Annotated in this window: 46 protein-coding genes and 1 pseudogene (2 of these 47 only partly in view); 22 read left to right on the forward strand and 25 right to left on the reverse strand. The window is 72.2% G+C overall.

Annotated features, from left to right (window positions below):
* A protein-coding gene (locus BX283_RS33855; protein WP_143676522.1) for a hypothetical protein crosses the window boundary here: on the reverse strand, positions 1–737 show its 5' portion. Its footprint begins 322 nt before the window's first position; the window shows 737 of its 1,059 coding nt (coding positions 1–737); it begins with the start codon at positions 735–737; the stop codon falls past the left edge of the window.
* A gap of 185 nt (positions 738–922) precedes the next feature.
* Between BX283_RS33855 and BX283_RS33860 the strand changes: the two genes are divergently transcribed.
* From BX283_RS33860 to BX283_RS41080, 3 genes are all read left to right on the forward strand, one after another.
* The gene (locus tag BX283_RS33860) at positions 923–1,105 is read left to right on the forward strand and encodes a hypothetical protein (protein ID WP_101391227.1); all 183 of its coding nucleotides are present in this window, start codon (positions 923–925) and stop codon (positions 1,103–1,105) included.
* Positions 1,106–1,162: 57 nt separating this feature from the next.
* Positions 1,163–4,144, forward strand: coding sequence for a class IV lanthionine synthetase LanL (lanL, locus tag BX283_RS33865; protein ID WP_143676523.1), 2,982 nt, complete (start codon positions 1,163–1,165; stop codon positions 4,142–4,144).
* Between the two features lie 77 nt (positions 4,145–4,221).
* Positions 4,222–4,347: an ALQxL family class IV lanthipeptide gene (locus BX283_RS41080; RefSeq protein ID WP_190087302.1), complete on the forward strand. Its 126-nt coding sequence runs from the start codon at positions 4,222–4,224 to the stop codon at positions 4,345–4,347.
* A 64-nt stretch (positions 4,348–4,411) separates the two neighbouring features.
* Here the strand turns inward: BX283_RS41080 and BX283_RS33870 are convergent, their stop codons facing one another.
* The 5 genes from BX283_RS33870 to BX283_RS39835 all read right to left on the reverse strand — a co-directional run bounded on the left by BX283_RS33870 (position 4,412) and on the right by BX283_RS39835 (position 9,104).
* Positions 4,412–6,238, reverse strand: coding sequence for an ABC transporter ATP-binding protein (locus BX283_RS33870; protein WP_373979321.1), 1,827 nt, complete (start codon positions 6,236–6,238; stop codon positions 4,412–4,414).
* A gap of 4 nt (positions 6,239–6,242) precedes the next feature.
* Positions 6,243–6,659 (reverse strand): lasso peptide biosynthesis B2 protein, encoded by a 417-nt coding sequence (locus BX283_RS33875; RefSeq protein WP_101391229.1) that lies wholly within the window; start codon positions 6,657–6,659, stop codon positions 6,243–6,245.
* A 38-nt stretch (positions 6,660–6,697) separates the two neighbouring features.
* Positions 6,698–6,955, reverse strand: a complete 258-nt coding sequence (locus tag BX283_RS33880; RefSeq protein ID WP_101391230.1) for a lasso peptide biosynthesis PqqD family chaperone — start codon at positions 6,953–6,955, stop codon at positions 6,698–6,700.
* Positions 6,956–6,959: 4 nt separating this feature from the next.
* Positions 6,960–8,834: a lasso peptide isopeptide bond-forming cyclase gene (locus BX283_RS33885; RefSeq protein WP_101391231.1), complete on the reverse strand. Its 1,875-nt coding sequence runs from the start codon at positions 8,832–8,834 to the stop codon at positions 6,960–6,962.
* A 162-nt stretch (positions 8,835–8,996) separates the two neighbouring features.
* Positions 8,997–9,104: a keywimysin-related RiPP gene (locus BX283_RS39835; RefSeq protein ID WP_107503689.1), complete on the reverse strand. Its 108-nt coding sequence runs from the start codon at positions 9,102–9,104 to the stop codon at positions 8,997–8,999.
* A 418-nt stretch (positions 9,105–9,522) separates the two neighbouring features.
* Here BX283_RS39835 and BX283_RS41815 point away from each other — a divergent pair, with 418 nt between their 5' ends.
* Entirely contained in the window at positions 9,523–10,833 is a 1,311-nt protein-coding gene (locus BX283_RS41815) for an NB-ARC domain-containing protein (protein ID WP_257584051.1), read from the forward strand.
* A 196-nt stretch (positions 10,834–11,029) separates the two neighbouring features.
* Positions 11,030–11,908 (forward strand): hypothetical protein, encoded by an 879-nt coding sequence (locus BX283_RS41820; RefSeq protein ID WP_257584052.1) that lies wholly within the window; start codon positions 11,030–11,032, stop codon positions 11,906–11,908.
* Between the two features lie 21 nt (positions 11,909–11,929).
* On the opposite strand, the gene BX283_RS33895 is transcribed toward BX283_RS41820, so the two are convergent.
* Positions 11,930–13,615 (reverse strand): hypothetical protein, encoded by a 1,686-nt coding sequence (locus BX283_RS33895; protein ID WP_101391232.1) that lies wholly within the window; start codon positions 13,613–13,615, stop codon positions 11,930–11,932.
* 302 nt (positions 13,616–13,917) lie between these two features.
* Between BX283_RS33895 and BX283_RS33900 the strand changes: the two genes are divergently transcribed.
* On the forward strand, positions 13,918–14,628 hold the full coding sequence (locus BX283_RS33900) for a L,D-transpeptidase (RefSeq protein WP_101391233.1): 711 nt from the start codon (positions 13,918–13,920) through the stop codon (positions 14,626–14,628).
* A 389-nt stretch (positions 14,629–15,017) separates the two neighbouring features.
* A complete protein-coding gene (locus BX283_RS33905; protein WP_101391234.1) occupies positions 15,018–16,463 on the forward strand; it encodes a glyceraldehyde-3-phosphate dehydrogenase in 1,446 nt (481 codons plus the stop codon).
* A gap of 73 nt (positions 16,464–16,536) precedes the next feature.
* Here BX283_RS33905 and katG read toward each other — a convergent pair whose 3' ends face one another.
* Complete coding sequence (katG, locus tag BX283_RS33910) at positions 16,537–18,762, reverse strand: catalase/peroxidase HPI (RefSeq protein ID WP_101391235.1); 2,226 nt, start codon at positions 18,760–18,762, stop codon at positions 16,537–16,539.
* Positions 18,763–19,077: 315 nt separating this feature from the next.
* On the opposite strand from katG, the gene BX283_RS33915 reads away from it, so the two are divergent.
* Positions 19,078–19,488 carry a Fur family transcriptional regulator gene (locus BX283_RS33915; protein ID WP_101391236.1) on the forward strand — a complete coding sequence of 137 codons (411 nt, stop codon included), beginning with the start codon at positions 19,078–19,080 and terminating at the stop codon, positions 19,486–19,488.
* Positions 19,489–19,582: 94 nt separating this feature from the next.
* Here the strand turns inward: BX283_RS33915 and BX283_RS40865 are convergent, their stop codons facing one another.
* Together BX283_RS40865 and BX283_RS33925 are read right to left on the reverse strand one after the other, a co-directional pair.
* A complete protein-coding gene (locus tag BX283_RS40865) occupies positions 19,583–19,795 on the reverse strand; it encodes a hypothetical protein (protein WP_180357331.1) in 213 nt (70 codons plus the stop codon).
* Between the two features lie 774 nt (positions 19,796–20,569).
* The gene (locus BX283_RS33925) at positions 20,570–20,992 is read right to left on the reverse strand and encodes a hypothetical protein (RefSeq protein WP_101391237.1); all 423 of its coding nucleotides are present in this window, start codon (positions 20,990–20,992) and stop codon (positions 20,570–20,572) included.
* A 267-nt stretch (positions 20,993–21,259) separates the two neighbouring features.
* Between BX283_RS33925 and BX283_RS33930 the strand changes: the two are divergent.
* Positions 21,260–21,541, forward strand: a pseudogene (locus BX283_RS33930) (substrate-binding domain-containing protein); the annotation flags it as partial.
* A 110-nt stretch (positions 21,542–21,651) separates the two neighbouring features.
* A complete protein-coding gene (locus BX283_RS33935) occupies positions 21,652–22,797 on the forward strand; it encodes a hypothetical protein (protein WP_101391238.1) in 1,146 nt (381 codons plus the stop codon).
* A gap of 159 nt (positions 22,798–22,956) precedes the next feature.
* Here the strand turns inward: BX283_RS33935 and BX283_RS33940 are convergent, their stop codons facing one another.
* Positions 22,957–26,259: a S8 family serine peptidase gene (locus BX283_RS33940; protein ID WP_101392735.1), complete on the reverse strand. Its 3,303-nt coding sequence runs from the start codon at positions 26,257–26,259 to the stop codon at positions 22,957–22,959.
* Positions 26,260–26,744: 485 nt separating this feature from the next.
* Here BX283_RS33940 and BX283_RS33945 point away from each other — a divergent pair, with 485 nt between their 5' ends.
* A complete protein-coding gene (locus tag BX283_RS33945; RefSeq protein ID WP_101392736.1) occupies positions 26,745–27,311 on the forward strand; it encodes a HutD family protein in 567 nt (188 codons plus the stop codon).
* 7 nt (positions 27,312–27,318) lie between these two features.
* On the opposite strand, the gene BX283_RS33950 is transcribed toward BX283_RS33945, so the two are convergent.
* On the reverse strand, positions 27,319–28,728 hold the full coding sequence (locus BX283_RS33950; RefSeq protein WP_257584053.1) for a cytosine permease: 1,410 nt from the start codon (positions 28,726–28,728) through the stop codon (positions 27,319–27,321).
* A gap of 337 nt (positions 28,729–29,065) precedes the next feature.
* Between BX283_RS33950 and BX283_RS33955 the strand changes: the two genes are divergently transcribed.
* The 4 genes from BX283_RS33955 (at position 29,066) to BX283_RS33970 (ending at position 32,166) form a co-directional block, all read left to right on the forward strand.
* A complete protein-coding gene (locus tag BX283_RS33955; protein WP_101391240.1) occupies positions 29,066–29,491 on the forward strand; it encodes a WXG100 family type VII secretion target in 426 nt (141 codons plus the stop codon).
* 3 nt (positions 29,492–29,494) lie between these two features.
* Positions 29,495–31,213, forward strand: coding sequence for an alpha/beta hydrolase family protein (locus BX283_RS33960; RefSeq protein ID WP_257584054.1), 1,719 nt, complete (start codon positions 29,495–29,497; stop codon positions 31,211–31,213).
* A gap of 26 nt (positions 31,214–31,239) precedes the next feature.
* Complete coding sequence (locus BX283_RS33965; protein WP_257584430.1) at positions 31,240–31,818, forward strand: hypothetical protein; 579 nt, start codon at positions 31,240–31,242, stop codon at positions 31,816–31,818.
* Positions 31,819–31,893: 75 nt separating this feature from the next.
* Positions 31,894–32,166, forward strand: a complete 273-nt coding sequence (locus tag BX283_RS33970) for a helix-turn-helix domain-containing protein (protein ID WP_101392739.1) — start codon at positions 31,894–31,896, stop codon at positions 32,164–32,166.
* 22 nt (positions 32,167–32,188) lie between these two features.
* On the opposite strand, the gene BX283_RS33975 is transcribed toward BX283_RS33970, so the two are convergent.
* The 6 genes from BX283_RS33975 to BX283_RS34000 form a co-directional block, all read right to left on the reverse strand.
* Positions 32,189–32,401 (reverse strand): hypothetical protein, encoded by a 213-nt coding sequence (locus BX283_RS33975; protein ID WP_143676525.1) that lies wholly within the window; start codon positions 32,399–32,401, stop codon positions 32,189–32,191.
* Between the two features lie 74 nt (positions 32,402–32,475).
* A complete protein-coding gene (locus BX283_RS33980) occupies positions 32,476–36,732 on the reverse strand; it encodes a hypothetical protein (protein WP_101391242.1) in 4,257 nt (1,418 codons plus the stop codon).
* 661 nt (positions 36,733–37,393) lie between these two features.
* The gene (locus tag BX283_RS33985; protein ID WP_180357332.1) at positions 37,394–37,906 is read right to left on the reverse strand and encodes an RICIN domain-containing protein; all 513 of its coding nucleotides are present in this window, start codon (positions 37,904–37,906) and stop codon (positions 37,394–37,396) included.
* A 249-nt stretch (positions 37,907–38,155) separates the two neighbouring features.
* Entirely contained in the window at positions 38,156–39,679 is a 1,524-nt protein-coding gene (locus BX283_RS33990) for an aldehyde dehydrogenase family protein (RefSeq protein ID WP_101391244.1), read from the reverse strand.
* Positions 39,680–39,778: 99 nt separating this feature from the next.
* The gene (locus BX283_RS33995) at positions 39,779–41,062 is read right to left on the reverse strand and encodes a GAF domain-containing protein (RefSeq protein ID WP_257584055.1); all 1,284 of its coding nucleotides are present in this window, start codon (positions 41,060–41,062) and stop codon (positions 39,779–39,781) included.
* A gap of 125 nt (positions 41,063–41,187) precedes the next feature.
* Positions 41,188–41,763, reverse strand: coding sequence for an N-acetylmuramoyl-L-alanine amidase (locus tag BX283_RS34000; RefSeq protein ID WP_101391246.1), 576 nt, complete (start codon positions 41,761–41,763; stop codon positions 41,188–41,190).
* Positions 41,764–42,020: 257 nt separating this feature from the next.
* Here BX283_RS34000 and BX283_RS40870 point away from each other — a divergent pair, with 257 nt between their 5' ends.
* A complete protein-coding gene (locus BX283_RS40870; RefSeq protein WP_257584056.1) occupies positions 42,021–42,530 on the forward strand; it encodes a hypothetical protein in 510 nt (169 codons plus the stop codon).
* Positions 42,531–42,548: 18 nt separating this feature from the next.
* On the opposite strand, the gene BX283_RS34010 is transcribed toward BX283_RS40870, so the two are convergent.
* Together BX283_RS34010 and BX283_RS34015 are read right to left on the reverse strand one after the other, a co-directional pair.
* A complete protein-coding gene (locus tag BX283_RS34010) occupies positions 42,549–43,823 on the reverse strand; it encodes an SWF or SNF family helicase (RefSeq protein WP_101391247.1) in 1,275 nt (424 codons plus the stop codon).
* Complete coding sequence (locus BX283_RS34015) at positions 43,820–46,729, reverse strand: DEAD/DEAH box helicase (RefSeq protein ID WP_101391248.1); 2,910 nt, start codon at positions 46,727–46,729, stop codon at positions 43,820–43,822. The genes BX283_RS34010 and BX283_RS34015 overlap by 4 nt, the downstream gene beginning before the upstream one ends.
* A 275-nt stretch (positions 46,730–47,004) precedes the next feature.
* Here BX283_RS34015 and BX283_RS34020 point away from each other — a divergent pair, with 275 nt between their 5' ends.
* Positions 47,005–48,093 (forward strand): fatty acid desaturase, encoded by a 1,089-nt coding sequence (locus BX283_RS34020; RefSeq protein ID WP_373979322.1) that lies wholly within the window; start codon positions 47,005–47,007, stop codon positions 48,091–48,093.
* Between the two features lie 192 nt (positions 48,094–48,285).
* Positions 48,286–48,465, forward strand: a complete 180-nt coding sequence (locus tag BX283_RS34025) for a hypothetical protein (protein WP_101391249.1) — start codon at positions 48,286–48,288, stop codon at positions 48,463–48,465.
* Between the two features lie 143 nt (positions 48,466–48,608).
* Here BX283_RS34025 and BX283_RS34030 read toward each other — a convergent pair whose 3' ends face one another.
* Positions 48,609–49,136, reverse strand: a complete 528-nt coding sequence (locus tag BX283_RS34030; RefSeq protein ID WP_101391250.1) for an SAM-dependent methyltransferase — start codon at positions 49,134–49,136, stop codon at positions 48,609–48,611.
* A 34-nt stretch (positions 49,137–49,170) separates the two neighbouring features.
* Here BX283_RS34030 and BX283_RS34035 point away from each other — a divergent pair, with 34 nt between their 5' ends.
* A complete protein-coding gene (locus BX283_RS34035) occupies positions 49,171–52,056 on the forward strand; it encodes a hypothetical protein (protein ID WP_101391251.1) in 2,886 nt (961 codons plus the stop codon).
* A 36-nt stretch (positions 52,057–52,092) separates the two neighbouring features.
* Here the strand turns inward: BX283_RS34035 and BX283_RS34040 are convergent, their stop codons facing one another.
* From BX283_RS34040 to BX283_RS34050, 3 genes are all read right to left on the reverse strand, one after another.
* Positions 52,093–53,172 (reverse strand): hypothetical protein, encoded by a 1,080-nt coding sequence (locus tag BX283_RS34040; protein WP_101391252.1) that lies wholly within the window; start codon positions 53,170–53,172, stop codon positions 52,093–52,095.
* Positions 53,173–53,262: 90 nt separating this feature from the next.
* Positions 53,263–53,523: a hypothetical protein gene (locus BX283_RS34045; RefSeq protein ID WP_257584057.1), complete on the reverse strand. Its 261-nt coding sequence runs from the start codon at positions 53,521–53,523 to the stop codon at positions 53,263–53,265.
* 185 nt (positions 53,524–53,708) lie between these two features.
* Complete coding sequence (locus BX283_RS34050) at positions 53,709–54,311, reverse strand: PadR family transcriptional regulator (protein WP_101392741.1); 603 nt, start codon at positions 54,309–54,311, stop codon at positions 53,709–53,711.
* Between the two features lie 126 nt (positions 54,312–54,437).
* Here BX283_RS34050 and BX283_RS34055 point away from each other — a divergent pair, with 126 nt between their 5' ends.
* On the forward strand, positions 54,438–55,415 hold the full coding sequence (locus BX283_RS34055) for an alpha/beta fold hydrolase (RefSeq protein WP_306822835.1): 978 nt from the start codon (positions 54,438–54,440) through the stop codon (positions 55,413–55,415).
* Between the two features lie 87 nt (positions 55,416–55,502).
* Here the strand turns inward: BX283_RS34055 and BX283_RS34060 are convergent, their stop codons facing one another.
* The gene (locus BX283_RS34060) at positions 55,503–56,102 is read right to left on the reverse strand and encodes a class I SAM-dependent methyltransferase (protein WP_101391253.1); all 600 of its coding nucleotides are present in this window, start codon (positions 56,100–56,102) and stop codon (positions 55,503–55,505) included.
* 180 nt (positions 56,103–56,282) lie between these two features.
* Between BX283_RS34060 and BX283_RS34065 the strand changes: the two genes are divergently transcribed.
* Positions 56,283–57,113 (forward strand): MHYT domain-containing protein, encoded by an 831-nt coding sequence (locus BX283_RS34065; RefSeq protein WP_101391254.1) that lies wholly within the window; start codon positions 56,283–56,285, stop codon positions 57,111–57,113.
* A 119-nt stretch (positions 57,114–57,232) separates the two neighbouring features.
* Positions 57,233–57,671: the beginning of a nitrate- and nitrite sensing domain-containing protein gene (locus BX283_RS34070; RefSeq protein WP_101391255.1), read on the forward strand. It continues 2,327 nt past the right edge of the window; the window shows 439 of its 2,766 coding nt (coding positions 1–439); its start codon is at positions 57,233–57,235; the stop codon falls past the right edge of the window.

Raw genomic sequence — 57,671 nt, forward strand, 5'->3', positions numbered from 1 at the left:
GGGTCCCGGACCAGCACCGCGCCCTCGCCCGAGCCGCCGTCCGCCCGCCGGGGCAGAAAGGCCACGGCCCGGTCGAACACCACGGCCCGGTCGGGCAGTTCGGCGGCGGTGCGGTACTCGGCACCGGCCTCGGCGAGCGTCTCCACATACCCCTGGGTGGACAGGCTGGAGCGCGCCGAGTGCTGGTAGAGCGTGCGCATCCGGATGCCCCTGCGGAGCATCGCCAGATCGCGGTCGATGGCGTCCCCGAGGCGGTGGGGTGCGCGGCCGCCGCCCGGCTGGATGCTGAACACCTCCTCCCGGCACTCCGCCGCTGCCTCGGTGAGCATCGCCGACGCCGCCGACAGGTCGGGCAGCAGGTCGATGCCCTCCCGGTGGCCGCGCCGGCGCCGGGCGGCCCGGTAGTGCGGCATGAGGGAGTGCAGGTCGTCGCGGACGGACTGGGCGTGCGCCGCGTCCCGCGCGAGCCTCGCCTCCAGCGGGCCCACCACCTCCGCGGCGGCGGCGTCGGGGCTGACCGGTATGAGCTCCTCGGGCCTGCCCGGCGCGGGGCGCAGCAGCCGGAGCAGCAGCAGGGTCCGGCAGGCCGCCTCGACCTCCTCCTCGGTCAGGCCGAGCGCCGGGGGCGCGTCGGGCGGCCACCGCTTGAGGCTGCCCCGTGACAGCACGTACTCGAAGACGGCGACGGCTCTCGCGTCCAGCTGCGGCAGCCCGTCCATGTTTGCACCGATAGTCATGAGTTTCCCCCGCAATGCGGCCGTACGACTTCCGTGCCATGCAGGCTATTGCCAGGTCAAAGCCCTGGACCAACGGGGCTTGCCGGGATGGACTTTGGTCGTCCGGCCGGGCAAACCCCGCCAGGCCGACATTTGGGACCCGGTGGGTCCATGCGTTCCTGATCTCCCGACCCTGGAGCCGTGCCATGCCCGGAGCAGTCCGCTGTCTTCTCGTCCTCACAGTCCTGGTGGTGGGTGGCGCGTGCGTCACCACGGCGAACGGCGGCCCGGGGACGGCGGCCGGAGCGCGCGGGGGTGTGACCGTGACGGTCGCGGCGGACATCCTCGACACGAGCTGGGGCGACGACTACGTGCGGCCCGAGCTCTAACCCCTCTCCTTCGGCTCCTTCTGCTCCCTTCTGCCGCGAACTGTGAGGTCGAACAGCGTGTCCACCCTGCCCGCGGCGCCGCCGCCCGCCCCGCTTCCGGCCCTGCCCGGACCCCGGCGGGCCCGCGCCGAACGTCCGGCGGACCTCGCGCTGTTGCCCGATCTGGTACGGGCGGTGGTGGCCCGTACCGCATCCGGGGCGGACTGGACCGTGGAGCCCGGCGACTTCTGGTGCCACGTCGTCCCCGCCGGGGCCGCCCGCCGCGCCCAGGGCTGGAAGCTCCACGTCTCGGCCACCCCGCTCGCCGCGCCCCTGACCCTGGCGCGGGCCGCCGAGGTGCTCGTCGCCCACCGGGCCGCCTTCAAGTTCGCGGGCAGCCCCGCCAGGGTCGCGGCCCTCGTCTCCGGGCGCTACGAGCGCGGCGGTGGCGGCAAGTTCATCACCGTGTATCCGGCCGACGACGACCACTTCCGCCTCCTCGCCGAGGAACTGCACCTCGCCACCGCCGGGCTGCCGGGTCCCGCGGTGCTCTCCGACCGCCGCTATCGGCCGGGAAGCCAGGTGTACTACCGGTACGGCGTGTTCGCCGCCACCACGGAGCTGACCGCCGACGGTTGCTTCGCCGCCCGGCTCACCGACCCCCAGGGGCGTCTGGTCGCCGACGAGCGGAACGCCTGGTTCAGCCCGCCTGCCTGGGCGGGCGATCCGTTCCCCGACCGCCCCGCGGCCCCGGCCCGCAGCAAGGCCACGGCCAAACCGGTCCTGCTGAACGACCGCTATCTCGTACGCGGTGCGATCCAGCACTCCAACAAGGGCGGGGTGTTCCGCGCCGAGGACACCAGGACCGGCGCCCAGGTCGTCGTCAAGCAGGCGCGGCCTCATGTGGGGGCGGGCCTGGAGGGGCTGGACGTCCGCGACCTGCTGCGCAGGGAGGCGGCGCTGCTCGACCGCTTCGCCGGTGCCCGCCCCGACCGGGTCCCGCGCCTCGTCGAGGTGTTCGAGCAGCAGGGCAGCGAGTTCCTGGCCGCCGAGTCGGTACCGGGCGCGACCCTGCGGCGCACCGTCGCCGAGCGTCTGATCCAGGACGGGACCGGCTGCCCGGACGACCGTACGGCCGACTCCCTGGTCCGGCAGCTCGTCGAACTGGTCGGCACCGCCCACGGACTGGGCGTCACCCTCCACGACTTCAACCCCAACAACGTGATGGTCACGCCGGAGGGCCAACTCCTGCTGATCGACCTGGAGATGGCGGCCCGGGAGGGCGAACTCTGGGTGCTGGGCGCCACTCCCGGCTACACCGCCCCCGAACTGCGCGCCCTGGACCAGGTGGCGCCCGCGTTGACGCCGGACGTCGACCTGTACGCCCTGGGGGCGACGGTCCTGCACGCGCTGACTGGCGCGGACCCGCTGTTCGCGGCGGACCGGCCGGGCGCGGGGGCCCGGCCGGAGGAGGAGCGCCTGGCCGGGCTCCTGGAGCTGCTGGCCCGGGACAACCCGCCGGTAGGCCGTTTCGCGCCGCTGATACGGGGGTTGATGCGGGACGACCCCGCCGAGCGGTGGACGTTGGAGCGGGCGCGGCGGTTCATCACCGGGGCGGGGGCGGACGCCAACGGTGTGGCGATGCAGAGCTGCGCCCGTACGACAGCGGACGCGGCCCCGGCGTTGCCGCCCGCCGCACCTCGTACCGCAGTGGATCCGACCCCGGAATTGCCGCCCGCCGCACCTCGTACCGCAGTGGATCCGACCCCGGAATTGCCGCCCGCCGCACCTCGTACCGCAGTGGACCCGGAGCCGACCGACACCGCGCGCCTCACCCTCGCACGGCTGCTCCACGACGGTGTCGCCCATCTCCTCGCCACCATGCGGCCGCACGACACCGAACGGCTCTGGCCGTCGGAGGCGTTCGGCGCGACCTGCGACCCGGTGGCCGTGCAGCACGGTTCGGCGGGCGGTGTGAGCGTACTCGCGAGGGCGCTGCGGCACTGGGACGGCGACGGCGCCGGATCGGCGCCCGTGCCGCGGGACGCGCTGCGCGAAGGGCTGCGGTCCGCCGCGTACTGGACCGCCGACCGGCAGGACGCCCTGCCCGGGAACCTCCCTGGCCTGCACTTCGGCCGCTCCGGCACGGCGTGGGCCCTGCTGGACGCGGCCGGGGCGCTCGACGACACCGCGCTCGCCGCACGCGCCGCCGACCTCGCCCTGGCGCTTCCGGTCGCGTGGCCCAACCCCGACGTCTGCCACGGCGCGGCCGGATCCGGTCTGGCCCAGCTGCACTTCTGGCGCACCACCGGGGACCCGCGCTTCCTCGACCGTGCCACACGGGCCGCAGACGGGCTGCTCGCGGCGGCCCGGCGCACCCCGGAGGGGATCTTCTGGCCGGTGCCGGAGGACTTCGCGTCCGCCCTCGCGGGAGCCTGGCACTACGGCTTCGCGCACGGCGTGGCCGGGGTCGCCACCTTCCTGCTGCTGGCGGCCGAGGCCACGGGGGAGGAGCGCTTCCTGGGCGCGGCCGTCGAGGCGGGCGCCACACTGGCCGCCGCCGCCCGCCGGGGACCCGCGGGTGCCCTCTGGCCGGTCGACCGGGCCCGCCACCTCTCCGGCTCACCCGACCTCGCCCGGCACTGGTGCAGCGGCTCGTCCGGAGTGGGCACCTTCCTGGTCCGGCTCTGGTCGGCCACCGGCGCGCACGACGACGCCCTGCGCGAGCTGGTGGAGGACGCCGCCCTCGCCGTACGGGCGGGCAGGGCGACCGATTCGACGTCGACCTGCCACGGGCTCGCGGGCAACGCCGAATTCCTGCTCGACGCGGCCGAGTTGACGGGCGACGCACACCACCGGGCCGGGGCGGAGCTGCTGGTCGAGCATCTGGCGGCGCAGGCGGTCCTGTACGACGGCCGGTTGCTTGTGCCCGGCGAGAACCGCAAGGCGGTGCTCGCCGAGTACGCCACCGGCCTCGCCGGAAGCCTCTCGCCGCTGCTGCGGATGCGTTTCGGCGGCCCCCGCGCGTGGCTGCCCGAGGGCGAACGCGCCCACCCCTGAACGTCCGGTGGCCGCCCGGCCGCCGGCAGCCGGACCCGACGGGTCCGGCCGGTCCCTCCCGAACGAAGGAGTCCACCATGATGGAGCACGACATCGACGCCCTCCAGGTCCTGCCCGAGGACATCCGTACCGAGAGCCTCGGCGGCGAGGACCACGCCGCCGCGCTGATCACGGCCTGTCGCATCCACACCAGCGGCTGCTGACGCGCCGGTGGAGGGGACCGGCTCCAGGTCCGGCCCCCTCCACCGCACACGTCCCGTCGAGCCGCTAGCGGTGCAGCAGTTGGGTCCGCGCCAGCTCGCGGTACAGGCTGTCGCCCGCCAGCAGCTGGGCGTGGGTCCCCACCGCCCGTACGCACCCGGCCTCCATGACCACGATGCGGTCGGCCGTGGTCACGGTGGACAGCCGGTGGGCGACCACCAGGACCGTGGTGGTGCGGGCCGCGTCGGCGATGGTGTCGCGCAGGGCCGCCTCGTTGGCCGCGTCGAGCTGTGAAGTGGCCTCGTCGAGCAGCAGCAGCCGCGGGCGCCGCAGCAGGGCCCGGGCGATCGCCACGCGCTGGCGCTCGCCGCCGGAGAGCCGGCAGCCCCGATGTCCTACGTGGGTGTCCAGGCCCTGGGGCAGCCGGTCGGCCACGTTCTCCAGCCGGGCCAGCCGCAGGACGCGGCGCAGCTGGTCCGCCGTCGCCTCGCCGACCCCCAGCATCAGGTTGTCGCGCAGGGTGCCCGCGAGGACGGGGGAGTCCTGCTCGACGTAGCCGATGCCCGCCCGCAGCTCGGCCAGCGGCCACTCCCGTACGTCCTTGCCGTCCAGCGACACACGGCCGGCGTCGGGCTCGTAGAACCGCTCGATCAGGGAGAACGCGGTGGTCTTGCCCGCGCCCGACGGTCCGACGAACGCGGTCAGGCCGCAGCCGGGGACCGTGAAGGAGACCCGCCGGTGGACGTCGGGCAGCCCGGGGCGGTAGGCGAAGCGCACCTCGTGGAACGTCACGGTGGCGGGCCGCGGCTCCTGTCCCGGTGGTGCCGGGGCCGCGAGACCCGGCGTCCCCACGTCCTCCACCTCCAGCTCCTCCACCTCCCGGATGCGGGCGGCCGCGGCCGAGCCGATCTGGAACTGACCGACCCCTTCGACCAGTTGGCCGATCCGGGGTGCCAGCGCGAAGAGGTAGAGGAGGAAGGCCACCAGCGTGGAGACACCGATCGCGCCGGAGGTCACGCGCGCGCCGCCCACGCCCAGGACGACGAGGAAGCAGACCTGCACGACCACCGCCGACACGGTCGCGGAGACCGCTTCCCACGCGGCGGCGCGCACCCCGGTGCGGCGGGCGTGCTCGGCCGCCCGGTGCAGCACCGCGGCCTCCCGCTGTTCGGCGCCGGACGCCTTGAGCGTACGGAAGGCGCCCAGGGCCCGTTCCAATGCGGCCCCGATACGGCCGACCGCCTCCTGGGTGTGCCGGGTGGCGCGGCCGATGCGCGGGGAGACCACCGCGACGACGACGCCCACGAACGCGATCACGGCGAGCGTGACGCCGAGCAGCACGGCGTCGAGCAGGCCCATCATGACGACCGTCGCCACGGTGACCAGCGTGCCCGTGACGGCGGCCGACACCGCCTGGGGGGCGCTCTGGCGCAGCAGCGCGGTGTCGGAGGTGGCGCGGGCGATCAGATCGCCCGGCTCGGTGCGCTCCACCACCGGAACGCGCAGCCGCAGCAGACGGTCGGTCAGCCGGCGGCGGGCGGCGCAGACGACGGCCTCGGCGGACCGGTCCAGTACGTAGTGGCCGAGTCCGGCGAGGATGCCGCCCGCCACCACCAGCGCGCTGAGCGCGACGACGGGCCCGGCCGCCAGGTGCCCGCGGCCCATGTCGTCCATGACGTGCTTGGCCGCGAGAGGTTGTGCCAGTCCCATCAGACTGCCCAGCAGACCGAGGAAGACCCCGGCGAGCATACGGGCGCGCTGCGGGCGGAGGTGGCCCAGGAGGGCGCGGTGGCCGGAGCGGAGGCCGTCGGCGCGCCGCGGCTCGTCCGGCCGGGCCGTCGCGGGAGCGTCGTCGGACGTGCGGCGGGTCGCGACGGGAGGCGCTGGCGTCACGGCCTCACTCCACCGCGAAGAAGCGCTGGAAGTAGTCGGCCGGTGTGCCCTCGCCGACGGGCTCGCCCTCGGCCTCCACCCAGGCGTGGGCGGCGAACGGCGGACGGGTGCGCACCCCCACGCACCAGGTGGGCCACTGGCCGCGGCAGCGGCACAGCAGCACCGTGGCCAGCGACCGGGGCAGGCACCCCTTGTGCCCGCCCGCCGCCAGGCTCACGGCGAGCACCGTCTCCCGCGCCCGGGTCGCCTCCGCGAGCGTCGCGGGCCGGGCTCCCCTGCGCAGCACGGCCAGGACGGCGCGGATACGGCCGGGCGGCAGCGCGGCCAGCGCGTGCGCACAGCCCACCACCAGCCGGGCCGCGGCGCGGCGGCCCAGGGGGACGGATCGAGGGCGGTAGGGAACCGCTTCGGGCGTCGACATGCCGTTCCTCTTCTCTGCGGCGGGTCCGCTACGGGGGCTTACGGGGCGATGAGGCCCGCCGAGCTCAGGTCGTCCACGATGCGCGTGACGTCCTGCGCCGCCGTCTCGGCGTCGACCCCCTCGTACCGTTCGACCAGGCTCGCCACCGCCCGCTCGGTGCCGTGGCCGTCGAGCAGGGTCTGCAGGACGAGCGCGGCGGTGGGGTTGAGGGTCCAGTACTCGGCGCGCTTCTGGTCGAGCAGGGCCATGCCGTACTCGGTCCGGGTCAGCAGGACGTCGGGCTTCAGCGTGCACATCGGCTCACCCTTCTCGGCCGGCCGGAGGTCCGGCCTGGGACGGTGTCATCTCCCGGGAGCGCAGCCACACTTCGCAGGCCACGGTCGAATGCAGCAGATAGCTCTCGGTCTCCGCGGACTGCGCGCGGCCGCACCACTCGCGCAGCACCCGCTCGTCGACGAGCCCGAGCCGGGCCAGCCGCGAGTCCTCGCACAGCGCGAGCAGCCGGGCCCGGTGGCGGCGCAGCCCCGTCTCCTCCTCGAAGGTGGCGTTGGCCTTGGTGCCGCGCGTACGGCTGGCCTCCGGCACCACGCCGCGCATGGCCTCGACGATGAGCGGCTTGTAGCGCCAGGGAGTGATCCGCTCCCGCGGCCGCACCGCGAGGGCCGCCTCGATCACCCGGTCGTCGTAGTACGGAGCCGCCACGGTGATCCCGAGCGGCGCCGCCATCTGCCCGATGTGGCGGGTCCACTGGGAGATGCCGTCCATCGCGACCAGTTCCCGGTGTTCGCCGTGGTCCCGGCCGCGCGGCCGGACGTCGCGCAGGCGGTCGCGGAGCAGGGCGCGCACCGCCTCGACGGCCTTCGGGGTGGCCCACGGAGGCATCCTGGGCGGCACCGCCCAGTCGAGCAGCGGCTCGTCCACGGGGGCGGGCGGCGCGGTCAGATCGCGGGCGACCCGGCCGAGCCAGGACCGGTACGAGCGCCGGTCCAGCAACTGGTGTGCCGTTCGCCCCCGCGACCACTGGTACTTCGCGCCGTACCCGCGGATGTGGTGCAGGGCGAGGAGGGGATGGGTCCGTACCAGGGCGTGCAGCCGGGCGGGCGTTCCGGCGAGGAGTTCGTCGCCTCCCAGTCCGGTCAGATGCAGCCCCGAGCCCCGGGCCGCCGCCAGCTCCACGATGTGCATGCGCCGGTTGCGGTCCACCGTGAGGATGCTGGGGGTGTCCAGGACGTCGCCGAGCACGTCGATTCCGTCGAACGTCATGGCCACGTCCTCGGCCGGTACGACGTGGTGCTCGACGGTTTCCAGAGCCTGTACGGTCCGCCGCGCCCAGTGCACGTCGTCGCCGAGCACGTCGTGGAGGGCGGCGGTGTACGCGACGACCTTCGCACCGCCGCGTGCGGCGGTGCAGCACACGGCGGTGGAGTCCAGGCCGCCCAGGTCCGCCGTCACCAGATCGCGCCCGCGCGTGCGCGCCTCGACGGCGGCCGCCAGCGCCTCGCGCAGCTGCGCGGCGCCCTCGACCAGCGGGATCTCGGGCTCGGGCGGTGACCACCAACGGGCCGTCCCGGCCCGGCCGCGGGCGTCCAGGGTCAGACCGTGGCCGCCGGGCACGGCCCGTACGCCGCGCCACATCGGGGATCCGGCGAGCGGATACGGCACCGACGTGATCAGTTCGAGGGCGAGCCGGTCCTCGTCCAGCTCGGCGCCGACGAGTTCGGCGAGCACATCGGCCCGGTCCGACGCCAGGCTCACACCTGTGGAGCCGGGCAGCGCGGGGTCGGTGTGGAACACGCGCCGGATGCCGACGGCGCCGCCCCGTACCAGGACCCGCCCGCCGCAACTGGCGATCAGGTGGAAGCTGCCGGTCCAGGTGGCGGTGAAGCGGTCGAGCGCCGTGAGGGAGGACCCCGCGGACATCGCGGCGGCGGCGCGCTGCGCCTCCTGGGCCGTGACGGAGTGCTCGCCGATCAGGGCGACGCGTACGCCGCGGTGCTTCGTCGCGACGATCGTCTCGGGTGCCCAACGGCCCACCAGCCACGGGCGGCCGGAGGCGTGGGGCAGGCTCCGGTTCGCGTGGGCCAGCGCCTTGGCGGCGAGGGCGGCGGCCGCGTCCGTATCCGGCAGGACGACGAACCAGGCGGGCAGCGCCCGCAGGGAGAGGAACTCTTGCACGGCTTTGGCCTCCGGTCGGCAGTGTCCAAAGGGGAGGGCTCACGCTTCACGGCAAAGGGATCGGGTGGCGGCTGGACGCCGCCACCCGATGGCCGGGCCGGTTCAACGACCGGCAGGCCTACAACGGGACTCGCACCGCGAGGCGGTCACGAGCCGTCCGTGTCAGAGGAGCTGCTTGCCGCCGAGGACGTCCTTGGGCCCGGTGTTCTTCAGTCCGGTGACCTTGCGGAAGCCGCCGGCCTTGGTGAGGGTGGGGCGCTCGTACGTCATGGTGGAACTCCTTTTCCCTGTGGGGACGATGAATTTCACAGGCGCGCCTAAAACGGATTCACGAAGGGAATGCCGTTTCCGGTCCCCCCGAGCGGTGAAATCCGCAACACCTACCTAAATGCGATAAGCGCATCTTCACAATGGTCACCCGGAGGTGACAGGTAGTGCCCGGGGGGCGCGTCTTTCGGCCGTGCGACCGTGGTGGGGGCGCACCCGCCCCGGGGTGTGGCCAGTGGGGCTTGAAGTTACGAGCGGGGCTCCGGTCAATAGAACCCCCCTTCGGTCAGGGGGGCATTCGATCGACATTCGGCGCCCAAGTGTCGAAGAGCCGGATCGCGCGTCGGGCTGTCCAACGCCGCCCGCCCTCTCTACGGTGGTCTCGACCGGCCCGACGGGCGGGAGACACGAAGGGGGCTGGGTGGAAGCCGAGTTGACCGCGCTCGCGGCGTCGGGTGCGACGAGCCTGGTCGGGCTCATGGTCTCGGACTCCTGGGGGCAGGCCAAGGAGCGGCTGGCGCGCTTCTTCGCCCGCCGACGCGGAGACTCGGGCGGGACGGACGGCACGGGCGGGACGGACGGCACGCGCGCCGCCGGGGAAGCCGAGGACGAGCTCCAGGCCGCCGACGACGAGCCGGCGGCGCACGGCGTACCGGACGCGGGCGCCGTGGCGGACCTGGAGAGCCGCTGGTCGCAGCGGCTTCTGCGGATCCTCCGTGAGGACCCGGACGCGGCCGGGGAGTTGCGACGGCTGCTCGACGAACTCGCCCCCGCCCGGCCCCGGCCGCCCCACCCCGACGTCCGGCCGGACCAAGTGCCCGCCCTCACCGTCGCGTTCGTCAACCGCACGGCCGACCTCTCGGCCCTGGACCGGTGCTTCGCGGGAGGCGGGGACCGCGCCGCCGCCCCCGTCGGCATCGGCGTGCTCCACGGCCTGCCCGGCGTCGGCAAGACCGCGACCGCCTGCCACTGGGCGGACAGGTCCCGGGAGCTGTACCCCGACGGCCAGATGTACGTGGACTTCGCGAGCCTGCGCGGACAGACCGGCGGCGACGTCTCCGAGGCCGTCGCCATGTGCCTCCGATCGCTCGGGGTGAGCGACGACTGGATGCCGCGCTCGCTCGCCGAGCGCACCGCCCTGTTCCGGTCGCGCTCCGCACAGCGCCGCATGCTGGTCGTCCTCGACGACGTCAGCCACCCCGCGCAGGTCAGACCCCTCGTGCCCAAGGGACCCGGCAGCGCGGTACTCGTCACCAGCCACGGGAAACTCGGTGAACTCGTCCTGGACGGCGCCCGGTTGATCTCGCTGGACCCGCTGGACCGGGACGGCGGGATGCGGCTGCTCGCCGACCGCTGCGGCGAGGACGCCGTGGCCGCCGAACGGACGGCGGCCGAGCGGCTGGTGGCGGTGTGCGGCGGCCTTCCGGTGGCGCTGCACGTGGTGGCGGCCCGGCTGCTCACCGACCGCCGGCTGACCATGACCGGCCTGGCGGAGGAGCTCGCCGACGAAGCCGGGCGGCTCGCCGGACTGTCGATGCGAGGGGAGCGCCAGGTGTCCGCCGTACTCGGCCCGTCGTACCGCATGCTGCCGCCCGACGCGGCCCGGCTCTACCGGCTCCTGGGGTGGGCGCCGGTGCGCACCTTCGACTCCGCGACGGCCGCCGTCGCCGCCGGAGTCGACAGCCCGCGCGGCGGAACTCCTGGAGGTACTGGAGACGGCGAGCCTCCTTGAAGGCTCCCTGGACGGCCGGTACCGCCTGCACGACCTCGTACGGCTGCACGCGCGCGAATGCGCCGAGCGGGAGGAGGCGGACGGCGAGCGGACGGCGCTGACGCGGCGCGTCGCCACGCACTACCTGGCCCTCACCGCCCTGGCCGACCGGGCGATCCGGGCGGACCGCCTGCGCATCGCCGACCTCTCCGCGCTGGTGGCGGACACGCCCGACCCGTTCGCGTCGCCGGGCGGCCCGGCCCCGCTGGAGTGGCTGGAGGCCGAGCGGACGAACATCCTCCAGGTGCTCCGGGCGGCCTCGCAGCGTCAACTGCACGATGTGGTGTGGAAGTTGGCGGAGGTCTTCACGGTGCTGTTCCTGCACCACCGGCACCTGGCCATGTGGCGGGAGTGCCTGGAGCTCGGCGCGGCCGCCGCCGCGGCGGACCTGATGCCGGCGGCCGAGGCGCGGCTGCGCAGCCTGCTGTCGCGGCCCCTGCTCGACCTCGGCGAGGACGACCGGGCACGCGCGGAGCTGGAAGCGGCCGTGAGCTGCGCCGAGATCGCCGACCACGTGGTCCTGCGGGCGTCCGTGCAGGAGTTCCTCGGGCGGTACTGGGACCGCGCCGACCCCGCTCGCGCCATCGACGCGTACACGCGCTCCCTCGATCTCAACCGCCGGGCGGGCGAGGCGCGCGGGGCGGCCATCGCGGCGTACTTCCTGGGCTGCGCGCAGGACGCCCACGGCGACCACGCCGACGCCCTGACCACCCTCCGCCGGGCCCGGGAGGAGCTGCTCGACTGCTCGGACGCGCGGATGGCGGCGCGGGCGACGGCCGCCATCGGGACCGTCCACGACCACCTGGGCGACACCCAGGAGGCCCTGCGCGCGCTGCGCGAGGCCGCCCGCACCCTCCGGGACCTGGACGCCACCCATTACGAGGCGCAGGCCCTGGTCCGACTGGCCGACATCACCGAGCGGAGCGGTGCTCCCCGCTCCGCCGCACGCCCGTACCTCGTCCGGGCCCTGGAGATCCACGAGGCGGGCGGCAGCCCCGAGGCGCGGAGGCTGCGCGAGCGGTTGGAGGGCGAGTAGCGCGCGCTGTACGACGACGGTTCAGCGCGGGCGCAGCCGCAGGACGACGTCCGCGTCGCGCAGCCCGCCGACCCTCAGCGTGACCATGGTGTCGTCCAGGGGGCGGCCCGCGCGTAGACAGCCGTACACGGCGGCCGCCGACAGCCCGGCGTCCAGGGCCGGGCCGGTGGCCGTCGCTTCGACGACCCGCCCGTCCCGAAGCCCGATCAGCCACCCGGCCCCTGCCCCGGTCGCGGCCAGGCCGCTGCCCGGCAGCCGGGCCAGCGTGTTCTGGATCCAGTCCAGGGCCCCGGCCGCCGTCGCGGCCGGGCGGGCGCGGACGACGACCGACGCGCTCTCGGCCAGTCGCGGGTCGCGTTCCTCGTCGGTGCACGCCAGATGGACGTACGGGCCCGGGCCCTCGGCCCAGTCCTCGCAGACGGCGGCGGGGAACCGCTGCACGGTGACCACCGGTTGTCCCGCGTGCTCGGCGACGGCGGTGATCACCCGCCATGAAGTGACCGCCGCCGACGGGGGATCCGGCGGGAGCAGGATCGGCGCGGCGGGCGGCCGCGAGGGCGGCTCGGGCAGCCGGAGCAGCTGGTACACGGCGGTGCGGAGACGGGCGAGCGCCTGCCCGGAGTCGCTGAAGGCCCGCCGGGCCACCTCCGCGTACCGCTGCGGCTCATGGCTTCGGACGGCGTCCTCGATCTGCCGCCGCAGGTCTCCGGCCGGATCGAGCCGGGGCGCGATCCGCCCGAGATCGGCGCCCGCCGTTCCCGGCACGGCGTCGCCTCCGAACGCGGCGAGCAGGACGGGCTTGTCCAGGGCCGCCCCGTACAGCGTCACCGAACCGTGGTCGCCGACCACGAGGTCGGCCGCGACCAGCGCGGGGCGCCAGCTGTGGACCGGCGGCATCAGGGACAGCCCCGCGTCGAGCGCGGTGGCCTGCGCCGTGCGGAGCTGCCAGGAGCCGTGCGCCGACCACACGTTGGGGTGGACGATCGCGCCCACCCGGTATTCGTCGTAGGGCAGCGCGGCGAGCAGGCGCGCGGGCAGTTCCGGCTCCCGGCCGATGAGGGAGGTCGGCCCCCAGGTCGAGCTGACCATGACCAGGCGCTGCCCGGGGCCGACGCCCAGCGCCTCCCGGTAGGCGTCCCGGTGCCGCGCGCTGACGAGCAGTTCGTCGAAGCACGGATCGCCCACCAGCAGGGTGCGGCCGGCGGTCTTGGGATGGCTGGCGAGCAGTTGGGCTTCCTGGTCCGGGTGCGACACGGCGAGCCAGGCGCGCCCCGCCTCCAGGAGCGCGTCGGGGACCACGCCGGACAGCCGGGTGCGCCGCGCCCGGGAGTCCGGGACGAACTTCTGGAAGCCGATGCCGTGCGGCAGGACGAGGACCGGGCAGTCACCGTCCGGTACGTCGATGTTCTCGCTGGCGGAGACGATCAGATCCGCGTGGATCTCGCCCAACTGCCGCCAGGGCATGACCCGGCAGCCCGAGTCGTGCAGCAGCTCCAGGACGCCGTTGTCGAAGGCGGACGTCGGGTCGTACGCGAAGACCACGGACACGCGCGTGTCGTCGCGCAGGAGGGCGGGCAGCGACTCCAGGACACGGGCGGTCGAGGTGACCGTACGGGCGGCGACGACGAGGGTGCGCCGGGCCTGGAAGGTGCTCCACCGCTGGGCGTCATGTCCTACGGGTACGCGCAGGGGCGGGCTAGGGTGCATGGCCACCCCGAGAAGCTACGCCCCGAATGTCCCTTGTGCCCGAGCGGCTCGCGGCTCGCGGCTCGCGGCTCGCGGCTCGCGGCTCGCGGCTCGCGGCTCGCGGCTCGCGGCTCGCGGCTCGCGGCTCGCGGCCACCGTCGCTCTATCGCACTTCAAACCGCGGAACAACCCTTCTGGGGACGTGGCCTGACCGGGCTACAGATTACCGGCAGGGGGCTGGCAGGGGTTCGGCCCCGGCGCGGGAGAGTGAAGTTCTGCCCGGCGCGGGTACGCGCTCGGCGGACGGTGCACATGTATGCGCCATGTGGAAGTTCCCCCGAACCGGCCGCACCCTGCGGGCGCTGATCCCCGCCGCGCCCCTGGCGCTGACCGTCGGCGTCCTGCCCGCGTACGGCGTGGCGCCCCCGACGCCCGCGAGTGCCCCGCTGGCGTGCTCGACGGCCGACGGCCCGTATCAGCGCCAGGTCGAGGAGCTGCTGGGTCTTGAGGCGGACGGCTCGCAGTCGCCCGCCGACTGCCAGGCGATCCAGCGGTACCAGGAGAGCCAGCTCATCGTGCCCGCCGACGGCTCCGCCGGAGCGATCACGTACACCGCCCTCTACTGGGAGTGGGCCCAGAACTATCCCGAGCAGCTGCGCGGCTGCCCCGAGCGCAAGGGCCGGGTCGCCTGCGTGGACCTGAGCCACCAGATCATGTGGGTCGCCCTGGACGGCAAGGTGGCCTTCACGCCCGTCGCCATCCGGTCCGGCCGGGCGGAGCTCCCCACCCGTACCGGCTGGTTCCGCGTCGAACGGCGCAAGGAGGACGACTGGTCGACGCTCTACAACTCGCCGATGACGTTCAGCCAGTACTTCAGCGGCGGCCAGGCCATCCACGGCGTCTACAACAACCTCTACGAAGGCGTCGGCTCCCACGGCTGCGTCAACCTGCGCCACGCCGACGCCAAGCGCCTGTGGACCGTATTGCAACAGGGGGACGCGGTGTATGTGTGGGGGACGAAGCCGGGAGGGTGACCCGTCGGCCGGCCCTCCGGCGGTTCCCGGACGGCGGGCTCCCGGCGGCTGGGGCATCGCGACAGGCGCTCACTCACGGTTATCGAGTGTGGGGTTTCTGTCACCGCCGCCGTGCGCGGTCCGGCGGCCCTCGCCGAAGGAGAACGACATGAACGCTCGCAGGGCGGCTCGGATGGCTGTGGCGGTGGCCGCGGTCGTAGGTACCGAGTTCGCCATCGCGAGGTGCCCGAGCGGAACGCCCAGGTGGTCTGCCTGCCGATCGCCTGGCCCCGCTCTCGTAGGCATAACCGCACGTCCGCTCCGCGTGCGCGCGCCAGGCGGCACCCCCTGAAGGGCCGAACACAGGTCGGGTTACCATATGAGCGCCGCCTAGCTCGAAAGATAAACTCGTGACTGTCAATGACGACTCGTTCACCAATTGGAAGAACCGCGAGGAGATCGCGGAGTCGATGATCCCGATCATCGGGAAGCTGCACCGGGAGCGGGACGTCACCGTCCTCCTCCACAGCCGCTCCCTGGTGAACAAGTCGGTGGTCAGCATCCTCAAGACCCACCGATTCGCCCGGCAGATCGCCGGTGAGGAACTCTCGGTCACCGACACGCTTCCGTTCCTGCAGGCTCTCACCACCCTCGATCTCGGCCCCTCCCAGATCGACATCGGCATGCTCGCCGCGACCTACCAGGCCGACGACCGCGGTCTGTCCGTGGCCGAGTTCACCGCCGGGGCCGTCGTCGGCGCCACGGGTGCCAACAAGATCGAGCGTCGCGAGGGCCGCGACGTGGTGCTCTACGGGTTCGGCCGCATCGGCCGCCTGGTGGCGCGCCTGCTCATCGAGAAGGCCGGTTCCGGCAACGGCCTGCGGCTGCGCGCCATCGTCGTGCGCGGCGGCGGCGAGGCGGACCTCGTCAAGCGCGCCTCGCTGCTGCGCCGCGACTCCATCCACGGCCAGTTCCAGGGCACGATCACCGTGGACGAGGCGACCAGCACCATCGTCGCCAACGGCAACGAGATCAAGGTGATCTACGCCAACGACCCGTCCGAGGTCGACTACACGGCGTACGGCATCAAGGACGCCATCCTCATCGACAACACCGGCAAGTGGCGCGACCGCGAGGGCCTCTCCAAGCACCTGCGCCCCGGTATCGACAAGGTCGTCCTGACCGCGCCCGGCAAGGGCGACGTGCCCAACATCGTGCACGGCGTCAACCACGACACGATCAAGCCGGACGAGCAGATCCTGTCCTGCGCGTCCTGCACCACCAACGCGATCGTCCCGCCGCTGAAGGCGATGGCGGACGAGTACGGCGTGCTGCGCGGCCACGTGGAGACCGTCCACTCGTTCACCAACGACCAGAACCTGCTGGACAACTACCACAAGGCCGACCGCCGTGGCCGTTCGGCGCCGCTGAACATGGTCATCACCGAGACCGGCGCCGCCTCCGCCGTCGCGAAGGCGCTGCCGGACCTGAAGGCGCCGATCACCGGCAGCTCGATCCGCGTCCCGGTGCCGGACGTCTCGATCGCGATCCTCAGCCTGCGCCTCGGCCGCGAGACCACCCGCGAGGAGGTCCTGGAGTACCTCCGCGACGTCTCGCTGAACTCGCCGCTGAAGCGCCAGATCGACTTCACCACCGCCCCGGACGCCGTGTCGATGGACTTCGTCGGCTCGCGCCACGCCTCGATCGTCGACGCGGGTGCCACGAAGGTCGACGGCGACAACGCGATCCTCTACCTCTGGTACGACAACGAGTTCGGCTACTCGTGCCAGGTCATCCGCGTGGTCCAGCACGTCTCCGGCGTCGAGTACCCGACGTACCCGGTGCCGATGAGCTGAGGCTCCTGACGTACGAGAAGAGGCGCCCGGCCTGGAGAAATCCCAGGCCGGGCGCCTCTTTCGGATCGCTGGATCAGACGAGGTCGAACCGGTCCAGGTTCATGACCTTCTCCCACGCCGCGACGAAGTCCTTCACGAACTTCTCCTTGGCGTCGTCGCTCGCGTACACCTCGGCGAGGGCGCGCAGCTCCGAGTTCGAGCCGAAGACCAGGTCGGCACGGGTGCCGGTCCACTTGACCTCGCCCGTGGCGGCGTCGCTGCCCTCGAAGGCGGTGGCGTCCTCGGAGGTCGCCTTCCACGTCGTGCCCAGGTCGAGCAGATTGACGAAGAAGTCGTTGGTCAGCACGCCGGGGGTCTCGGTGAACACGCCCGCCGACGACTGCTGGTGGTTGGCGCCGAGCACCCGCAGACCGCCCACCAGGACCGTCATCTCGGGAGCGCTGAGGTTCAGCAGGTTCGCCCTGTCGAGCAGCAGGTACTCGGCCGGGAGCCGGTTGCCCTTGCCGAGGTAGTTGCGGAACCCGTCGGCGGTCGGCTCAAGAGCGGCGAACGACTCCACGTCGGTCTGCTCCTGCGAGGCGTCCGCTCGGCCCGGCGCGAAGGGCACCTCGACGTCGAAGCCCGCGTCCTTGGCGGCCTTCTCCACGGCGGCGGACCCGGCGAGCACGATCAGGTCGGCCAGGGAGACCTGCTTGGCACCGGAGTTGAACTCGCGCTGGATCCCCTCCAGGGTGCTCAGCACCACGGCCAGCTGGTCCGGGTCGTTGACCTCCCAGCCGCGCTGCGGCTCCAGGCGGACGCGCGCGCCGTTGGCGCCGCCGCGCTTGTCGCTGCCCCGGAAGGAGGAGGCCGACGCCCAAGCGGTGGACACCAGCTGGGACACCGAGAGGCCCGAACCGAGGATCCGCTCCTTGAGGGAGGCGACGTCCGCGGCGGAGACCAGCTCGTGCGTCACCTCGGGCAGCGGGTCCTGCCACAGCAGCTGCTCGGCCGGGACCTCCGGGCCGAGATAGCGGACGACCGGGCCCATGTCGCGGTGGGTCAGCTTGAACCAGGCGCGGGCGAACGCGTCCGCGAACTCGGCCGGGTTGTCCTTGAAGCGCCGCGCGATCGGCTCGTACACCGGGTCGTACCGGAGCGAGAGGTCGGTCGTCAGCATGGTCGGCGCATGCGTCTTGGACGCGTCGTGGGCGTCGGGGACGGTGCCCGCCCCGGCTCCGTCCTTCGGCCGCCACTGGTGCGCGCCCGCGGGGCTCTTGAAGAGCTCCCACTCGTAGCCGAAGAGGATCTCGAAGAAGCTGTTGTCCCAGGTGGTCGGCGTGTTGGTCCAGATGCCCTCCAGACCGCTGGTGATCGCGTCGCCGCCCACACCGGTGCCGTACGAGCTGCGCCAGCCGAGGCCCTGCTGCTCCAGCGGGGCGGCCTCGGGGTCGGGGCCGACGGCGTCCGCCGGGCCCGCGCCATGGGTCTTGCCGAAGGTGTGGCCGCCGGCGATGAGCGCCACCGTCTCCTCGTCGTCCATCGCCATCCGGCGGAACGTCTCACGGATGTCGCGGGCCGCGGCGATCGGGTCCGGGGTGCCGTTCGGGCCCTCCGGGTTCACGTAGATCAGGCCCATCTGCACCGCGCCGAGGGGGTTCTCCAGCTCCCGGTCGCCGGTGTAGCGCTGGTCGTCGAGCCAGGTGGTCTCGGGGCCCCAGTAGACGTCCTCGTCGGGCTCCCAGACGTCCGGGCGCCCGCCGCCGAAGCCGAAGGTCTTGAAGCCCATCGTCTCCAGGGAGACGTTTCCGGCGAGGATCATCAGGTCGGCCCAGGACAGGCTCTTGCCGTACTTCTTCTTGACCGGCCACAGCAGTCGGCGGGCCTTGTCCAGGCTGGCGTTGTCCGGCCAGCTGTTGAGGGGGGCGAAGCGCTGCTGACCGGCCCCGGCGCCGCCGCGGCCGTCGCTGATGCGGTACGTGCCGGCGCTGTGCCACGCCATACGGATCATCAGCGGGCCGTAGTGGCCGAAGTCGGCGGGCCACCAGTCCTGCGAGGTCGTCAGCACCTCGGCGATGTCCCGCTTCACGGTAGGAAGGTCGAGCGACGTGAACGCCTCGGCGTAGTCGAACTCCTCGCCCAGCGGGTTGGCCACCGCGGGGTTCTTGGCGAGGATCTTCAGGTTGAGCCGCTCCGGCCACCATTGACGGTTCCCGCCGCCCTGCGTCGGGTGCGGGGCGCGACCGTGCGCGACCGGGCAGCCGCCGCTTCCGTCCTCCGCTTTCGGGTCCGTGACGATCGCGTCGTGGTTCTCAGACATCGGAATCCTTCCTGGGTGGATCACACTGCTCAGGGGACTACGGGGGTCGAGCGGTTCGATGCGGCGGAACGGTCCCGTCGCGGTCATGGGTGGACGGTGGACGGCCGGTCCGGAGCGGGGCCCGGAGGGGACGGACGGACCGATCGGACGTGTCCGCTCCCTTGGCCGTCTATGGGATCGATCCTACGATGGACGCAGTCCAGGTCAAGAAGCTCACCGGTTCCGTTCTCAGTCGGAAGCTGTACGGCCACCGGTGAACAGGCACCCCGTCACTGCTCCACTCGATCTCCACCGGGCCGGAAGGGAAGGACCACTATGAGTGACCTGCTGGAGCGGCTCCGCGGACGCGGCTGGCGGGTGACCTCGCAGCGGCGTGTCGTGGCGGAGGTCCTCGACGGCGACCATGTGCATCTGACGGCCGACGAGGTGCACGCCCGCGCGGTGCGACGGCTGCCCGAGATCTCCCGGGCGACCGTCTACAACACGCTGGGCGAGATGGTCTCCCTCGGTGAGGTCCTGGAGGTCTCCACCGACGGCCGCGCCAAGCGCTACGACCCCAACGCGCACCGCCCCCACCACCACCTGGTCTGCTCCGGCTGCGGCGCCATCCGCGACGTCCACACGACGGGCGACCCGCTCGCCCAGCTCCCGGCCCAGGAGCGGTTCGGGTTCACGGTGTCGGCGGCCGAGATCACCTACCGAGGGCTGTGCCCGTCGTGCGCCTAGGGCCTGTCCGGTGGGTCCGGTCGGCTTCGGCGCGGGAGGCCCCCGCGTGCCGACCGGACCCACCGGACAGGCCCTAGCGGCCACCCGGCGTGGTTCACCGCCCGTCGAGGAGCGGCCGCAGGGCCGCAGCGAGGCGTTCGTACTCCGCGGCCACGTTGTAGATCTGCCCGCAGACGCGGATGCCGCCGCCGCCCGGCCAGGGCCAGACCAGCACCCGGAAGCCGAGCCGGGCCGCGATCTCCTCGCGCAGGGCGGCGGCCTCGGCCGGGGTGCGGGCGAGGCCGGACGGCAGGCGCAGGGCCCGCATGGCGAGGCGGTCGTCGGCGGGCAGCGGGGTGACGCCCGGGAGGCGGGCCAGGAGGTCGGCGCCGTGGCCCGCCAGGGCGCTGTTGTACGCGCGTACCCGCTCGGGGCCGTGGTCAGCCGGCAGGTCGAGGCCCTCGGGTGCGGCGAGCCGGCCGGTGTAGTCGACGGTGGCCCGGTATTCGAGCGCGCGGGGGAAACCGCGGTCGTCCTCTTCCAGGCGGTGTTGAAGTACGCCTTGAGGTCGCCGGCCCGGCGTTCGAAGCGGGCGGCCGTCCGGCGGTCGCCCTTGGCGCGGGCCGGCGAGGCCATCGCCCGGTAGGCCTGGTACTGGGAGCCGATGGCGTCGCCCGCCTCGGCGAGCGGCTCGGCGAGCGGCTCGTCGTAGCTGGCGACGTCCTCGAAGATGCCCTTCCCCGTGCCTTCGGCCACGCGGACCCGGCCGTTGTCCTTCATGCCGCCGTGCAGGGCGACGAACTCCTCGGTGGCGTGCCGGTAGAAGTCCCACAGGGCCGGGTCGTCGAGGTAGGCGCGGTCCCCGCTCCAGCGGTACGCCTCCTCCGCCTTCTGCACCAGCTCGAAGAGGGCGGGCACCTCGCGGACGAAGAGATCGGGGGAGCGGTAGTCGATGGAGAGCGGGATGCGGTCGTCGAAGTTGAGCGCCCACACCGGGTAGTAGGCGTGCCGGGCCGTCGCGGACGCGGCGAAGGCGCGCAGCATCTCCTTGTCCTCGGCGCGCAGCCCCAGCACCTCGGCGTCGCCGAGCTGGTGGGCCATGTCACGCGAGTAGTAGCCGCTGCGGTGGGCGTAACCGGCCCAGTAGGACGGGGAGTAGACGCCGCTGCCGGTGCCGCCGGTCCGGCGCTCGTCGGCGTCGAGGGCCCACGGTGCCGGGTGACCGGACCCAGCTGTTGGCCTTGCGCGCGCCCCAGTCGAACATCGCGGCGACCTCGGGGTCGCTGGAGGTGACCCGGGGACGGGCCGGGGCCGGGGCCGCGGGGGAGACCATCGCGTCGTCGGCGTCCACCCAGCCCCGCCCCGACTCGAAGGCGATCTCCAGACGGTCGCCGGGCGCCAGGGCGACCGGACCGAGCGTGCAGCGGCGGTAGCCGGCGGAGACGGGCAGGTCCAGGGAGGCGGCGACGGCGCCGTTGGCCCGCAGGACGTACCGGCCGCCGGGGCCGCCGGGGTGGCGATCCACGCGGAGAGACGAGGCGGGCGCCGCGGCCGCTCGCCGTCACCGTCTGGGAGACCTTCCTGCCGCTGCCCGCGTCGAGGTGGACCAGTCGGCTTCCGCTGTGCGGGTTGTTGGTCGCGACGCCGGTACCGGAGGTGAACTCCCAGGGAGCGCCGCCCGCTTCGAAGCCCGGGTCGCCCACGGTGAGCAGAGCCGGCGCGGCGGCGACGGGTGCCTTCGCGGCGGACGGCCGGGCCGCGGACGACTGGGCCATGGGGAGCGGAGTGAGCGGGGGCCACCGCGATCGTCGCGGCCAGCGACTACATGGCCCTCGGCGCGATCCGGGGCCTGCGTCGGCAGGGCCTGTCGGTACCCGGCGACGTCTCGGTGGTGGGGTACGACGGCTCGTCGGTGACCGAGTTCACCGACCCGGCCCTCACCACGGTCCGCCTGGCCCTGGAGGCGGGCCGCAGCGTGCTGTCCCTGGTGAGCAACCGCGAGGTGCCCACGGGCGAGCTGCTCTTCGACCCGGAGCTGGTCATCCGCGCCTCGACGGGGCCCGCACCTCGGTGACAAGGAGGCCGGCGTCGTCGAATAGGGTGCACAAGTAGACCTGGTAACGCTTCCGTATGCAGGTAGACGGAGGATACTGGCTGGGCCCCGACCACCTACAGAACGACTCTATGGCCAAGAAGAGCACCTCCTCGACCACCGTCCCCGGCACCGCGTGGCTGGGGCGCGCGCGCCACCTCGGGCCCGAGCCCGAGCAGGACGTCCGGCGCAACCTGATCGCCCTCAAGGCGGCCGGGGTGCTCGACGACTTCCTGGACCTCGACCCCGTCGAGGCGGCGCGCTCCACCGTGCTGCACCCGCGCGACGAGTCCGCCGACCCCGGCCCCTCGGCCCGCCGTGTCTTCGAGGCCCGCTGGCGGGTGGCAGACGACGTCACCGTACGGGCACAGCTGACCACGTACGACCCCGAGTCCCGCCGCAAGGAAGGCGACGGCGTCACCTGGGTCCTCGCCGCCGAGGCGGAACGGGAGTGGGAGGCGCACTGGCCCTCGCCCGCCACCATGTTCTGGCCCGACAGCGACCGGATCGCCTGGGACCACGACACCGTGCCCGGCGTACGGCTGCGCACGACCAACCAGCTGCCGAAGGACGACGACGAGCTGCGCCACCGGCTGCGGGACTGCACCAGGCAGAGCTGGTTCGTCCATGTCGTGGTGCACGAGGCGATGACGCCGGACGCGGCGGGGCAGCGGCCGGTCTCGGCTTTCCTGCCGCCGAGCCTGCGCCACCGGGTGGTCGAGCACCGCAGCACACCGGAGCAGGCGCAGATCGCCGACTTCGCGATGAAGCGGGAGCTGGGCGTGCGGCTGCCGCGCGGCGGCGCCGTCGTCCTGCCCACGGCACCGCAGAGCCCCGACTACGACGCCGACCGCTTCACCGTGCGCAGCGTCTTCCTCGACGGCTCCGAACCCACCGAACTCCTCGACAGGATCAAGGAGTTCGCCGCCCTGCCCCGGCCGCTGCCCGCCGACGCCGAGCGGGCCCTGACCCGGCTGCGCCAGGGCTGGCACCTGCTCACCCCGGACGAGGAACTGGTCCACGCCCAGAGCATGGTCACCAAGTACGCCGAGGCGCTCGACGCCATGACGAAATCCCGTGACCTGTACCGGGAGGCCGCCGAGGCGGCCCAGGCCGCGCTGGCCGAGGCGACCGACGGCGCACCCCGGCTGCCCGCCCCCAGACCGGCCAAGCCGGACGGCTCACCCCTGGGCGCCCTCACGAAGGCACTCGGCCGCTTCCGGGACCCGAACAAGTAGGACACGCCCCGGCGCGCGACGACGACGAGCAGAAGGCGACCCTGACCGTCCCCGCACCCTGAGACGCCCCGGCCCCTTCGTTGAACGACCGTGCTGGGAGGCGCCCTTGAACGCCTCCCAGCACGCAGTCGTCACGCCCAGCCCGTCACCCGGGCACCATCACTTCCCGTAGTACGCGTGGTGGATCGTCAGTGTCGACTTGTTGCCCTGCTTGTCCGTGACGTCGGCGCGGAACGAGACGGCCCTGTCCTTCGCCGGGTTCTTCACGGAGATCCTGCCGTTCTCGACCTTTACGAGCTGCCAGGTCTTCCCGTCGTCGTAGCTCACGGACACAGCGAGCGACCTGAGGTCCTTCCCGGCCGCCGCGCCCTGCACGGTCACCGGGATCTGGACCGTCCTGCCCGCCGGGGCGCGCGAGGCGAGGTCGACGGGGGCCGTGAAGCGGACCGTGGACACCGGCAGAGCCGTGGTCGCCGCGACCCGCTGGGAGCGGAACGTGAAGCTGGCGTCGATACGAGTGGAGACCGCGGAGACCTTCGCCAAGCGCTCGACGGAGGTCGTCAGCCGGTACTCGGCATCGGCGGAGTCGACCGTGAAGGGCTTCTGGCCGGTCAGAGGGTCGTCGTTCTCGCCCACCTTGACGCCGTCGCGGTAGAGCACCGACGTGGCCGAGGTGTACGCCGAGATGCCCGGGTGCCCCTTGCCGTCGGCGAACAGGGGCACGGCGCCGACGAGCTGCTGCTCACCCGTGGCCGGGTCGGGTGCCGTGCGGAAGACGCCCGCCTTCTCGCCCAGGAGCGGGCCGAACACACCGGTGTTGAACGTCTCCTGATACGTCCTGCCCGCCTCGTAGCGCTTCGGCTCGGACGTCTCGTACGAGCCGTCGAAGGCCGGGTAGCCCCACTTGTCGGGCTCGCCCAACTGGTCGGACTTCGTCTGCCACTTGACGCCGTCGGCAGTGGACACGTAGTAGGTGCGCGTGCCCGGCGTCGGCTGCGGCGCGGAGAAGCCGTTGCCCTCCGGTGCGCCCGGCAGATGGGCGAAGGGGGAGGTGAGTGTGGTCTTCCCGGGCGCGGAGGCACCGACGTCGGCCTTGAGCGTCGCCAGCTCGTTCGCCTTCACGTGCCTGGTGTAGCCGGTCGCGACCTTCTGCGTCTTCCCGCCGAAGGCCACCGAGTACTGGGCGGTGTCGCCCTTGAGGAAGTGCGCGTCCCAGGTCTGCAGGAGCGAGCCGTCGGTGACGGCCGGACCCAGGTGGGCGGTGCGGAAGTCGGTGAAACCTCGCAGCACCCAGCCGTTGCCCACGCGGCCGATGTCGGTCTTCGCGAGCTCGTAGTACGTGCCCCCGAAGTCCGCCTTGTCGAGGCCGGGCACAGTGAGGTCCACCGGCTTGGCGGTGCGCGCGTCGGCGGTGACCGTGGTGTCCGCGAAGACGTCCAGCTTCGGCTGGGCGATCCAGTCGGTGCCCTTGGCGAGGTCCGACGGGTCCTGGTAGACGGCCGCGTTGAACATGTACGAGCCCTTGGGCACGCGGATCTTGTGCGTGCCCGGCTCGTTGTCGACCCGGGCCTGGAAGCCCTTGCCGGGGCCGGAGGTGCCGATCAGGCTGTTGGAGAAGTTCCGGGCGTCGGTGCCGTCGCGGTCGACGGTCCTCAGCGTCACGTCGTAGGACTCCGCCTCACGGACCGCCGCCGCGGCCGTGCGGACGGACTGGCCTCCGCCGGTGGCGGTGACATAGCCCGAGTAGGTGCCGTCGGCGTCACCGAGACGGGTGTCGGCAGTCAGGTCCACTTCGGCCCTGCCGCCCGCGGGCACGGTCACCTTGGTGGCGCCGAGCGCGAAGAACCGGGCAGGGGCGGGCCTGCCCGCCGGGTCCAGCGCGGACACCGCCAGATCGAGGGTGACGTCGCTGGTCCCGAGGTTGCGGTAGCCGACCTTCTTGGTGAGCGGCCGGTCGTCGGTGTGCGGCCACTGCGCGACGCCGAAGCTCAGCGAGACCGGGTCGGCGATCACGCTCTGGGACAGCGCCTTGTCGACCTGCACGCGGCCCGAACCCTGCTGGAAGACGGTGTAGTCGCCGCCCTTGGCGGACGCGGTCAGCGCGCCCTTGAGCTCGGCCGACCTCCAGTCCGGATGCCGCTGCTTCAGGATCGCGGCCGCGCCCGCTACATGCGGGGTGGCCATGGAGGTGCCGTCGATCTGGAGGTAGCCCGGGGCCGGGTGGGGCGTGGCGGGGTCGGTGTCGATCGCACTGCCCGCGGCGGCCGCCGCGGCGATGGCGACGCCGGGCGCGGTGACGTCCGGCTTGACGGCGCCGTCGCCGGTGCGCGGGCCGATGCTGGAGAACGGCGCCAGCCTGTCGTCCCTGTCGACGGCGCCGACGGTCAGCGCGGCGTCCGCACTGCCCGGCGAGCCCAGCGTCGACTCGCCGCCCTCGCCCTCGTTGCCCGCCGCGATCGCGAACAGGATCCCCTTCTCGGCGGACAGCTTGTCGACCATCGCCTCCATCGGGTCCACGCCGGGGGAGTCCGGGCTGCCGAGGCTGAGGTTGACCACGTCCGCGCCCTCGGCGGCGGCCCACTCCATGCCCGCGATGATGCCGGAGTCGTCCCCGCGGCCCCCGTCGTTCAGCACCTTGCCGCTGATGATCTTGGCGCCGGGGGCGACACCCTTGTACTTGCCGCCCGACTTGGCGCCGGTGCCGGCGGCGATCGAGGCGACGTGCGTGCCGTGTCCGACGTGATCCGCGGTGTCGGGCGAGGAGGAGAAGTTCTTCTCCCCGACGACCTGGTCCTTGAGGTCGTCGTGGGTCTTGTCGACGCCGGTGTCGAGGACGGCGATCTTGACGCCCTTGCCGTCGTACCCGGCCTCCCACGCTTTGTCGGCGCCGATCTGCCGGACGCTGCGGTCCAGGCTCGCCGTGCGTACCCCGTCCAGCCACACCTTGTCGATGCCGGAGGCGGTGGCGCGTACGCCGCTCTTCTGCGGGCTGGTCAGCGCCGCCCACACCGTGGCCACGTCGTCCCGCGACGTACGGATGGCGTCGGCGTTGATGGTGGGGAACGTGCGCCGCACCTGGGTGTCACCGGCCGCACGCACGGCGGCCCGCGCGGCACCGGCGCCCCCGGCATACTGCACGATCAGCTTGAGCCCGTCGCGGTGGCTCTCGCGCAGCAGCGGGTCGGTGAGCGCGGTGACGTCGAAGAGCCGCTGGTCCAGCCTGCCCGTGGCGATCAGGCGCTGAGCGTCGCTGGGCACCACCAGCGTGCGGTCCTTGATGCGCTGCACCTGTACGGGTATGCGCTCACGGCCCTTGGCGGGCTCGAAGCCCACCACCTGGCCCTGGGTGCCGACTCTCACGTGGTCGCCCGTGATGAGCTGGATCCGCTGAGTGCCGTTGAGCCGTGGGGTGTCCGGTGTGGTCGTCGTGTTCGCGGCGACGGCAGCCGCGGGGCCGGTCATGCCCGCCACGAGGGCCACCGAAGTGGCCGCCGCGACGGTGAAGGCGCGTGCTCTGTGCCTGTGTGCGCGCAAGTCTCCCCCAGGAGCTTGGGATGAGGTCGGGTGGTCATCTCCGGCCAGGGGCGCAAGGGCGCTCGCCCGGTCGGTCAGCGCAGTATGTGACGTGATCAACGGCGGTACGGGAGTGGGGGATTGAGGTACGTGGGTTCAAGCCATCCCGAAGTCGTCGAGTGCGATGGGGCCGCGACAGTGGTGTGACCGCTGTGTGACGGCCGGGCGATCCTTGTGCGACACCTGCGCACGGCGGCTCCTGCGGATCGCGGTCCAGGACAGGCCCAGCGCGCCTTTCGGGGTCCGGCGCCCCCGCGATCGGTACGTGCCCTTCCACTTGGCCGTATCCGCACCCCGGAGGGAAGCCGTTGCCGTCCGGCCCGTGGCCCTTCGACGCGTACCATCGCCACAAGATCGGGAAGGAGCCCACACTCATGCACCACTTCGATGTGGAGACACTGCCCGCGGGACGGTGGCGCAACGGCGGCGGCGCGACCAGGGAGATCACCTCACGGCCGACGGGCGCCGAGGACTTCGGGTGGCGCGCGAGCGTCGCCGACATCAACCGGGACGGGCCGTTCTCGGCGTTCCCGGGTGTGGACCGGACGCTCACCCTGCTCACCGGAGACGGTGTGCGGCTGATCTGCCCCGGGGAGTTCGACCGGCTGCTGGCGCGTGCGGGGGAGCCGTTCGGGTTCTCGGGCGACCTCGCGCTCGACGCCGAACTGCCGGGCGGCCCCTGCCGGGTGCTCAACCTCATGGTGCGGCGCGGCCGTTGGACGGCGACCGTGGACCGGGTCGGGGGCCCGGTCGCACCCCGCGCGGGGCACGCGGGGGTGCTCTATGTGCTGCGTGGCCGCTGGCAGGCCGACGCACACGGGCCTGTCCTGACGTCGGGTCAGGGTCTGTGGTGGGACGCAGACGAGGCATCGGCCGGAGCGGTCACACCGCTCTCGGCCGACGCCGCCGCCCTGTGGGCGGATGTCATGCCGACGGAGTGACGCGAGGTCAGGCGACTGGCGTCGCCGCCTGTCCGCCGCTCTCGGTGGCGGCCGGATGGATGGTCTCCGAGGGCGGGTTGGCGGTGCGCCGCGCCCACAGCCAGTACAGGGCCGAGGTGATCACCAGGCCCACGATCCACGAGATGTCGGCGCCGTCGAGCTTCTTGGTGATCGCGCCGGTGTACAACTTGGTGGCCAGGAACGGGACCTGCACGGCCACGCCGACGACATAGCAGGTCAGCGCGGTGACGTTCCAGCGCCCGTAGCGGCCGTCCGGGTCGTACAGGGCAGGGATGTCGACGCGTTCGCGGGAGAGCAGGTAGTAGTCGACCAGGTTGATCGCGCTCCACGGCGTGAACACGGTCAGAAGCAGCAGGACGAAGTTCTTGAAGTTGGTCAGGAAGTCGTCGCTGGCGGCGAGCGCGATGACCATCGACACGGCGATGAAGCCGACGATGTAGGCGGCGCGTACGGCGGCCGAGATGCGCGAGCGGCGGTCGAACGCGGTGACGGTGGTCAGGATCGACATGAAACCGCCGTACGCGTTCAGGCAGTTGACGGTCAGCTTCCCGACCACGATCACCAGGTAGATGAGGAACGCCAGGAACGCCGGGCCCGCCAGATCACCGAGGAAACCCACCTGGTCGGGCAGGAACGCCTTGCCCGCGACGGCCGCGGTCAGCGCGCCCAGCGTCATGGCCCACTGGGACCCGATGACGGAGCCGGCGAAGGTGGACCAGAACGTCGCGCGCGTGCTGGTGTCGCGGGGCAGATAGCGCGAGTAGTCGGCGACGTACGGGCCGAAGGTCAGCTGCCATCCGGCCCCGAGACCCACCGCGAGCAGGAAGGTCGCCGCCTCGAAGCCCTTGTTGCCGACGTGCGCGCCGACGTCGTACTGCGTGAACAGCCGCACCAGCAGATAACCGAGGCCGAGCGCGCCGACGACGGTCGCGATGCGGCCCGCGATATGGATGAGGCGGTAGCCGGTGACGGCGACCACGGCGGTCAGCGCCCCGAAGACGAGGATCCCGGCATCCGTGTTGATGTGCAGCATCTCGGACACCGCCTGCCCGGCCAGCACACTGCCGGTCGCGGCGAAGCCGAGGTACATGAGGATCACCAACACCAGGGGCAGCACCGCGCCGTAGACGCCGAACTGCGCGCGGCTGGAGATCATCTGCGGTACGCCGAGCCGCGGCCCCTGCGCGGAGTGCAGCGCCATCACGATCCCGCCGAGCACGTTGCCGATCAGCAGCGCGGGTATCGCCCACAGCGCGTCGGCCCCGAAGACGACCGACAGCGCGCCGTCGACGATCGCGGTGATCTGCATGTTGGCGCCGAACCACAGGGTGAACTGGCTGCGCGGCGTGCCGTGCCGCTCGGTGTCCGGGACGGCTTCGATGGTCCGCCTCTCCATCGCGAGACGGTCCCCGGGGGCGTGTCGAACCGGCATGGTGGTGGCCTCTCCCCGCAGCTGTTCCGGCGTGTTCGGGACGAACTCCGCCGTTGACCCAGGTGGTGCTGCGCCGAATCTGGCATGGGCATGAACAAACATCAAGATCTTGAATGGCAAATTTCACGGTGGGGTGTCGGGCCGATGAGGCGTCCTGGTTCGGGGCGTTGGAACCTCGGGGCCTCTGGGTGCGTCGCCGAGCACATGGATGATCACGATTGAGTACGCGTACTCATGGCTGGCCTGAATTCGCCCTATAGCGTGCCGGAAAGAAGATCAGCAAGGGGGAGGGGCGAGCGTCATGTCCACACCGATCGGTGGTCCCACACGGGGCTTCTGGATCACACCGGGTGAAGTCCAGAAGGCCGGCGACTCGGCCCGCAAGGTGGCCAAGGACATCCCCGACGAGATCAAGACCCTGTACACGCCGACGGACGCGGCGGTGGCGGGTCTCGCCGGATTCGAGACGGCCAAGGCGATCGACGACTGCCTGGAGGCGTGGGCGAAGGCGCTGCGCTCGCTGGCGGGCATGGTCGAGGGGGCGGCGGACGCGGTCGGCTCGTCCAGTACGAGCTTCGTCCGGGAGGACCACGAGCGCGGGAAGTCCTTCCTGGGCTTCGGTCCGTACACCCCGTACGCGCCGGGCGTCACGGCGCCGGGGGCGCACAGCTCGTACACCCCCTACCCGGGAGTGACCCTCCCGCCGCCGTCGAACGGAGGGCACTGACGCATGAGGGTCTCGCAACTCCGGGACGCCAAACCGCTTCTGCTGACGGACGCGGGGGACGCCTGGGACAAGCTGGCGGAGAAGTTCGCCACCCACACCGCCGACTGCGGCAAGTATCTGCACCAGCCCCTCCAGCAGGGCAACTGGGGCGGGATCGCCGCCGAGTCCGCCGCCGACCGGCTCGCCCGGATGCAGCGCGACCTGGTGGTGGCGAAGAAGGAACTCGACGCCGTGGGAACGGTGTTGAGGGCGTGCGGTGAGGAGTTCGCCGCGCAGCAGGGCAAGCTGACGAACGCGATCGCGGACGCCACGGGGGCCGGGTACAGCGTCGCGGACGACGGCAAGGTCACCGCGCCGAGCGTCGACACCGCCGGGATGAAGCCAGGCGACGTGGCGATGATGCAGCGCGACCAGGCCACCCGCGCGCAGGGGTACGCCGACCGCATAGGCGACGCCCTGACGGCGGCGCAGAAGGCCGACAAGGAGTACGCGGCGGCCGTCAAGCTCTTCACCGACGCGGCCAACCGCTGCGCGAAGGGCGACTGGAGCGCGGGTTTCGTGGAGCTGGCGAAGGCGGACGAGCTCAACCGCGAGCTGCTGCACGAGCTCGGCATGCCGGACGCCAAGGGCTCACCCGCCGCCGTACAGCAGTGGTGGGCGCAGCTGTCCCCCAGCCTCCAGGCCGAGCTGATCCAGGACTACCCGCAGCAGATCGGCAACCGCGACGGCATCCCGGCCGCCGACCGCGACAAGGCCAACCGGACGTATCTGCCGATGCTGCTGAACAGCCTGGAGGCGGAGTACGCGGGCGCGGACGGCGACAAGGCGAAGGCCCTCAAGGACAAGATCGATGGGCTTCAGGGCATCAAGAAGCAGCTGGCGGCGGAGGGCGAGCCGCGCCCGTACCTGCTGGGCATCGGCTCGGAGGGCAAGGGCCGGGCCATCGTCGCCTTCGGCAACCCGGACACGTCGAAGAACGTCTCCGCGTACGTACCGGGGCTCAACACCAAGCTGAGCGGCCACTTCGCGGCGTCGGACGTGGACCGGGCCCGGAACGTGGCGACCATGGCGAACAAGATGTACCCCGACACCACGACCTCCTCGATGGTGTGGCTGGGCTACGACTGTCCGCAGCTCGACAGTTTCTCGTGGTCGGCGACGGACGTGATGAGCAAGGACGACGCGAAGGCGGGAGCTCCGGCGTACGACAGGTTCCTGAGCGGCCTCAGAGCCACCCACGAGTCCGGCTCGCCGCATGTGACCGCCATCGGCCACTCGTACGGCTCGCTCACGGTGGGCCAGGCGACACAGCAGCCCGGCGGTATCCCGGCGGACGACGTGGTCCTGGTCGGCAGCCCCGGCGTGGGCGTGAACAAGGCGTCCGACCTGGGGGTGGGGGCGGACCATGTGTACATAGGCGCGGCGGAGAACGACCAGGTCACCTATCTCCCGTCGCCGAACCTCCTGGAGTACGTGGCACCGGGAAGCGAGTACGGCCCGAAGAAGAACTGGTTCGGCACGGACCCCGCGGACAACCACTTCGGCGGCCACCACTTCGCCGTGGCCCCGGGCAAGGACACGGGCCTGACGGGCTTGGCGACGGGTGACCTCCCCGCGCACTCGATCTACTTCGACCCCGACGCGGGCGGCGACTCCCTCCCCAACATCGCGAGCGTGGTGACGGGCCACGGCGACCAGATCAAGACGACGGCACCGCGATGAGGCGGGGGGTGGGTTGCGTGTTCGTGATGACGGTCCTGGCGGCGCTGACGGCGTGCGAGCCGGACGGAGCCGGGCAGGCGAAGAGCGACCAGTCGGTACGACAGACGCAGAAGGCATCGACGATGGACATGCAGCAGGCGGGCGAGGGCTCGGAGAAGATCCTGGACGACACACTGGCGGCGATCCGGCCGCCGGTGAAGTGGGCGTACGGCGCCCCCATGCGGGAGGCGTGCAGCACCGACCTCAACGAGCCGACGGGCAGGACGACGGTCACCCGCAGCCGCAACCTCCTGACGGTGGTAGCCCCCCACCGCCGCGGCAGCCTCCTGGGCGTGGTCCAGCGCCACTGGGAGCAGCAGGGCTTCAAGGTCACGAGCGTGCGCAACGACGAGTCGATGCCCTGGCTCCGCGCCACCCGCCCGGACGGTTTCAGCGTGTCGCTGCAGGTGGGAAGCGTGGGGAACGTGTTCATCAGCGCGAGCTTCGGCTGCGCGCGGGACTCGGCGATGACGTATCCGGCTGGTACGCCGGGGCAGCCCGGGGGCCCTCGGGCGGAGCAACTCCGGCCTACGGAACGGTCGGAGTTCTGGTCGGCGGAGGGGTGAGGGGATCGGGGCTACAGCGGTTGCACCCCCGTTGACCAGGAAAAACCACACGGACGGCCCCGCTGCCACGCCGACCTGGCCCGCCCCGAGTCGGACCACCGCACCGTCGAGGCCATAGCCGCCCGCTGGGGTTTCGCCAGCGCCACCGCTTTCGGCCGTGCGTTCCGGAACACGTACGGGATCACCCCCGGCGAACACCGCGCAGCCGCCCGGTCCTTCAGTACGGCACCAACTGTCCAGCAGCCCCGCACGTCTGAAGTCGACCGCGACCGACCGGGCCGGGAACGAAGAGGCGGCCCCAAGCGGCACCCGCATCACCGCGATCCGGCTGCCCCTCCCACCAGGTAGGAGTGCGCGGACGTCTGCCCGGTCATGTGACGGCTCTCGCCGCATCGATCATCGCGCCGGTCGTCAGCAGGACGACCGGGAGGACGATCAGCAGGAAGGCCATGGCCCAGCCCGTCCGTGCCGTGGTCCTGCTCGCGATCCTCCGGCACAGCAGGGTCACCGGCACGAGGTAGAGGATCGCGGCGAAGAAGGCGACGTACAGGATGCCCATGAGGAGTTCTCCGATGGTGTGCACGAGGAGAAAAAGGGGGGTGGCCTGTAACGGCCGCCCCCCTCTCCTCGCATTACATCACGCGATGGCCGACACGGTCACCGGGTGAGAGGGGCAGTGAACTCGTTGGCCGGGTCGTCGCAGTGGACCACCTTGTTCGGCCGGTTTCCCGGGCCGTCACCGATGATCGGTGCCGGGGCGTCGACCCCCCACGGGTTGCCGCCACTGCCACGGGTGGCCGCCGAGCAGGTTGCATAGGCGTTGCCGTTGGGAGCGGTGGCGGGGAAGTTGGAGAAGTTCCTCCAGTCTCCGCCGTTGATCCGGTGGTTCGACGGGCGGCCGAGGTTGTCGGTCAGCTGGTCGTCGACGTACAGGTACAGGTCGGGCATGTAGGACTGGAAGACGATGCCGTTGGACGGAGTGGCGTCGCTGTTCCTCTGCAGGTGCATCGGCTTCACGGACCCGTCGGCGCAGAAGGCCGCAGCGATGTCCTGCCAGATCGGAGGCGCATTGCCGATCATGGAGCCGCCCATGTTGTTGTTCCAGGACCCGGAGTTCTTGAAGAACATCGCGTAGACGTCTCCGGCGAACCGCTTCACCGCGTGGTTGGCCTTCAGGCTCGCGTTGACCTTGTCCACCCACGCCTTGACGTTGTCGTTGATCGACTTGTGGCCGATCATGGCGCGGTAGCCGTGCACACCGCCGCCGACGGCACGGAAGTCGACGCACTGCTTGGCGTCGTCGATGCGTGCCCCGCGGAAGTGCGGGAAGTATGCCTGGCCCGGAGTGTCCCCGTCCGTGTAGGGGTGGGAGGTGTGGACGTTGCCGTATTCCAGCGCGTCCTGGGTGGTGTAGTCGATGTCCGGCGCCGGAATCCCGTAGTCCGCCTCGATCGTCTTCATGATCTTGGTCACGAAGTGGGGCAGATGGGCGTTGCCGACGCGGGCCCGGTAGTTCGACCCGGCACTGCCGTCAACGATCTTCCCGTCCTCGCCGACCACGAACGTCACGTTCACATCAGACTTGATCTTGTAGCTGTTCGGGTCCCGGTACGCCTCGGAGGCGGGCTTGGACACGTCCGGACGCAGGTTGGACATGGCCATCCATACGGGAATCGACATCGCGGGGGCGGAGCCGTCTGCGCGCGGAGCCGACCCGCCCGCCCTGATGTCCTTGGCCCACTGATCGGCCGCGTCCCACGTCTGCTGCCCCGTGCACTCGCCCACGGCCTGGGCCGTCGGGCAGCGCGCCTCGGAGGACAGACCGCGGGCGTCGGCTCCCTCCGGGTTGTTCCACAGCGGCCCCTTGTCGGCCAGGCCCAGCCCCCAGTCGTAGAGGGCCTTCATGGACCGCACGGGCGAGTTGATCTCCGTCGACACCGGCCAGTTGGAGTTCAGCTCCTGGTTCGGGTCGAAGATCGCGGCCGCTGTCAGGGAGCGTTGGACGAACCTGCCCTTGATCGGCTTGAAGGCGACGGAGTTCCAGGCGATGTCGCGGTCGGCGGTGGCCCCCTTCGAGTAGTTCGTCAGTGTCACCTTCGGCGTGGAGGTGAACTTGTACGCGCCCAGCGGCACCCACTGGCCGTTGTTCGCGTCCTGGTCGACGTACCGCTCGTACGGGCCGCCGACAGCGCCGCTGATGACGTACTTCGCGTCCTTGGTCTGCGCTCCGGTGTCGGGGATGTAGGCGTAGACGGCTGCGAGGTCGTACGTCTTGCCCGCCGTCCACTCGCCTCCGATCGTCATCCGGTTGCCGTCGCCGCCGAGGTGGTTCTCGTCACGGGTGTGGGTGTACCAGAAGTGGCCGCCGTGGCCGCCGCCGATCGCATGCAGATCGGCCTTCGCCTCGTAGTGCTGGTCCCAGTCGGGATGGAAGGTGAACTGGAACGTGCCCGTCGACGCCGCCGCCCCGCAAGCCGACCACGTCGGTGTGCCGGTGGGGATGGAGGTGACGACGTCGGAGCCCGCCGGGGTGCCGGCGCACACCGGAGTGCCGTTCTTCAGCCGGTAGCCCCGGCCGGGCTCGGCGCGCAGGGTCTGGTACTTGATGTTCTCGTGCCCGCACGTCTGGTCACAGTCGGGCTTCCACGTCGCGTTCTCCTGGTTCCACCAGAACTGCCGGTAGCAGGCCTCGTCCGGGCAGTCGACCGGGCTGGCGGGGTTGCAGTTGTTCTTCGTATTGCAGAAGGTGCTGATCGGCGGGCTGACGCGGGAGCGGTCGGGGACGGTGGTCCACCAGGCGGGGTTGAAGCCGGCGGAGTTGAACCCCGATTCGCCCTTCCAGTCCTGGCGGCCGTCGGTGCCGTAGGAGAAGCCGGTGTCGATGGACCAGGCGGACCAGCCCATCACCTTCATCTCGTACGGCCAGTACTGCGGGGTAGCCGCGTCACGGATGTTGTTCGAGTTGAGGCTCACATCCATGAACGGGTGGTCCCAGGCGCCCTTCTTGTACATGGGGTTGGCGGGGTTGTTGTACCAGCCCAGGCCCCAGCTGCCGCCGTTCTGGCCGGCCGCCGATTTGGGGTTGAAGCCGAGGTTGTAGTTCCAGGCCGCCGTGAACCAGTTCTCCACGCGGGAGGGATCGTCGTTGTTGACGGTGATCTTCTGCCCGTCGGCGTGCACCTCGTTCCACTTGTCGGTGAGGATCTTCATGGAGGCGGCGATGTTGGTGGCGTAGTCGACGGCGATCGCCTTCTGCAGCGCCGGCTCAAGGCTCGTTTCGCCGGTCTTCTCGTGCCCCTTCAGACGCATGCCGTCGGTGACCTGGCCGACGCCGTAACCGCAGTCGGACTTGTCCCAGTTGATGCGCCAGTAGCCGAGCAGGGTGTCCTTCGTGCTGTGGCCGTAGTAGCCGTCCACGGCTGCCAGCGGGCTGCCCATCTGGCCGGGGACCGCGCCGGACTCGGCCTGCCACAGGTTGGACTCCTGCGCCAGGATGCCGAGCAGCACGTTGGCGGGGATCCGGCCGCCTCCCTTCAGCTCCGGGCGGGGGAACAGGCCCTGCGGGTCGATCGAAAGGAGCCCGGCCTGGCCGCGGTAGTCGCCCTGACGGATCCAATTGCTGCGCAGCTCGCCGCGTACGGCCATGTCCACCGCCCACTCGACCTGGTTGGACGTCGGCTGCAGCGCCTGCACGCTCATGTCGTTACGGGAGACGGAGCACCAGCGGTCGGTGTCACGGGGGTCGTGGGAGTCGGGCGCGGCCGCGGCCGCACGGGGCAGCGTACGCGGCTTGGCGTCGCCGGTCAGTGCAGGGGACAGGCCCTCGACGGGGCTCTGCCGCGCCGGTGCGACCCGCTGCTGGACCTCCTTGCCCGTCGCCGTGACGGTCGACGTGACCGTGATCGTGGTGTCGTCGTCCGACGTCTCGGGGGCCGTCCCGGAGCGGGCACGCACACCCGCCTCGGGCTCGGCCGGCCTGTCGAAGTCCTTCCCGGCCGCCCTGATCCGGGTCAGTCCGGCGCGGACACCGGGCGTGAGTACGGGAGCGACGGCGAGGCGACCGTGGGAGGAGACGTCGGTGTCGGCCGGCGCGTCGAGCCGGGTGACTCCGCTCCCCTCCACCTTGACGTTCTGGGGACGGCCGGTGAGGAAGACACGGCCCTGCGCGCCGGACACCAGCTCCAGGTCGCCCAGGGGCCCGGTGGCGACCGTGAGCGGCTCACCGCTGCCGCCGTACACCTTGGCCTGTGCCGTCTTCGTGTCCTTGCGGTCCACGAAGCCGATCCGGTCCCCTGCCATGGGGCGGATGTCGAAGGGGATGCTGTCGCCCCTGGCGAGTCGGCGGATCTTCCCCTTGCCGTCGATCCGGACGAGATCGCGGCCCAGACCGGCGACGACACCGCCCTTCACCGGCGCCGCCGACGACACCTGCCCGCGCAGCTCACCCGTCTTCACGACGGTGGTGCCGGCCGTGTCCACGGTGATCACCTGCGTCTTCACCTGCGCCACGTCGTTCATGTCGCGGTACTGGGTGAAGGCGGCCGTGTGCGTGGTGGTGTTACAGGTGGGGTCGAAGTAGGCGAGCGTGGCGGTGAACGGCAGCTTCGTCACCTCACCCGTCCTGGTGTTCACGATCGCCGTGAACGCGCCGCCCTGCATGAGGTCGGGCTTGTTCGTGAACGCGCGCGGGGCATACACAGCGGCGACATGGGAGTCGTCCATGACGCACTGGTTGCCGATCCACGAGTCGGCGGGCACTCCCGGCTCCGCCAGCGCGGCGACCGTCTTCCACTCGTACGCCTTCGCCTCGTCGGCGACAAGTATCTTGAAGGCCCTGGCGTCGGCCGCGCCGGTCACAGCGCGGTCCTCGGAGGTCTTCCAGCCCTTGCCCAGTGTCTCGTCCGGACTGTCCACACGCCCGGCGGCGGCGGGTGGCGGGGCATCCCCGGTGGAGGGGGTTGGCGCGGCGGCCGCAGGGGCGGCTTGGAGCAGGCCCCCGGTCAAGGCCGCACAGGCGGCCACCGCGGCTACCGGTATGCATGCCCGTCGGATGGATCTCAAGAGAGAACTCCCCCGTGTCTCGTCGGTGAGGGGCTGTGCCCGCTCGGGCGCAGCCGAGTTCACCCGACCGGTGGGACCAAGCCCCTCACGGGGCTGCCCCCGCCGGTGCGGGCGTCTACTGAGTGGGTCCGCACACCTGGTGCGGCCAACAGATCTGCGATGAATGGATCGCCCGCATACCTGAGGGCGCCCACCGATGTACGTGGTCTCGGCGGAGCTGGAAACCCCCCGCCCGTACCGCAAGTCATGAGGCTCGTCACAGCCAGGAACACCGGCCGAGCAGGGGGTCTACCTGCTCCGACCGGCGCACGAGAGGGCATCACATGCCGCGTGGGCGGACATGGCCTGCCCTGCTGTCCGCCGGCCCACGGCGGCCGGACAGCAGGCGACTTCCCCTGTCGCACGGGCGCGTTGCCGCATCACACCCGGCCGGGATCGGAGCCCGTCCTTGAACCCGCGTGCCCGCCGCGCCCTGACCACCGGGCCGGGGCCCCGTCAACGGGTGTGCCGCCCGTCAGTACCGCATCATCCAGTGCTGCTCCGGCGGAGAGTCCGAGGCGCAGGTCCACAGGGTGAGGTAGGTGCCGTTGCCGGACGAACCACCCTTGTTGGTGAGGCACTTGTCCGAGTAGTTGGTCTTGATGGACCAGTCGTCCGACCAGAACTGCTGGCTGCGGTTGTTGCCGCTGTTGTCGCACGGCCAGAGGGTGAGCACCGCGCCGTTGACGTTGTACCCGTCGCCCTGCGGGGTCAGGCACTTCCCGCTCGCCTTGTGGACGATCTGGTAGTCGTCGCGGTCCCACTTCTGTAGTTCGTCCCCCGTACAGGTCCACAGGGTGATGATGGTCCCGTTGGCCGTGCTGTTGCCCTTGGGAGTGGCGCACTTGCCGGGGTACCAGCTGCCGGGGCCGACCGGTGTGAAGAGCTCTCCCCAGTTGGGGCCGGCCGCCGAGGCCTGCGGGGCCATGGCCGTATGGAAGCCCACTGCCAGGAAGACCGCCGACAGGAACGCCATTGGCTTGCGCATGACACGCCTTTCATCAGAGATGCCGTCTGCAACACCGGTGAATCTAGCCACGCGCGGCGGGCCGGGATGTGCGAGGCGTGCAGAGTTTCTCCACAATCCATGCAGCCCCCACGTGTCACATATCGCCGCTGCCCGGGGCGGCGAGGTCGGAGAACCGCGGCGGGACATGGACCGGGTCTCGCTCCAAGGGGGCCGAGCGGAAGGCGCCTGACCGGCACAACCCAAGGTCAGGCGCCATTTCTTGGGCCTCTAGAAGAAGCCCAGCTTCTTAGCCGAGTAGCTCACCAGCAAGCTCTTCGTCTGCTGATAGTGATCCAGCATCATCTTGTGGTTCTCCCGCCCGATCCCCGACTGCTTGTAGCCGCCGAAGGCGGCGTGCGCCGGGTAGGCGTGGTAGCAGTTCGTCCAGACGCGGCCCGCCTGGATCGCTCGGCCCGCGCGGTACGCCTGGCTGCCGTCGCGGGTCCAGACGCCGGCGCCCAGGCCGTACAGGGTGTCGTTCGCCGTGCGGATCGCGTCGTCGAAGTCCGTGAAGGACGTCACCGCGACGACCGGGCCGAAGATCTCCTCCTGGAAGATCCGCATGCGGTTGTCGCCCTCGAAGATCGTGGGCTGGACGTAGTAACCGCCCGCCAGCTCGCCGTCGTACTCGATCCGCTGACCACCCGTCAGGATCTTCGCGCCCTCCTGCTGGCCGATGTCCAGGTAGGAGAGGATCTTCTGGAGCTGGTCGTTGGAGGCCTGGGCGCCGATCATCGTGTCGGTGTCCAGGGGGTGGCCCGCCACGATGGCCTCGGTGCGGGCGATGCCCGCGTCCAGGAACTCGCCGTAGTGGCCGCGCTGGATCAGCGCCCGGGACGGGCACGTGCAGACCTCGCCCTGGTTGAGGGCGAACATCGTGAAGCCCTCCAGCGCCTTGTCGCGGAAGTCGTCGTCCGCCGACCAGACGTCGTCGAAGAAGATGTTCGGGGACTTGCCGCCGAGCTCCAGCGTCACCGGGCGGATGTTCTCCGACGCGTACTGCATGATCAGGCGGCCCGTCGTCGTCTCGCCCGTGAAGGCGATCTTCGCCACGCGCGGGCTCGACGCCAGTGGTTTGCCCGCCTCCACGCCGAAGCCGTTGACGATGTTGACCACGCCCGCGGGGATGAGGTCGGCGACCAGGGCCAGCCAGACGTGCACGGATGCCGGGGTCTGCTCGGCGGGCTTGAGGACCACCGCGTTGCCCGCCGCGAGCGCGGGCGCCAGCTTCCATGCGGCCATCAGGATCGGGAAGTTCCACGGGATGATCTGGCCGACCACCCCGAGCGGCTCGTGGAAGTGGTACGCCACCGTGTCCTCGTCGAGCTGGCTCAGCGAGCCCTCCTGCGCCCGCAGCGCCCCCGCGAAGTAGCGGAAGTGGTCGATGGCGAGGGGGATGTCGGCGGCCAGCGTCTCGCGGACCGGCTTGCCGTTCTCCCAGCTCTCGGCGACCGCCAGCTCCTCCAGATGCGCCTCCATCCGGTCGGCGATCTTGTTGAGGATGTCGGCGCGCTCGGCCGGGGCGGTGCGGCCCCAGGCGGGCGCCGCCGCGTGCGCCGCGTCCAGGGCACGCTCGACGTCCTCGGCGGTGCCGCGGGCGATCTCGGTGAAGGGGCGGCCGTTCACGGGGCTCGGGTTCTCGAAGTACTGGCCGCCGGCCGGCGGGACGTACGCGCCGCCGATGAAGTGGTCGTAGCGCGACTCGTACGAGACGATCGCGCCCTCGGTGCCGGGCGCTGCGTAACGGGTCATCTCCGTGGCCTCCCTCCGGCGCCGCCCGCCCTTGGACGGCGCTCGCGGTGGAGGCTAGGGAAGTCCACGTTGCGGCCGGGTTGCGAGGTTCGACGGCACTCACATGCTTCCCGCGAACCCCGCCCCCAGCGCCCCGTCCAGCTCCCGCACCCTCGCCAGCGCCGGCCCCCGCCGGCACTCCGGCAGCGCCGCCACCAGCGCCCGCCACACGCTCACGTCCTCCTCGCCCCACGGGCTGCGCGCCCAGTCCGCGAGCAGCCCCGGATCGCCGCGCTCGATCAGGGCCGCGCGCAGCTGTCCGGCGAGGCGGGCCCGTATCCGTACCACGGCGGGCGCCTGCGAGGTGGGCAGCAGCGGGCCCGCGTACGCGCCCATCGCCGCCGCGACCGCACCCGAGCCCAGGCGGCGGGCGACCATGTCGAAGTCGGTGTCGATGGGGAGGGCGAGGCGGTACGGGCGGGAGGAGAGGAGGTCGGGGCCCAGCAGGCGGCGCAGCCGGGAGAGTTCGGCGCGGACCGTCACCGGGGTCACCGACTCGTCCTCGTACATGTCGACCAGTACCTGATCACCCGTCAGACCCTCGGGGTGGCGGGAGAGCAGCACCAGCAGTTCGCTGTGGCGGCGACTGAGGCGGACCTTGCGTCCGGCGGCGACCAGCAGCGCCTCGTCCCGGCCGAGGGCGCTCAGCTCGATGGTGTCGCCGGTGGGCGGCGGGGCGAGCAGGGCGAGTTCCGACTCAGCCGCCCGCGCCACCGCCTGCACGAACGCCAGGCTGTGCGGATGCGCCAGGCCGTCGCCGCCGGTGATGTCCACCGCGCCGAGCAGCCGCCCCGTGCGCGGGTCGTGCAGCGGGGCCGCCGCGCACGTCCAGGGGTGCACCGGGCGCCGGAAGTGCTCGGCGGAGAAGACCTGTACGGGTCGGTCCTCGGCGAGCGCCGTGCCCGGCGCGTTGGTGCCCACCGCCGACTCCGCCCACCGCGCGCCCGGTACGAAGTTCATCGCGCCCGCCTTGCGCCGGGTCCCCGGGTGGCCCTCCACCCACAGCAGCCGTCCGTGGGCGTCGCAGACGGCGACGAGATGCTCGCCGTCCTTGGCGTACGAGTCCATCAGCTCCCGGATCACCGGCATCGCCCGGGCCAGCGGATGCCCCTCCCGGTACCCGGCCAGTTCGTCGTCGCACAGCTCCACACCGGCCGTGCCGTCCGGGTTCACCCGGGCCCGCGCCGAGCGCCGCCAGGAGGCGGCCACCAGTGGGCGTACGGGCCGGACCACCCGTCCGGCCGAGGTGAACGCGTCATGGGCGCGGCGCAGCTCGCCGGTCCGCTCGGCGGGGTCGGCCCCGGCCTCCAGGGCGACCCAGGACTCGTACCGGGTATCGGTCAACTGGGCCTCCGGGCGGGCGGGGCGGGCGGGGACCGGTCCATCGTCGGCCCGCCGGGCGCGCCCGGCAAGGCGTCCCGCACACCCTCGGCGCATCCCCGCCCCGTCGGGGCTCGGGCCGGGCCGCGTCAGGCGAAGTTGACCAGCCGGATGTAGCGCACCCAGTCCCAGTTCGGCCCCGGGTCGGTGTGGTCGGTGCCGGGGACCTGGTAATGGCCGATAATGTGCTCCCGGTCCTTGGGGATGCCGTGCCGGTCGCAGATCGAGGCGGTCAGCCGCGCCGACTCCTCGTACAGCGCGTCGGTGAAATAGGCGGGTTGGTCCACCCATCCCTCGTGCTCGATGCCGACGCTGCGGGTGTTGTAGTTCCAGTTGCCCGCGTGCCAGGCGATGTCGTGCTCGCGCACCATCTGCGCCGTATAGCCGTCGGCGGAGCGCACCACGTAGTGCGCGGAGACCTTCTTCGCCGGGTTCTGGAAGATCTGGAGCGTGGTGTTGAACGACTCCTGGGTGACATGGATGATCACCCGGTCGACCGCATAAGTGAAGGGACGCTGGGAAACGGTGCAGTTGGCGTCCGAGGCGGGGACCCAGTGCGCGCCCGGGTAGTCGGTGTCGGCGGCGGCCTCGGCACGCGTCGCGGGGAAGAGCGCGCCCGCGGCCACGGTGGCGGCGGCGCCCTGGAGGAGTCTTCGGCGGTCCACGGGCAACGGAGCTCCTGAATGTCGTGTCGTGTGCACGTCGTCAATGCGTCGATACGTCACGTTCAACCGGCAAGAACCTCGCCGAGGTTACGGTACGGCGCGGTGTAGGGGCGTGGAAGGGCAGCGGCGGCGCGTGGCGCGGGACGGCGCGCCCCCGCGTACGCGGCGGCTGCGGCAAGCGCCGCGACTGACCGACTTTGGCGTAAATTCCGGCCAGGGGTCGCGAGATGAACCGTTTCGGGCCGACTCTGGAGGCTATGGCCACGCCGCCCGTACCTCCGCGCCCACCCGGGCCGCCGTCCTCGCCGGGCGGGGGCTTCGGTCCCCCCGACTGGCAGCCCCCGACGCCGCCGCCCCCGGACCCACCGGCCGCAGGGGGCCGCCGGGGCGTCTTCATACTGCTCGCGGTCGTGGTGGCCGCCGCGGCCGTCGTCGCCATCGTGCTGGTGGTGAACGGCAGCGGCGACGGGGCCGACGGCAAACCGACGAAGACCCCGACGAGCGAACCGGCCCCGACGCCGTCGCTGAGCCTTCCGAGCGGGATCCCGACTGAGCTGCCCTCGGAACTGCCCACGAACCTTCCGTCGAACCTTCCGTCAGGGCTTCCCACGGAAGTGCCGAGCGACCTGCCGGAGGTGCCGGATCTGCCCACCGAGATCCCCGGCGGCATACTCCCGTCGGCGGCGGACGGAACCGGCGACGGCACGCCGGTCTACGAGATCAGGGCGGGTGGGGAACCGAACCGCGGGGCGCCTCCCAGGACATAGGCCCCCACCCCCGCACCCCTACCGTTCCAGCACCGCCCCCGGATCCGGGTCAGCGGGCCCCGCCGGTACCCACGCCCCGCGCTCCTTGCGGTACGGCCACCACCGGCCGTCCCGTCCGAGCCGCAGCTGCGCGCCGCCCCCGACGACCGTCCAGCGGTTCGCCCCGGAGGCGCGCAGCACGGGCCGGTCCTCGTCCTGCCAGGCCCGCGCCAGCGCGTCCCCGGCGCGGGCCTGGGCCTCCGGGCCGGGGGTCCACTCCTCCTCCAGTACGGAGAGGGAGGCGGCGCCGCCGTACCGCCACGCTTGTACGGCCAGGTCCAGCTCGGCCGGTCGCCGTCCGGAACCCGCCGCCAGCCGACCCGCGATCCGCCCGTCCTCACAGCCCGCCGCCAGACGTACCGCGTCCTGACGATCGGTCAGATCGGTCGGCAGTGGCTGGAGTTCGTGGCCCGGCGCCAGCGCCTCGGCCAGCATCTCCCGTGCCCGCCGTGCCGCGTCCGCCGCCAGGAACTCCAGCGCCGCGGGATCGACGCCGGGCTCGGGGGCGGCCTCCGTGTCCAGGTGCGGCGGCGCCCCCGCCTCGGCCGGTATCCCGGGCACCCCGGGCAGCGGCGGCACGATGTCCCGCGCCGCGAAGACCTCGGCGGCCGGCACCCCGGCCGGAACTTCCGGTTCCGTGGAGCGGGGCGCCGCGCTGCGCTCCTCCAGGTCCGCCAGCAGCGCCCGCTCGCCCCGGCCCCGCATGAGGAGCAGGACGAACGGGTCCTGGTCGAGGAGCCGCGCCACCTGGTAGCAGAGCGCCGCCGTGTGGGGGCAGTGGTCCCACGCCTCACAGGTGCACTCGGGCTCCAGGTCGCCTATGCCCGGCAGGAGTTCCACCCCGGCCGTCGCCGCGTCCTCCACCAGGTGCGGGGGCATGTCACGGTCGAGGAGCGCCGCGATGTGCCCCGCCCGCTCCGCGGCCATGCCGAGGAAACGGTCCCAGTCGTCGTCGGAGAGCCGCTGCCACACCACGTCGCTGCGGTGGGAGGTGCCGTCCCGGTCGCGCACCACCGCGGTGATCCGCCCCGGGCGCACCGACACCGCGCCGACCGCGCCCTCGCGCGCGTAGCGGCGGCCCCTCTTCAGCTGCTGGCCGTCGAGCGCCGTGTCCTCAAGGGCCTTGAGCCACGCCAGGCCCCACCACGTCTGGGCGAAACCGCGCCCGTGCGTGGGCGGCAGCGCCGCGAAGGTGCGCTCCTCGGCGCCGTCCCCGTACACGTGCTCCTCCGAGAGATCCCCGTACCCGCTCATCGCCCGCTCCCTCGCAGTGCCACCAGATCCGCCAGCTCGGCGTCGGACAGTTCCGTCAGCGCGGCCTCGGCCGACTCGCCCGTGCCGAGGACCGCGTCCGCCAGCTCCCGCTTGCGCGTCAGCATCTCGGCGATGCGGTCCTCGATCGTCCCCTCCGCGATCAGCCGGTGGACCTGCACCGGCTGGGTCTGGCCGATGCGGTACGCGCGGTCGGTGGCCTGTGCCTCGACGGCCGGGTTCCACCAGCGGTCGTAGTGGACGACATGGCCCGCCCGGGTGAGGTTGAGGCCGGTGCCCGCCGCCTTCAACGACAGCAGGAACACCGGGACCTCACCGTCCTGGAAGCGCCGCACCATCCGCTCGCGCTGCTCCACGGGCGTACCGCCGTGCAGGAACTGCGTGGCGACCCCGCGCGCGGCCAGATGCTGCTCGATGAGCCGCGCCATCTGCACGTACTGGGTGAAGACCAGCACCGCACCATCCTCGGAGAGGATGGTGTCCAGCAGCTCGTCGAGCAGCTCCAGCTTGCCGGAGCGGTCCGCGATGCGCGGCTGCTCCTCCTTGAGGTACTGCGCTGGGTGGTTGCAGATCTGCTTCAGCGCGGTGAGCAGCTTCACCACCAGCCCGCGCCGCTCGAAGCCGTCGGCGCCCGAGATCTCCGCGAGGGTCTCGCGCACCACCGCCTCGTACAGACCCGTCTGCTCCTTGGTGAGCGACACCGCCCGGTCGGTCTCCGTCTTGGGCGGCAGCTCGGGCGCGATGCCCGGGTCGGTCTTGCGGCGCCGCAGCAGGAACGGGCGCACCAGGCGCGACAGCCGCTCGGCCGCCGCCGGGTCCTTGCCGCCCTCGACGGCCGCTGCGTACTTCGTACGGAACGTACCGAGGCGGCCGAGCAGCCCCGGCGTCGTCCAGTCGAGGATCGCCCACAGCTCGGAGAGGTTGTTCTCGACGGGTGTGCCGGTGAGCGCCACGCGCGCGCGGGCGCCGATGGTGCGCAGCTGGCGGGCGGTCGCCGAGTACGGGTTCTTGATGTGCTGCGCCTCGTCCGTGACGACCATGCCCCACGCCACCTCGCCGAGCTTCGCGGCGTCGAGCCGCATCGTCCCGTACGTGGTGAGGACGAACTCCCCGTCCGCCAGGCCCTCCAGGCGCCGCGCGGAGCCGTGGAAGCGGCGCACGGGCGTGCCCGGCGCGAACTTCTCGATCTCCCGCTGCCAGTTGCCCATCAGGGACGTCGGGCAGACCACGAGCGTGGGACCGGCGGTCGCCGGATCGCTCTGGCGGTGCAGATGCAGGGCGATGAGGGTGATCGTCTTGCCGAGGCCCATGTCGTCGGCGAGACAGCCGCCGAGGCCGAGCGAGGTCATGTCGGCCAGCCAGTTGAGGCCCCGCAGCTGGTAGTCGCGCAACCGCGCGGCGAGCGCGGCGGGCTGCTCCACGGCGTCCTCACGCGCGCCCTCGGGGTCGGCGAGGCGGTCGCGCAGGCCCGCGAGCCAGCCCGACGCCTCGACGTCCACCCGGCGTCCGTCGACCTCCGTCGAGCCGGTCAGGACCGTGCTCAGCGCGTCGACCGGGGTCACTTTGCGGTCCTGCGCCGCGCGGGCGCGCCGGACCTCCTCGGGGTCGATCAGGACCCACTGGTCGCGCAGCCGCACCACCGGGCGGCTGGCCTCGGCCAGTTGGTCCAGCTCCGCGCGCGTGAGCTGGGTGTCGCCGAGCGCGAACCACCACTCGAAGGCGAGCAGGGCGTCCGTGGAGAGCGTGGAGGGGGCAGCGGACTGCGTGCTGTCCGGCTGCGCCCCGGAGGTGCCCCGCTCCGCGCCGTCCGGTACGGGCCCGATCACCGCGCGCGTGGTGAACTTCCGCGCGAGGTCCTTGGGCCAGTGCACCTGGACGCCGATCGCGGCGAGGGTGCGCGCGGCCCCGCCGAGCAGCTCGCCCACCTCCTCGTCGGCCAGCTCGATCGCGTCCGGCACGGCGGCCGAGAGCAGCGGTGCGAGCGGCGCCCACGCGCGCGTGGCGCGACGCAGCGCGAGGAGCGCGTCCATCCGCGCGTGCGGGCCGAACGCACCGGCGGCGGGACCGGACTCGCCCCACACCTCGGCCGCGTCCGCCACCAGCGCGGGGTCGCTCACACTGTGCAGCTGGAGCACGGCCCGGAAGACCGGCCCCGCCGCGTCCGGGTCCGCCGACTCCAGGCCGGGCAGTTCGACGCGGAGCGAGATCCGCACGCCCGCGTCGTGCCCGGCGGCCACCTCCGCGGCCCAGGCGCGCTGCTCGGGCAGCCGCTGGGGCGGGTCCGCCGCGAAGGCGGGGGAGCCGGTCGCCAGGGCGGCGGCGGGCGTACGCGGAAGCCCGTCCGCGACCGCGTCGAGGAACTGCCGTACCAGCACCTCGGGCTCGGGCAGCAGCAACGGTTCGCCACCTGTGTCGAGCGGTACCGCGTGCGCCTCGGGCGGCATCGAGGCCGCCAGCTCACGGACGCGCTCCAGCTCGTCGGCGCCCAGCGGCCCGATCCGCCACGCGTCGTGGTCGGTGGCGGTGAGGCCGGGCAACAGCAGGCCGCGCGCGGCGAGTTGCAGCGCGCGCAGCGCGGCCGTCCCCCAGAAGGCGGCGGCCCGCGAGGCGTCGGCGCGGGGCCGGGCCCTGGTCAGGACGGGCAGTGCGTCGCGTACGGGCAGCAGGACCGCGCGCACCGCGTACGCGTCGGCGTCGGCCCCCGCCACGGTCAGCTCCTCGGCAGGCTCCTCGACGCGGTCGGAGAAGGCCTGCGGGGCGGAGCCGTCGGTGTTCCAGAAGGCGATACGGCCGAGCCGGGCGGGGTCGGCGGGCAGGAAGGTGACGTGGCAGCGGGCGAGTTCGTCGATTTCGGAGGGTGTGGGCGCGGGGAGCCTGTGTACGGCGATGACACATTCCTCAAACTTGACTACTGCGGTTCCGGAATCGCCGAGGGTACACCGGTCGCGCCGCGACCGGGCGAATGCGCGCCGTGATCTGTATCACTCGATGCGCGGACTGGGCTCTCTCCCGCCCGCCGGGGTGGAGCCAGCACCACCATGCCTCCGGGGCAGTCCCCCGTCCGGCCCGGGTGGTGGCGCCATGGTGGCCAAGGGCCCCTGATTCGTACGTTTCATGAGGTCAGCGCAGGTGACTGCGGGAGACGAACGACCGGAGACCTACGATGCCCCAGGCCATGCCCCAGGCCCCTGCGAATGCCCGGAGTGGCGCGGGCGCCACCCTGCTCGCGCCACCGCGCCCCGCCGGACGGGGCAGCGAGTTCGCACCCCTCCTGAAAGAGGCGAAAGGGCAGGGGCTGCTGGAGCGGCGCACCGCCTGGTACGCGAGGGGCATCGCCGTCAACCTCCTCGCCCTCGCCGTGACCGTGACCGCGATGGCGCTCACCGGCGACACCTGGTGGACCCTGCTGTACGCCGTGCCGCTCGCCGTGTTCTGGGCCCGGACCGCGTTCTTCGGCCACGACGCGGGCCACGCCCAGATAACCCGCGGCCGCCACGCGGGCCGCACCATCGGCCTGCTCCACAGCAACCTGCTGCTCGGCATGAGTTACGCCTGGTGGAACGACAAGCACAACCGCCACCACGCCAACCCCAACCACGTCGACAAGGACCCGGACGTCGGCGTCGGCGCGCTGGTGTGGACCGAGAAGCAGGCCGAGCGCCGAGAGGGGTTCGCCCGCTGGCTCACCCGCAACCAGGCCCGGCTGTTCTTCCCGATGCTGCTGCTCGAAGGCATCGCCCTCAAGGTGTACGGATTCCAGGACCTGCGCAGGCAGCCCCGGCGGGAGCGGGCCGCCGAGGGCACGCTCCTCCTGGTGCACCTCGCCGCCTACGCGGGCCTGCTGCTGGCCGTGCTCTCGCCGGGCAAGGCGCTGGCCTTCGCACTGCTGCACCACGCCCTCTTCGGGCTCCACCTGGGCATGACCTTCGCGCCCAACCACAAGGGCATGGAGATGCCCGACGCCGACGACGACGGCTGGGGCCATCTGCGCCGCCAGGTCCTCACCTCGCGCAACGTACGTGGCGGACCGCTCACCGACTGGTTCCTCGGCGGACTGAACTACCAGATCGAGCACCACCTCTTCCCGAATCTGCCCCGCCCCCACCTGCGGCTCGTCCAGCCGCTGGTCCGCGCCCACTGCCGGGCCGTCGGCATCCCGTACGCGGAGACCTCCTTGATCGACTCCTATCGGCAGGCCCTGGGGCACATGCACGCGGTGGGAGCGCCGCTGCGCCGGAGCGGTGCGGCGTAGCTGCCGCGCCGTGAGACCGGGGCGCGCGACTGCGCCGTGGCCGGCCGCCACACGGCTGCCCTGCCGCATAGTGGAAGCAGACGGTCGGCGTACCGCGCGGAAGCGGACACGTGGCCGGGAACCGGAGGACGCGGCCACGCGTTCCCTGGACAGAGAGCGGCAGCAGCAGCGGCCGCGAAGGAGGCGACGGACATGTCGAAGCGCGCGATGATCGCCGCCGGTGGAGTGGCGGTGGGACTCATCCTGATCCCGCTGATCGGATTCCTGCCGGCGCTGCTGGTGCTCATAGGGGTGCCCGTCGTGGCCTATCTGATGCTGGACCCGAGCCAGCGCCGCAGGCTGCGCCACATCAGCCGTAAGGAACTGCGCTGAGGGTGGGGCGGGGTCTGGGGCTGGGTGTGGGGCTCGGGCTGGGCCGCATGAGGCTGGGAGTGGCTCGGGGTTGAGCGTGGGTGCGGGTGCGGGTGCGGGTGCGGGTGCGGGCCTGGCCGCGCCCGGCCCCAGCGGTCCGGCCCTCAGCCGTCGAGGCCGCTCCCGGGCTCCGGCTCGCCCGCGTAGTAGTCCCGCATCAGCTCCGTGGACCACTCCGGCTGAACCGTCTCGCCGCGTGGGCCGAACTCCGCCATGTACGGCTTGATGTCCAGCACCGGAGTGCCGTCCACCGCGTCCAGGCCGGTGACGTGGACGTCCAGCCCTTCCACCCTCACCACACGGCAGCGCGAGACGCCGAGCCGGTTCGGGCGGTTCTTGCCGCGCTGGGCGAAGATCCCGACCAGAGGCCAGTCGGGGTTGCCGCGCGGGTGGCGCGCACCCGACTCGACCTTCTCGGGCGCCACCCGGTCGAAGTGGTACACGACCTCCAGATGGGAGAAGTCCGCCAGGCCGAACAGCGCCTCGGGGCCGAACTGTTCGGCGTCGAGCCGGATCACCGCCGACTCGCCACCCCAGTGGTCATCGGCCACCTCGGCCCGCCCGCCGACCACCCGCCCCACTGCCCGGCACACCACTTCCACGCCGTGCTGTTGGATTTCGCCGTCCGCCATGTGAGCCCCTCCCGGTTGCCCGCCCGAAATCGCCTTGCCCGTTGATCGAAGCGCGGCCGACGGTCCGTACACCTATCGCTATGCCCAGGGCAGGAAGCTCGTCGCCACCGTCGTCGCGGAACGCGACCCGGCGGCGGGCCTGGCGCTGCTGCGCGACGCGCCCCGGCTCATCGGGGAACGCGCGGCCGTCGCCCTCCTGCGACGCCCCGCCGAACTCCTCGACGTCCTGCGGGGCCTTCGCGCCCTCCCGCCCGTTCCACCGGGGGAGGAACCCGGACCCTTCGAACTGACCGTACCGGCGGGCCCCTTGGCCAGGACGACCGTCGCCGCACTCCGATCCCTGTCAGAACCCGACCTCGTCGAACTGGCCACCCGCTGCCGCGCCGGCGGCGGCCATCTGCGCGCACCGGGACGGCAGGAGGTCGCGGCCGACCCGCTGCTCGCGCTGCTGCCCCCGGCCGAACGGCGACGGCTCGTCGCCGAACGGGCGGGCAGCGCGGGGCACCGCGTCCCGCTGGCCGCCCTCGCCGCCCTCGAACCGGCCGACCGCGCCGAGTTCAGTGAGGCACGCCTCGAACGCTGGAAGCGACGCCCGGTCCATCTCATCGCCGTGGCCGTCGGCCTGCCCCTCGCGGACGCCGAACCGATCCTGCGAGAACAGGCCTCCCACCACCGGATACACCAGCGCGTGTACGCCTGGCCCGCACTACTGGCCTGCGCCGAACTCAAAGGTGACCCGCACGAGTTCGCCCGCATCGCGCTGAGCTGCGAACGGGCCTGGCACGACCAGGAAGAGGTACGGCGCCATACGCTGCGACAACTGACGGGAACCACCGCGCGACTGCTGGCCGCCCTACCCGAACAGGTACTGCGGGACGCCACACTGACGACCGTCCAGTCCCGCGACTCCAAGGCGGAGACGCTCGCCGCCGCCGCGTCGCTGCTGCGCCGCACGACGGAGAGCGCCGCCGCACGCGGCGACTGGCGGCGCGCCGCGACCGCCGCCCGGCTCCTCTGCCAGGTTGTCACGGACCCGCGTCACCGTGGCTCGTACGGTCCGCTGCGCGTCGACCTGCCGACGGCACGCCACATCTGGGCGACGGCAACCCCGTCCGGCGAGGCTTCCGAGGACCCGGCCGTGCGGATCGCGCTGGCCGAGCTGCTCGCCTCTCACCTCACCGAACTGCCGGACGCCGACGCCCTGATGCACCGAACCGCGCTCACGTACGACGACCCCCGGGCCGCCGCCCGCGCAGCCGCCGTGTGGGTGACTCCAGCCCGTGTCCGGGAGGACCGCTGCGCCCAGCTGATCGCAGCGGACCCGTCGTTCGCCGCCGTCGCCGAAGTGCTGACGACGATCACCGAACGCCGCACCGATCTGCTCGCATCCGTCCTCGCCTCGGCCCGCACAGCCGTGGAAGCGGGCGACAGTCGGGGGCTGCGCGGCAGGGTCCGGCCGCGAGGTGGGGCATGGGTACCCCGGCCGAGAGCCGGAGCCACCGGACGCTGGCAGCCGAAGGAACGCCGCCAGTGGTACGAACTGCTGGCGGCGGCCGCCACCGACGAGCGTGCGCCGATGCGCGTCCGCGCCGACGCGGCGGCCCAGCTCCGCTCACCCGCTCACCTCCACCCCCTCGCCGAACATGCACCCCAGCCGGTCGCGGCAGCCGCCCTCACCGCCCTCGGCGAGAGCGGTCCGGCCGCGCCGGAGCTTCTGGCCACGCTGCTGCGGCACGCCGGAACCGGCGGCGTGCGCGGCCGCGCAGCCGTCGCTTCCCTGCGCTCCCTCCTGGCCGAAGCGCCGGACGGCCAAGCGGTCGCACTGCTCATCCCCCTTCTCAACGCCCCGACATCGCCGGTTGGTTCCCGCAAGGAGGCGGCCCGCACGCTCGGGGCCCTGGGCGGGGAGGGCGCCGACACGGCACTGCTGGAGGCGTGGGACCAGCCGCACCAGCACCGGGACGTACGCGCCGCGATCGCCCCGTTCCTGCTGCGGCTCGCGGACCGGGACGACGTCTCCCGCCGACTGCTGGAGGGGACGCGCGAACCGGCCGTCCGGGACGCGGTCATCACGCGGTCCGTGACGTCCGCCGCGTACATCGCGTTCCTCGCGCGCGTGGTCCGCGAGGGCGACGACGACAGCGCCGCGGCGGCCTGCGCCACTCTGCACGGGCGGATCGTGGGGGAGGGCCCCGCCATGCGGGACGCGGCCCACGCGCTGGCTGAGGCCGCGGTCGCGGAGGGGCGGCCACAGAAGGTGTGGCACGCGTCGATTGCGGGGATCGCGGCGATTGGTGAGAACGGTGCGATCGGTGAGATTGGTGAGGGCGCTGACGTCGCGATGGGGCGTCCGCCGACTGACGTTCTGGGGCAGGTTCTCGGCGCGCTCGTCGACAAAGCGACAGCGAATTCGAGCACAGAGCACGTGAGGCGAGACGCCCTGCGACGGCTCGAAAGATGCGCCGACGCGGTCAGCTCCGGCTACGGCTCGTACGTGGACATGCGCCGCGCCGACGCGATGGCGGCCGCTCTGGAGGACGCCGGGCTGCTGCACGAGGCCGCGCGCCTCGCGCTGGACGCCGCGTGGGCCGCACTCCGGCGCGCCGACCCCGCGCCCAAACGCTGGGCAAAGGCGCTACGGCTGGTCGAGAACCACCCCGGCCGGCTGCCCGACCTGAGCGGGTTCAGCCTCGGAGCCACACCCGTCCGCCACGCCGAGGCGACGCTCCGCACCGCCCGCATGCTGCGGGAACGCGGCACGCCGTCCGCCGGACTGCTGGCGATGGCCCTTGTACGGGCAGCGGGGGCGCGTACGGGTTGGGACGCGCCATGGCGCACCGAACTGTCCGCGCTCCGGCGCCACACCGACCCCGATACGGCGATGGCGGCGCTGTTGACCGAGCCTGTCGGGGGCGGGTGAGGGGAACGGGGGCGCGCGCGGCGTCGCGGGCGCGGCTCAGGAGGGCCGTACGGCGATCGCGTCCAGGGCTTCCAGGAGCCCCGGCAACTTGGGCCCGCGCCCCACCGGCGTCACCTCGCCCGGCTCGTCGTCCAGCAGCACGAACGCGATGTCGTCGGTCCTGGCAACGATCGACCACCCAGGACCGTCGGCCCGCAACATCCGCGCCCCACCCGGCGCGAAGCTCGACCGGACACGCCCGAGCGGGGGAGGGGAGTCGAGGTACTGACGTACCTCGTCGAGAACTCGCGCTACGCGCGCGTTGAGGTCGTCGGGGTCGGCGGAGGGGTCGGAGGAGTCGGTGTTGGACTCGTCCGGGGCTTCCGGGGCTTCCGGGGCTTCCGGGGCTTCCGGGGCTTCGGAGGTTTCGGTTTCCGAGGTTTCCGGGGGCCCCAGGGTGTTTGAGGTCGACGGGTCGGCGGCCCCTGCGGCGTCCGCAGGGGCTTCCAGCGCGGCATCCGCGGATCCATCCGCAGCATCACGCGGGGTCGCGGCCGGTGACTCCGCGGATGCCGTCGGCTCCGGCTCCTCGTCGCCGTCCTCGTCCTGGTCGTCGGCTATCTGCCCGCGCCACATCGCCCACTGAAGGGCGATTTCGTCCGCGCCGAGGCGCCTTTGCGGGGAGCCCCACACGCTCGTGTCGGGCGGGGTGAGCGGCGGGCGCACCGTGCCGTCTTCGTCCGGCTCCGGCTCGGGATCGTGCGGCGGGGCCACTCCGGGCGCGGCGACGGCGAGTTCCAGCGGCCACCCGGGCAGCGCGGCCACCACCGTACGCTCGCCCGGCGACAAGTCGTACTCCATCCCGCAGTCCCACGACGCGATCGCCACCGCGACCAGCGAGACGTCGTCGACGACCACGGTCCAACGGGCGCCGCTCCCGTCCTGGCCGAGGACCAGGCCGTAGCCGCCCGGGTACGGTTCGAGGCCGAGGGTCGCGCACGCCTCCGGGAAGTCGTCACCGAGCACGCTGGGGAACTGCGCGGGCGTGAGCAACACCGCCGTGAGCACATACAGCGCGTCGTCATCGACCGCGTCGGCTGCGGCTGTGGCAGCCGCCGCCTCGTCCGTCCCGGTCACGGAACCCTCCCCTTCGGATCGCTCGTCGGCGCACCATAACCAGTCGGTAACCCGATCGTCGAGGGTTTGCGGCACCCAGCCGGTACGAGGTCAGGCGACCGGCAACCCCATCAGCGAGCGCGCGACGGCCTGCGGCGACTCGTCGCGCTCCCGCGCCAGCGCGATGAGCGCCCGGCACGCCAGCTCCCGAACCCCGAAGGACATCGCCTCCGGCGACACCCACCCGACCGCCTCGTCGAGCGCCTCCTGGTCGTCGTCCGCGCAGGCCGCGACGTAGGCGGCGGCGGCCTCGAAGATGTTGTGCTGCCGCACGGGCTCGCGCCGCTCCGGCTTCCGGAATCTGCCGAACATACGAAACATCCGGACCGCCTTCCTCACAGGTGCGCTCACCAGGTACCAATCAACGTGCCTTTCTCAAGCTAGAGTTGACAACCTGGTGACAGATAGGGGTCGTAACGGGTCGGTTGACGTGAACCGCTGATGTGAACCGTCAGCGAGTGCCGACCGTGAACGGCTTACGAGCGGGTCCGGCCGCGCTACCCCGTTGCGCCGGTCGAACGGTTCGAGCCGGAGGCTCCCTTCGCGCCGGTCGTATCGGCCGCGCCGCCCGGCTCGGTCGATCTGAGCGAACGGAGGGTGGCGCGCAGCCACTTCAACTCCGCCGCGCTCGTGGCCCGGGCCACGGTGAGAATCCCCTGTCGGAACGGGTCGTCCAACTCCTCCGCGCTGAGCGGTCGTTCGCCTTCGTAGAAGAAACTCGCGGGCTCTTCGAGGAAGCTCAGTCGTCGTCGCAGCACCTCGGCCTGCCGGGCGGGCTCGGGCAGGTGCCGCAGAAACGCCAGCAGTGTGAACCACCGGTTCTCATCCGTGATCTCCACCTGCTCGGGCTCCGCGAGCCGCCGCACCAGCTCCGCCCTGCCCTCGGCGGTGAGCGTGAGCGTGTGGCGGGGCGCCGCCACCGCGCCGGGCTGTGTCTCCCTCGCCAGCAGCCCCGCCTTCTCCAGCCGCTTGATCGCAGGGTAGAGCGTGCTCTCGGCGACAGGGCGTACGTGCCCGGTCAGCGCGGTGATCCGTTTGCGCAGCTCATAGCCGTGCAGCGGCGCTTCGTACAGAAATCCCAGGATGGCGAGCTCAAGCATGCCCGCATTCTGCCGCATGCACGCTGTACATCGGTGTCGCTATACATCGTGGCCGATGTATAGTCGCCGAACCGAAGCAAGCGGCTGGAGTGCCTGACAGGCACGAGCAGAACGGGGGACGGAACCGTGCGACAGACGGCATTCGACAAGCAGGGCAGCCAGATTCGCTGGACCGAGTCGGCGGGGCTATCGGTGTCCGGGCAGCTGCCGGGCTCGGAGGGGCTGCCTGAGCCGGAGGAGCTGATCGAGGCACAACGACTCGACGAGGCGAGCCGGACGCAGGGTCGACCGCAGACCGGTCGCCCGCAGACCGGTCGCCCGCAGACGGGGCGCCCGCAGGCGGGTCGCGACGAGCGCGGCCCGAACCCCGCCCAGCCGCCCCTCGTGTACGTACACGGGCTCGGCTCAGCATCGACCGTCTACCACGCCCACACCGCCGCCGACCCCCGCCTCGCCGCCCGCAGGCAACTGTTCGTGGACCTGCCCGGCCACGGCATCAGCGACCGCCCGGCCGACTTCGGCTACAGCCTGGAAGAACACGCGGACGCCCTCGCCGCCGCCCTCGACGCGGCAGGCGTCGCCGGAGCCGACATCGCCGGGCACAGCATGGGCGGCGCCGTGGCCATCGTGCTCGCCGCCCGCCGCCCCGACCTCGTGTCCCGCCTGGTACTCACTGAGGCCAACCTCGACCCCCACCCCGTCCCGACGGCCGGAAGCAGCGGCATCGCCACTTACACCGAGGACGACTTCGTCCACGGCGGCGGCTTCGCGGCCGTCCTCGACCGCATCGGCCCGCTGTGGGCGGCGACGATGAGGCTCGCCGACCCGCTCGCCCTGCACCGCACCGCCCTCGGCCTGGTACGCGGCACCCAGCCCACCATGCGACACCTCTTGATGGGCCTGCCGATCGACCGCACCTACCTGGTCGGCGGCATCGACAACGACCTCTCCGGCCGCGAGGAACTGACCGCGTCGGGCGTCCACATCGAGGTCGTACCGAACGCCGGCCACAACATCATGTTCGACAACCCCCAGGCCTTCATCAGCGCGGTGGTGGGTGGCGGCGTCAGCAGGTCTTCGGCCGGCTGTCGCCAGGCGTCGTGAGCGGAACTGCCGGAACTGTAAGCCGTACTGCCGGAAGCGTCAGCCGTACGGGAGGGGGCCCTCCCCCCCTCCCTCCCCCCACCCCCGTCACCCCTCCCGCACAGCAATCGCCAGAAAGCGCGCGTCCTCGTCCACGTACGACACCATCCGCCAGCCCGCCCCCGCGAGCAGCGGCCGCAGCTGTGGCTCCGCCCGGAGGTCGTCCGGTGTGATCTGCTGCCCCTGGCGTGCGGCGAGGGCCGCGCGTCCGATGGGGTGGAAGAGCGCCAACCGCCCACCCGGCCGTACCACCCGCGCCAACTCCCGGAGATTCGCCTCAGGTTCCGGAAGGTGTGAGATCAGCCCCGCCCCGAACACCGCGTCCAGCACCCCGGTTCGCAGAGGCAGCCTGGTCACATCGCCGAGCGCCAGACACCCGGCCCGGTCGCGCTCGGCCCGTACCGCCGCTTCCAGCATCTCAGGCGTCAGGTCGAGGCCGAGCACCGTGCCCCCGGGGCCTACCGCGTCCCGGAGCCGCGGCAGTGCGCGGCCCGTCCCGCACCCGGCGTCGAGCACGGCGTCTCCGGGGCGCAGTCCCAGCTCCGCGACCGCCGCCGCGTACGCCGGCCCGTCGTCCGGAAAGCGGCTGTCCCAGCCCGCTGCGCGAGCGCCGAAGAATTCCTGAACGTGCATGTGGTCATCGGCCATATGCCCATGATCTCGCACAGGCTCGAACGGTCCACCGCTGACTCGTCTGGCTGAAACAAGTCCTCGGTGCGCATGTTCGAACTCGGCACGATCGTTCAGGGGCCTAGTTGTGTCAATTTTCAACGGCTTTCGAAATGCGCCCCTGCCGTGCGCCCCCGGCCGGACTAGCGTCCCGGGGCCATGGGACACCTGGACCACGCCGCCTTCGGCTGGCTGACCCCCGTGCTGTCGTACGTGATGGCCTGTATCGGCGCCGCCCTCGGGCTGCGCTGCACCGTCAGGGCGCTCTCGGCGACCGGCCGCTCCCGCCGCAACTGGCTTGTCACGGCAGCGTCCGCGATCGGCACCGGCATCTGGACCATGCACTTCGTGGCCATGCTCGGCTTCGCCGTCACCGGCACGGACATTCACTACAACGTGCCACTCACCCTCCTCAGCCTTCTCGTCGCGATGCTCGTCGTCGGTGCCGGTGTCTTCGCCGTCGGCTACGGCAAGGACCGCACCCGCGCCCTGCTCCTGGGCGGCCTCACCACCGGCCTCGGTGTCGCCAGCATGCACTACCTCGGCATGGCGGCCCTGCGACTGCACGGCCAGATCCACTACGACCCCGCGCTCGTAGGTCTCTCCGTGCTCATCGCGGTCGTCGCGGCCACCGCAGCCCTATGGGCCGGACTCAACATCAAGTCGCCTGCCGCTGTCGCAGTCGCGGCCCTGGTCATGGGTGCGGCCGTGAGCAGCATGCACTACACCGGCATGATCGCCGTGAGTGTGCACGTCACTCCGTCCGGCGCAGATCTGCCGGGAGCGACGGCCATGCAGTTCATCTTCCCCCTCGCGGTCGGTCTCGGCTCCTATCTCTTCATCACCTCCGCCTTCGTCGCGCTCTCGCCCACCGCAGGGGAGCGCAGCGCCTACCGCTCCGCCGAACTCACGGACCTGAACGCGCCACCCGCCGCTTCCCCACGCGACGCGAGCACCCCTGAGCGCATGCGCACATCCGGCCCCCTCTGACCCCGTTTCACCCCTCGCCCATCCACTCTCCACAACGACCGCTCATGGCCCGAAGTTCCGGTCACAGAACAGCCGTTCCCAGATTTTTTGCAGAACCGTTCCCGTAAGCGAGGCGATCCGTGCGCACACCCCGCAAGGCCCCGGGCGCCGCCCCCGGGCCGCTTCCCCCGGCACCCTCACCCGCACGCGGCCGACGCGCGCACGCCGGCCCGCCCGCTGCCGAGTACGACTCCGCAGAGGCAGGCCGGGGCGAGGGTCCCGGGGCGTATGAGCGAGCGTTCCGTGCGCGCCCGGAATCAGGGCAGCCGGGTGAGCCGGTGGAGTCGGGGCTGCGCGGGCGGCTGCGCCCGACGACCGTCCGAGCCAAGATCGTGTCGTTGCTGATGGTTCCGGTCGTCTCGCTGCTGGCCCTCTGGGGATTCGCCACCGTCACGACCGCGCAGGACGTCTCGGCCCTGCGCCAGCTGCGCCGCATCGACGAGCAGGTGCGTACGCCCGTGGCCGCGGCGGTCGCCGAGCTCCAGGCCGAACGGCGCTCGGCAGTCAGGTACTTGGCCG

Source organism: Streptomyces sp. TLI_146 (assembly GCF_002846415.1).
Lineage (GTDB): Bacteria > Actinomycetota > Actinomycetes > Streptomycetales > Streptomycetaceae > Streptomyces.

Bases quoted from the DNA above. Each gene is read 5' to 3' on its own strand.
- BX283_RS33875 (WP_101391229.1), bottom strand. From the start codon at position 6,659: ATGTCGACGCCCGAAGCGGTTCCCTACCGCCCTCGATCCGTCCCCCTG.
- BX283_RS34050 (WP_101392741.1), bottom strand. From the start codon at position 54,311: ATGCTTGAGCTCGCCATCCTGGGATTTCTGTACGAAGCGCCGCTGCAC.
- BX283_RS34030 (WP_101391250.1), bottom strand. From the start codon at position 49,136: ATGGCGGACGGCGAAATCCAACAGCACGGCGTGGAAGTGGTGTGCCGG.
- BX283_RS33960 (WP_257584054.1), top strand. From the start codon at position 29,495: ATGAGGGTCTCGCAACTCCGGGACGCCAAACCGCTTCTGCTGACGGAC.
- BX283_RS34020 (WP_373979322.1), top strand. From the start codon at position 47,005: ATGCCCCAGGCCATGCCCCAGGCCCCTGCGAATGCCCGGAGTGGCGCG.
- BX283_RS33955 (WP_101391240.1), top strand. From the start codon at position 29,066: ATGTCCACACCGATCGGTGGTCCCACACGGGGCTTCTGGATCACACCG.
- BX283_RS34060 (WP_101391253.1), bottom strand. From the start codon at position 56,102: ATGGCCGATGACCACATGCACGTTCAGGAATTCTTCGGCGCTCGCGCA.
- BX283_RS33940 (WP_101392735.1), bottom strand. From the start codon at position 26,259: ATGACCGGCCCCGCGGCTGCCGTCGCCGCGAACACGACGACCACACCG.
- BX283_RS41080 (WP_190087302.1), top strand. From the start codon at position 4,222: ATGATGGAGCACGACATCGACGCCCTCCAGGTCCTGCCCGAGGACATC.
- BX283_RS33860 (WP_101391227.1), top strand. From the start codon at position 923: ATGCCCGGAGCAGTCCGCTGTCTTCTCGTCCTCACAGTCCTGGTGGTG.
- BX283_RS34025 (WP_101391249.1), top strand. From the start codon at position 48,286: ATGTCGAAGCGCGCGATGATCGCCGCCGGTGGAGTGGCGGTGGGACTC.
- BX283_RS33900 (WP_101391233.1), top strand. From the start codon at position 13,918: ATGTGGAAGTTCCCCCGAACCGGCCGCACCCTGCGGGCGCTGATCCCC.
- BX283_RS34045 (WP_257584057.1), bottom strand. From the start codon at position 53,523: ATGTTCGGCAGATTCCGGAAGCCGGAGCGGCGCGAGCCCGTGCGGCAG.
- BX283_RS39835 (WP_107503689.1), bottom strand. From the start codon at position 9,104: ATGACGTACGAGCGCCCCACCCTCACCAAGGCCGGCGGCTTCCGCAAG.
- BX283_RS33880 (WP_101391230.1), bottom strand. From the start codon at position 6,955: ATGTGCACGCTGAAGCCCGACGTCCTGCTGACCCGGACCGAGTACGGC.
- BX283_RS34065 (WP_101391254.1), top strand. From the start codon at position 56,283: ATGGGACACCTGGACCACGCCGCCTTCGGCTGGCTGACCCCCGTGCTG.
- BX283_RS33895 (WP_101391232.1), bottom strand. From the start codon at position 13,615: ATGCACCCTAGCCCGCCCCTGCGCGTACCCGTAGGACATGACGCCCAG.
- BX283_RS33965 (WP_257584430.1), top strand. From the start codon at position 31,240: ATGACGGTCCTGGCGGCGCTGACGGCGTGCGAGCCGGACGGAGCCGGG.
- BX283_RS40865 (WP_180357331.1), bottom strand. From the start codon at position 19,795: ATGCGGGCCCTGCGCCTGCCGTCCGGCCTCGCCCGCACCCCGGCCGAG.
- BX283_RS33915 (WP_101391236.1), top strand. From the start codon at position 19,078: ATGAGTGACCTGCTGGAGCGGCTCCGCGGACGCGGCTGGCGGGTGACC.
- BX283_RS34010 (WP_101391247.1), bottom strand. From the start codon at position 43,823: ATGAGCGGGTACGGGGATCTCTCGGAGGAGCACGTGTACGGGGACGGC.
- BX283_RS33945 (WP_101392736.1), top strand. From the start codon at position 26,745: ATGCACCACTTCGATGTGGAGACACTGCCCGCGGGACGGTGGCGCAAC.
- katG (WP_101391235.1), bottom strand. From the start codon at position 18,762: ATGTCTGAGAACCACGACGCGATCGTCACGGACCCGAAAGCGGAGGAC.
- BX283_RS33935 (WP_101391238.1), top strand. From the start codon at position 21,652: ATGGCCAAGAAGAGCACCTCCTCGACCACCGTCCCCGGCACCGCGTGG.
- BX283_RS33985 (WP_180357332.1), bottom strand. From the start codon at position 37,906: ATGCGCAAGCCAATGGCGTTCCTGTCGGCGGTCTTCCTGGCAGTGGGC.
- BX283_RS40870 (WP_257584056.1), top strand. From the start codon at position 42,021: ATGGCCACGCCGCCCGTACCTCCGCGCCCACCCGGGCCGCCGTCCTCG.
- BX283_RS33950 (WP_257584053.1), bottom strand. From the start codon at position 28,728: ATGGAGAGGCGGACCATCGAAGCCGTCCCGGACACCGAGCGGCACGGC.
- BX283_RS33990 (WP_101391244.1), bottom strand. From the start codon at position 39,679: ATGACCCGTTACGCAGCGCCCGGCACCGAGGGCGCGATCGTCTCGTAC.